The organism is Derxia lacustris (genome assembly GCF_002105195.1).
GTDB lineage: Bacteria > Pseudomonadota > Gammaproteobacteria > Burkholderiales > Burkholderiaceae_E > Derxia > Derxia lacustris.
In genome coordinates this window covers 57672-114334 of sequence record NZ_MUHU01000010.1, presented here as the reverse complement: position 1 = coordinate 114334, position 56663 = coordinate 57672, and the positions used below count along the sequence as shown (strand labels likewise).

Below are 56663 nucleotides of genomic sequence, written 5' to 3'. Positions count from 1 at the left end.
CACGCTGTACGAGCCGCTGTGGGTGCCGATGACATTGCGCTGGGCCCGGTTGAGCGTGGTGCCGACGATGGGCCCGCGCTGCTGGGCGTCGGGCGCATCCCAGTGGATTTCGGGCGAGGTGCGCGGACCGCGTCCGGGATGGGAGGTGAGGCGGATGTGACGGGGCGGATGCTTGGTCATGGGCCTGCTTGTGCTGAGGGTGAGTCATGCAAAGCAGGAAGTTAGCCCGAGCCGCCCCCGGCTGGCGACCGCGCCGGCGTGAGGGTTTCACGCCAGTGCGGTCGCGCGGCTTACTTGACCAGCAGCGCGGCGAGCGCCTTGCCGGCCTTGGTCTTGAACTCGGCGGCATCGAGCGTGCCGTCGTTGTCGGGATCGGCGGCCTTGAAGCGCGCCTCGACCAGCGCGAGGTATTCGGCTTCGTCGAGCGTGCCGTCGTTGTCGGCATTCACGGCCTTGAGCTCGGCCGGCGTGACCTTGGCCGGCTTGAGTTCCTTGGCGTCGAGCGTGCCGTCGTTGTCGGGATTGAGCGCGGCGAAGCGGGCCTTGGCGGCGGTCTGGGCCTCGGCGAGGCTGACGGTGCCGTCGTTGTCCGGATCGAGCGCCTTGAGCAGCGCCGACGGCGCGGCATGGGCGAGGGTGGCGACACCGGCCAGGGTCAGGCCGGCGACGACGCGGCGCAGCGGAAGGAAATGCGGCATGTGGGTTCTCCTGTGAGGGTTTGCACCCGAACCATGCCGCAATGCGCGCCGCGCCGAAAAGCCTGTTGCAAGCGCGCTTGCGCTCGCTGCGCCGCCGTTGCCTGCCGGCAACGGGCTGCACTCGTTCAGCGCATGCGCGTCTCCAGCCAGCTGCGGATCGACCAGATCTCGTCGCGCGCCAGCACGCCGTCCCAGGCCGGCATGTGCTCGACGCCGACGCGCGTCTTGCCGCGCAGCACCGAGCCGAGGAAGTAGGCGTCGTTGTCGCGCCGGCACAGCTCGCGCAGCGGGCCGGGCTCGATGCGGCGGCAATAGGCATCGAGCCGGCGCAGATCGGGGCCGCCGGCCGGAAAGGCCACGGCATCGGCGCCATGACAGCGCGCGCAATTGGCGTTGAACAGCGCCTGACCGGCCTCGATGGCGGCCGGCTGGCCGCGCAGCGGATTGCCCGGTATGTCGTCGCGCGCGAGCGCGGGCAGGGCGCCGCCGGCCAGCGCCAGCAGCAGCGCAATGCGGATGCGCAGGCGATCAGTCATGCGGGCAGCCCTCGCAGTCTTCGGTAAACGCATCGGGAAAGATGGTGAAGCGCAGCCGCGCCCCCGTCAGCCGGGCCCGCGCCAGATTGGCCGCGTTGAACTTGGCCTCCTGCAAATCGGTATCGCGCAGGTCGGCGCCGACGAACCAGGCGTAATGCGCGCGCACCGCCTCCAGATTGGCGGCATGCAGATCGGCGCCGGTGAAGTCGGCGCGAAAGGCGCGCGCCAGCTCCAGATTGGCGCCGGCCAGCCGCGCGCCACGCAGCGAGGTGCCCGACAGATTGGCGCCTTCGAGCCGCGCCGCCGTCAGGTCGGCACCGTCGAGATTGGCGCCGGCCAGGTTGGCAAAGCGCAGATCGGCGCGCACCAGCCGCGCGCCGCTCAGGTCGGCGCCGGCCAGGTCGAGCGCCGACAGATCGGCATGGCGCAGATCGGCGCCGGCGCACTGGGCATGCGGCCACAGATGGCAGTCGCCGATCACGACCAGCGGCCGGGCCTCGGCTTCGGGCGCCGGCCGGGTCTGAGCGCCGGCGGCCGCGGCCGTCAGCGCGAGCAGCCCGGCCGCCCGCGCAAGCAGGGCGGTTGCGTTCACCGGCTCGCCGCGTCCTTCGGCAGCTTGAAGACCCAGTACGAGCCGCCCTGCTGCAACTGCTTGGTCAGCGCCGCCATGTCGCCGCCCCACAGCGGCACCGCGCCGCCATAGCCCGAGTGGATGCCGACGTACTGCTCGCCGTCTTGTTCCCAGGTGATCGGCGCGGCGACGATGCCGGCGCCGGTCTGGAACTTCCACAGCTCCTTGCCCGTCCTGGCGTCGAGCGCCTTGACGAAGCCATCGCCGGTGCCGGTGAACACCAGCCCGCCGGCCGTGGTGAGCGTGCCCGACCACATCGGGAACTTCTCCTTCACCTTCCACGCCACCTTGCCGGTGACCGGGTCGAGTGCCTCGATCACGCCGACGTGGTCCTCGAACAGCTTCTTGATGCGGAAGCCCTGGCCCAGATAGGCCGAGCCGGCCTTGTAGGTGAGGTTCTCGGTCCAGTAGTCCTCGGCCCACTCGTTGCCGGCGATGTAGAACAGGCCGGTGTCGGGGCTGTAGGACATCGGATTCCAGTTCTTGGCGCCCAGGAAGGGCGGCGACACGAACTTGGCCTCGCCCTTTTCGGCGCCGTCCTTGGGCAGCGGCGGGCGCAGCGAGTCGGCGCCGTCGGGCTCGATCGGCTTGCCGGTCTTCAGGTCGAAGCCCTTGGCCCAGTTGATGCCGTCGACGAAGGGGTAGGCGGCGATCAGCGCCGTCGGCTTGTTGGGATAGCCCGAGCCATCGGCCAGCTTGCTGCGGTCGGTGACAAAGAAGAAGCCGTTGCGGTCGGCATGCGCGCCGGCCTTCACCTGCCTGCCGGTCTTCGGATCCTTGTATTCGAACAGGATGATTTCGTTGTTGCCCGAGAAGTCCCAGGCGTCGTTGGGCGTGTGCTGATAGAAGCCCTTCAGCTCGCCGGTGCCGGCATCCACATAGGCCTGGCCCGAGGTGAACAGGCTTTCCCAGTTGCGCGGATCGTCGCCGGGCTTGGTCCGCTTCCAGCCGTTCCACGGCGCCGGATTGCCGGCGCCGATCACCACCATGTTGTTCTCGATGTCGAACGATGCCGACTGCCAGGGCGCGCCGCCGCCGTGGCTCCAGGCCTCGACCTTGCCGGTCGGCGAGCTGGCATCGTCGGGCCAGGACGGCGCCTTGGGGTTGCCCGTGGGCGTGCTGTCCTTGCCGTTGAGCCGGCCGATGTGGCCCTCGACGAAGGGCCGCATCCAGACCTCGTCGCCGGTGTCCGGGTCGCGCGCATACAGCCGGCCGACCACGCCGAATTCGTCGCCCGAGCTGCCGTGGATGAGCAGCACGCGGCCGGTGGTCCTGTCCTTCACCAGCGTCGGCGCGCCGGTCATGGTGTAGCCGATCTTGTGGTCCTCGAACTTCTCCTTCCAGACCACCTTCCCGGTGTCCTTGTCGAGCGCGACGATGCCGGCATCGAGCGTGCCGAAGAACACCTTGTTGCCGTAGATGGCCGGACCGCGGTTCACCACGTCGCAGCAGGGCCGGATGTCGTCGGGCAGGCGGTGCTCGTATTCCCACTTCTTCTGGCCGGTGCGCGCGTCGAGCGCATAGAAGCGCGAGTAGGACGCGGTCACGTAGACCGTGCCGTCGTGGACGATGGCCTGGCCTTCCTGGCCGCGCTGCTTTTCGCCGCCGAAGCTGAAGCTCCAGGCCGGCACCAGGTTCTTCACCGTGGCCGGATTGAGCTTCTTGAGCGGGCTGTAGCGCTGGGCCTTCACGCCGAGGCCGTACTGGAGCACGTCGCCGGTGCTGGACTGGTCGTTGGCGATGTCGTCCCAGGTCACCGGCTTGCCGGCGGCCGAGGCGCCGGCGGCGAGGCCGAGGGCAATGGCGGCCGCGAGGCCACGAAGCGCAAAGCCGGCAATGCGGCGCGGTTGCGAGGTCATGAATTGTCTCCGTCTCGAATCGTTGTTGCACCGGTGCAGTGAATTGGCGGTGTCGATTCAATATAGAAAACCCATGCGCCGGCGCTGCCGGGAGCCTGGCCCGACAAAGGCGGGCATTTATCCCGGCTCGCGCGCAATGCTCCGGCCGACAATTGCCTCAGGTCTGGCATCGGCCGATTGGCCAATTCGCTGTTGCAGAATTGCGCAGTGCCGATGCCCGCCAATCCAGTCTTGCGCAATCGCGCTTCATCGGCGGCTTCGGCTGCCGATTTTTTTGCCTGTTTGCCTGGGACGAACGATCGGGAAAATCTCCCGGAATTCGCGGGAAACATTCCCGGGAATTGTTGCCGGAGCCGCTTGTCGCGCGAAAGTCGGGAAATTTTCCCGGCCGATTTCAGTGAATGCACCGATGCGCAATCGCAATCGGTCGACATTCGCAATTGCGCAGCGGCAATTCGAATTGGCAATGCCGCCCGGTCGGCACATGGCTTGCCCTTGTCGGACTTTCGTTTCGATGGGGGACAGCCGTGGGGGATTTGCGCAGACGATTGACCTGGCATCTGGCCGGGTTTCATGCGGCGCTGATCGCCGTGGTGCTGGCGGTGTCGGCGCTGAACCTGCGCGCCGACGCGGCCGAGGAAGTGCGGGCCGCCGACCAGCTGGCGGCGCTGCTGGCGGCGGCGGCGGCGGTCGAGCGGCATGACGGTGCCGCCGAGCGCGCGACGCTGGCCGCCGTGCTGGCCGAGGCCCGGCCGCGCCATCTGGCGCTGCGGCTGCTGCCGGCCGACGCCGCCGTCGAGCCCGGCGCGCATCGGCTGCCGGCCGGCCGCCAGATGCTGCTGCTCAGTCCCGACGACAGCGGCGAGCGCGACGAAAAGCGCCGCGATGCGCTGCGGCTGCTGTTGCCGCTGCTGGCCGTGTCGCTGGCCACGGTGCTGGCGGCGCGGCTGGCCGTGGGCCGGGCGCTGCTGCCGGTGCGCGGTCTGGTCGACGGGCTGGCGCGGCTGGAACGCGGCGAGCGCGCGGCAGTGCTGCCGCAGTTCGCGCTGCCCGAATTCGCGCAGGTGGCGGCGGCGGTCGACCGGCTCGCCGCGCATCTCGACCGGGCGCGCGCGGCCGAGCGCCAGCTGGCGCGCCGGCTCATCGCCAGCCAGGAGGAGGAGCGCCGGGCGCTGGCGCGCGAGCTGCACGACGAATTCGGCCAGTCGCTTACCGCCATCGGGCTGGCGGCGGGCTTTGTCGCGCGCCATCCGGCCGCCGGGCCGCTGCGCATGACCGAATGCGCGCAGGAAATCGGCGCCGAGCTCCGGCGCATCCACGGTCATCTGCGCAGCCTGCTGACCAGCCTGCGGCCGCACGGACTCGAAGGCGTGGCGCTCGGCGATGCGCTGGCCGAGCTGCTCGACGGCTATGCGCGGCGCGGACTGGCGCTCGAGCGCCGGCTGCCGGCGCAATTGCCGCCGCTCGATGCGCCGGCGGCGCTGGCGCTGTTCCGGCTGGTGCAGGAGGCGCTGACCAATGTGCTGCGCCATGCCGACGCGACGCGGGCCAGCGTGCGGCTCGCGCTGGTCGACGGCGGCATCGAGATCGAGGTGGCCGACGACGGCAGCGGCAGTGCCGCGCGCCTGCTGGCCGCACCCGGCTGCGGCCTGACCGGCATGCGCGAGCGACTGGCGATGGCTGGCGGCCGGCTCACGCTGCTCGATGCCGCGCCGCGTGGCGTGCGGGTGATCGGCTGGCTGCCGCTGGAGCGCGCGCCGCGCTGCGCCAGCGCTGGCGCAGCGGCCGCCGCCGGAGCCGCAGCATGATCCGGCTGCTGCTCGTCGACGACCATGCGGTGGTGCGCGCCGGCTACCGCCGCCTGCTCGATGCCGAAGCCTGGTGCCATGTCGTGGCCGAAGCCGCCGACGCCGACGCCGCCTATGCCCGTCTGCTCGACAGCGCGCCCGATGTCGCCGTGGTCGATCTGTCGCTGCGCGGCGGCAGCGGCCTCGACGCCATCCGCCGCATGCTCGCGCGCCAGCCCGATCTCAAGGTGATGGTGCTGTCGATGCATGAGAGCGCCGGCCATGTGCGCCAGGCCATGCGCGCCGGCGCGCTCGGCTACATGAGCAAGCGCAGCGAGCCCGACGCCATCTTCGAGGCCATCCGTGGCGTGGCGCTCGGCCGCCGCATGCTCGCGCCCGACATCGCCCGGCTGCTGGCCGAGGCCGCGCTCGACGGCGACGGTCTGGCCGAACGGCTGACGCCGCGCGAATTCGATGTGCTGCGGCTGCTGGCGCGCGGCGAGGCCACGGCCGGCGTGGCGGCGCTGCTGCATCTGAGCCCCAAGACCGTGGTCAACCATTTGTCGGCGGTGCGGCAAAAGCTGGGCGCGCAGAGCGACCTGCACCTGTTCCGCATTGCGGCCGGTTACGGGCTGGTGGACTTGCCTGCCGAGAGCTAGGAAAAAAATGTGGCGCGACGGCAGGCCCGAGGTGCAGACCCGACCGCCACGCCGCGCGGACGGCCTTGTGAGCCGGAGCCGCTTCCAGTGGAGACAGATGGAAGAAAACGGTGGCGCCCGCCGGACGGCAGGCGCGCGGGGAGTGAAACGTCAGACGTCGATGGCAGCCGCCGAGCCGGCTTCCTTGCGCAGCTCGAACTTCTGGATCTTGCCGGTCGAGGTCTTGGGCAGTTCCTTGAACACCACCGAGCGCGGCACCTTGAAGCCGGCCAGATGCTGCTTGCAGTGGGCAATGATCTCCTCGACCGTAACCGTGGCGCCGGCCTTCAGTTCGAGGAAGGCGCAGGGCGTTTCGCCCCACTTGGGGTCGGGCTTGGCCACGACCGCCGCCGCGACCACCGCCGGATGGCGGTAGAGCACATCCTCCACTTCGATCGACGAGATGTTCTCGCCGCCCGAAATGATGATGTCCTTGCTGCGGTCCTTGATCTTCACGTAGCCGTCCGGATACATCACGGCCAGGTCGCCGGTGTGGAACCAGCCGCCCGCGAAGGCGTCCTCGGTGGCGCCCGGGTTCTTGAGATAGCCCTTCATGGCGATGTTCCCGCGGAACATGATCTCGCCCATGGTTTCGCCGTCGGCCGGCACCGGCTGCATGGTTTCGGGGTTGAGTACCGAGATGCCGTGCTGCAGGTGATAGCGCACGCCCTGGCGCGCATTCAGCCGCGCGCGCTCGCCGATGTCGGCGTCGTTCCAGCTGTCCTGCTTCACGCAGACCGAGGCCGGGCCGTAGACCTCGGTCAGGCCGTACACATGGGTCAGGTCGAAGCCGAGCGATTCCATGCCCTCGATCATCGCGGCCGGCGGCGCGGCGCCGGCGACCATCGCCTTGACTGGATGGTCGATGCCGGCCTTGAGTTCGGCCGGCGCGTTGATGAGCAGGCTGTGCACGATGGGCGCGCCGCAGTAGTGGCTGACCTTTTCGCTGCGGATCAGGCCCAGCACCAGTTCGGCATCGACGCGGCGCAGGCACACATTCACGCCGGCACGCGCGGCGATGGTCCACGGGAAGCACCAGCCGTTGCAGTGGAACATCGGCAGCGTCCACAGGTAGACGGCGTGCTTCGGCATGTCCCATTCGAGGATGTTCGACACCGCATTCACGGCCGCGCCACGGTGGTGATAGACCACGCCCTTGGGATTGCCGGTGGTGCCAGACGTGTAGTTGAGCGCGATCGCGGCCCATTCGTCGTCGGGCAGCTTCCACGCAAAGTCGGCATCGCCCTCGGCCACGAAGGCCTCGTACTCGATGCTGCCAACAGCAGCGTTCTTGCCGGTGTAGAGCGGGTCGTCCACGTCGATGACGAGGATGGGCTTGGTGCGGCCGCGCATCTGCAGCGCGCGCAGCGCCAGCGGCGAGAACTCGCGGTCGACGATCAGCACCTTGGCTTCGCCGTGGTCGAGCATGAAGGCGATGTTCTCGGGGTCGAGCCGGGTGTTGAGCGTGTTGAGCACCGCGCCGCTCATGGGAATGCCGAAGTGGGCTTCGACCATGGCCGGCGTGTTGGGCAGCATCACGGCCACGGTGTCGCCGACGCCGATGCCGCGCTTGGCGAGCGCGCTCGCCAGCTTCTTGCAGCGCTCGTAGGTCTCGCCCCAGCTGCGCCGCAGGTCGCCGTGGACGACGGCGAGCTTGTCGGCATAGATGGTCGCGGTGCGCTCGATGAACATGAGCGGCGACAGCGGTGCGAAGTTGGCGGGGTTCCGGTCGAGTCCCTGTTCGTAGATGTTCTGCATGACTGTGTCTCCGCGAGTCGGCTGTTGCCCGCCGATGTTGGCATACGGGCCCGTATGGGATCGCGTCGCGGAACTTGGCAGCCGATTCTTGCAACTTCCTGACGCGACCCGCAGATCATCGCGCGCCGGTGCTTCGGACGCAGTCGGGCAATGCAACCGTGCGCACAAAGCAAAAAGCCGCGCTCGAGGCGCGGCTTTTGCGGTGACGGGGCGGCTGACCGGTCCGTTGCGTCGCGCCTCCTGGCGCGCACGCGGCGGTATCGCGGGTGGCGCGGTCGTGCCGCCGTCAGGGGGCGATCAGATCGCGGCGTCGGCGCGACCGACGAACTTCCAGCCTTCGGGCATGCGCACGAACACGAACTGGGTGCCGCCGTCATGAAAGACGGTGTGCAGATCGTTGGGCACCGAGGCGCCCTTGGCCGCCTGACCGACGAACTTCCAGCCGGTGGGCAGCTTGACGAAGACGAAGCCGGTCGGCGCGTCGTGGAAGACGGTGTAATCGGGCGAGTCGGCGCGCGGGGTGCGCAGGCTGTCGGGCAGGGCCGAGGCGCTGGCACCGGCGATGCTGGCGGCGAAGAGGGCGAGGGCGGCGATGAACTTGGTCATGGTGGGTTCCGTTTGAAGTGGTTTTCGACGGCGACCGATCACGGATAGCAACCGGCAGTCCCCTCGCGGGGTAGCCCAGAACTAGGGTTAGTACCTAAGTATAGGCACCAACTGCGGAAATCCCGAATAGCCGTTCGTCCGTGCGGCGCCGGTGACCGATCGGCGGCATGTGGCGCGGTACCGAAGGCGAAAGCGGGCCGAACACCGGCCACTCATCGGCGGTGAGCGGACGCTCTCGCGTCGACGGCGGCCGGGCAGCGCGCACCCGGCCGCAGCGAGCCCATCGCGCGTGCAAGGGGCGCAGTCCGGCGGGCCGCATGGCCATAATCCGGCGATGGACGATTCCTCTCTGCCCGAGCCCGCGCTCGACGATCTGCTGGCCAGCCTGCCCGGTCTGGCGCTGCTGCTCGTCGATGCCGGTGGCCACATCCGCCGTTTCGGCGCTGGCGCCGAGGCGCTGTTCCGGGTCGAGGCGGGCGCGATGCTCGACCGCCCCGCCGAGCTCACCTGGCCGCTGCGCGACGTGGCCAGCCAGCTGCCGCAGCGGCTGCGTGCCCAGGCGCTGGCCGGCGACCGGGTCGAGTACCAGGGCTGGCGCGCCCGGCCCGACGGCAGCCATTTCCTGGGCCTGACCCGCATGGCGCCGCTGCGCGGCCAGCCCGGCTGGACGGTGGAAACGCTGCGCGATCTGAGCGAGCCGGCGCCGGTCCGCGCGCCCGGCGGCAGCGACGAGCACTTCGCCTCGGCGCTGGTGGCGTCGAACATGGTCGGCGGCTGGGACTGGGATCCGGCGGCCGACCGGATCACCGCCAACGGCCGGCTCGCCGCGCTGTTCGGCGTCGATGCGCACGATGCCGCCCGGGGCGTGCCGCTGCAGCGCTTCCTCGATGCCATCCATGCCGACGACCGCGCGCGCATCGAGGCGGTCGTCGCGCACAGCCTGGCCACCGGCGCGCTGTTCGCCGAGGAGTACCGCGTGACCGATGCCGACGGCGAGCTGCGCTGGGTGTTTGCGCGCGGCCGCTGCGAGTACGACGGCGCCGGCCAGCCCAGCCGCTTTCCGGGCGCCATCGTCGACATCACCGACCGCAAGCGCGCCGAGATCGGCCTGCGCGCCACCACCGAGCGCAACCGGGCGGTCGAGCTGCTGGAGGCCGAGAAGGCGCGGCTGCAGGCGGTGCTGAGCCATGCGCCGGTCGGCATCGTGTTTGCCGATGCCGAGTCGGGCCAGATCCTGGCCGGCAACCGCCGGGCCGAGGAAATCCTCGGCCATCCGATCCTGCGCACGCCCGATTACGAGGGCTATCCGCGCTGGGGCTTGCTCGATGCCGCCGGCCAGCCGGTGCCGCCCGAGCGCTTTCCGATCGCGCGCGCCATGCTCGCCGCCGAGGTCACGCCGCCTGAGACCTACCAATACCTGCGCGGCGACGGCCGGCGCGTCTGGATCGGGCTGAACGCGGCGCCGGTGTTCGACCGCGACGGCCGGCTGATGGCCGGCGTGGTGACCATCACCGACATCGACGACCAGATGCGCGCCCGCGCGGCGCTGGCCCGGTTTGGCGAGGAGCTGGAGCAGCAGGTGGCGGCGCGCACCGCCGAACTCAGCGCCGCCAACCGCCGCCTGCGCGACGAGATGGTCGAGCGCCAGCGCGCCGAGGAACTGCTGCGCCAGTCGCAGAAGATGGAGGCGGTCGGCCAGCTCACCGGCGGCATCGCGCACGACTTCAACAATCTGCTCACCGGCATCCTCGGCAGCCTCACCCTCATGCGCAAACGCATGCTGGCCGGCCGCCATGACGAGGCCGAGCGCTTCATCGCCAGCGCCAGCCAGTCGGCGCACCGGGCGGCGGCGTTGGTGCAGCGGCTGCTCAGCTTCTCGCGCCAGCAGGCGCTCGATCCGCGGCCGGTCGACATCGATGCGCTGGTGCGCTCGCTGATCGATCTGTTCCGCCGCACGCTCGGCGAGCACATCGCGGTGCGCACCCGGCTCGGCGCCGCGCCGACGCTGGCCTGGAGCGACGAAAACCAGCTCGAAGCGGCGCTGGTCAATCTGGTCATCAATGCGCGCGACGCCATGCCCGACGGCGGCGAGCTGGCCATCGCCACCGCCGTGCAACGGGTGACGACCGATGCCGCCGGCGACCCGTTCGCGACCCAGCCCGGCCAGCCGCGCCGGCGCGCCGGCGACTTCGTGCCGCCGACCGATCTGGCGCCCGGCGACTATCTGCGGCTGGCCGTCACCGATACCGGCTGCGGCATGGCGCCCGAGGTGCTCGCGCATGCCTTCGAGCCCTTCTTCACCACCAAGCCGGTCGGGCAGGGCACCGGGCTCGGCCTGTCGATGGTGTACGGCTTTGCGCGCCAGTCGGGCGGCGCGGTGCGCATCGAGAGCCAGCCCGGCAAGGGCAGCACGGTGGCGCTCTGGCTGCCCTGCCCGCCGGCCGGTGCAGCCGCCGCCGATCCGGCCGAGCCGGCGGCGGCCGCTGCCGCGCCGTCGTGCGGCAGCGTGCTGCTGGTGGAGGACGACGATGCGGTACGGCGCATGGTCGAGGGCCTGCTGGCCGATCTGGGCCTGCGCGTGCTGGCCGCCGGCGCCGGCGATGCCGCGCTGGCGCTGGTGGATGCCGGCGTGCCGATCGATCTGCTGGTGAGCGACATCGGCCTGCCCGGCCTCGACGGGCATCAGCTGGCGGCGGAAGTGCGCCAGCGCCGGCCCGGTCTGCCGGTGCTGCTGATGACCGGCTATGCCGAGCGCGCCGAAGCCCTGCCGGCGCGCTGCGAAATCATTGCCAAGCCTTTCGATGCCGAACGGCTGGCGGCCCAGGTGCGTCGGCTGCTGGCCGGCGGCTGACCCGGCTCAGGCGTCGCGCGCCCGTGCAATGTCGGCCAGCAGCGCATCGAGCCGCTCCAGGTCGAAGGGCTTGGGCAGGCTGATGACATCCAGCCCCACCTGCTTGAGGTCGAGCCGCCAGTCGTAGCCCGAGGCCAGCACCACCTGCATCGCTGGCGCGCGCCGGGCCGCCTCGCGGGCCAGCTCGACGCCCGACATGCCCGGCAGGCTGATGTCGGTGAACAGCACGTCGAAGCGCCCGGGTTGCAGCCATTCGAGCGCGGCCTCGGCGCTGCCGAGCGCCAGCACCCGGTGCTCGAAGCTTTCGAGATATTCCACGACGGTCGAGCGGATGAGCTCGTTGTCTTCCACGTACAGGATGTCGAGGCCGGCGGCGGTGGCTGCGGCGCTGGCGGGTGCGGCGGCGGCCGGCGCGAGCGCCGCCAGCGTGGTCGGCAGCGGCGCGCGCGGCGCCGGTTGCGCGGGCGAGTTGCCGAGCGCCAGCGCCAGCTTGCCGGCCAGATCGTCCTCGCTGAAGGGCTTGGGCACGATGCGGGTCTCGTCCACGCCGGCCAGCGCGCCGGGGGCGGCATAGCCGGTGATGAAGACCGACGGCAGGCCGGGCCGGCGCCGCGCCGCTTCGCGCACCACTTCCATGCCGTTCATGCCGGGCATCGCGTAGTCGACCAGCAGCAGCGCGATGTCGGGCCGGCGGTCGAGCAGATCGAGCGCGGCCCGGCCGCCCGACGCTTCGAGCACCGCGTAGCCCAGTTCGAGCAGGGTGAGTGCGGTGATCTCGCGCACCGCGTTGTCGTCGTCGACCAGCAGCACCAGCGGCAAGGCAGCGGGGGAGAGGGACATCGACGGCGGCACTGGGGCGGGAAGGTGGGTGGGAAAACGCTCACCGCAGGCTAGCAAGATTGCGCAGCCGCGCCGGGCGGTTACACGGCTTCATGCGCCGGCCATGCCGGCCGTCGGTTCAGCGCAGCGGCACGGTCTGCAGCGTGGCCGCCGGCGTGGGATGCACGCGGTTGCGCCCGGCCGACTTGGCGGCATAGAGCGCGGCATCGGCCTCGCGCAGCAGCTCGCTCGCATGGCAGCGGCCCGGCATGCCCACCGCCACGCCCAGGCTCACGGTGAGCTGGCGCCGGTCGCACAGGCCGGCGGTGTCGAGGCCGGCCACTTGCAGCCGGATCCGCTCGGCCACCTGATGCGCGGCATGCAGCCCGGTCTCGGGCAGCACCACCAGAAACTCCTCGCCGCCGAGCCGGCCGATCACCATCGGCTCGCGCACGCTGGTGCGCAGCAGCAGGGCCAGCGCCTTGAGCACCTCGTCGCCGACCAGATGGCCCCAGCCGTCGTTGATGAGCTTGAAATGGTCGAGGTCGGCGATCAGCACCGAGCAGGGCTTGTCGGACGGCTTGGCAAGCGTGCGTTCGAGCCGCTCCAGCACCGCGCGCCGGTTGGGCAGGCCGGTCAGCTCATCGGTCATGGCGAGCTGGCGCATGCGCGCCGCCGAGCGCCGCAGCCGCATGAGGATGGTGGCCAGCGTGGCTGCCAGGATGCCGGTGAGCACGATGGCCACCAGCTTGAAGCGGTTGGCGCGGCGCTCCTGCTGCAGCGATTTCTCGATGGCGGTGCGCTCGCGCACCAGCAGCACGTTCTCGTGTTCGCGCGAGGCGGTGTCGTGCTCGACCTTGAGGATGGCGTAGCGCTGGTCGATCTGGCTGCGCAGCACACTCTCGGTGAGCGCCTTGGCGCGCGTGGTGTTCTCGTAGGCCTGCTGCCACTGGCCAAGCTCGGCATGGATTTCGGCGCGCGCCACATGGGCGGCGGCGCGCGGATAGAGCGCGCCCGACTTTTCCAGCTCGACGGTGGCGGCTTCGAGTGCGGTGAGCGCCTCGGGCAGCCGGTGCAGCGCCTGGAGCACCAGACCGCGTTGCAGCAGGATTTGCGATTCGAGCCAGTTGTCGGGCGACTTGCGCAGCTGGGCCGCAGCCTCGTCGAGCAGGTCGAGCGCGGCGGCCGGCTGATGCGCCGCCAGCCGCACCGCACTCAGCCCGCGCAGCGAATAGCCGACGATGCGGCCGTTGCCGGCGCGCCGGCTCAGCTCCAGCGCCAGCTCGAATTCGCGCTTGGCCTCGGCCCAGTTGCCGGCGTTTTCATGCACCCGGCCCAGGTTGTGCACGATCACCGCGTAGTCGCGGGTCGATTTGTCGGGATCGAGCCGGCGCAGCAGGTTTTCGTAGGACGAGGCGGCTTCGCGGTCGTCGCCGAGCCGGCTGTACAGGTTGGCGATGCTGTTGAGCGCATCGCCGGCCGCCAGCGGCATGCCGGCCGAATCGAACAGCAGCAGCGAGCGGCGCAGGTCGCCCATCGCATTGACCAGATCGCCGTTGCGGCTGCGCAGCTCGCCGCGCCGCAGCAGCGCCTCGGCGGCGGCTTCGGGCCGGTCCTGGCGCTCGGCGATGGCCAATGAGCGTTCGAACAGCCGCAACGCGGTCTCGCTGTCGCCGGCGATCGAGCGCAGTTCGCCTTCGCAATTGAGCAGATCGGCTTCGAGGCCGCGATTGCTGGCGGTGCGCAACGCGGCCCGGCCGGCGGCCAGCTGGCGTTCGGCGCCGGCGGCATCGGTCTCGATCAGCGCATCGCAGAGCACCGCGCGGGCACGCAGCTCCAGATCGGCATCGGGCGCGGCGTCGAGCTTGCCGAGCGCTTCGAGCGCCAGGCTGCGCGCCGCCTCGGTGTCGTCGCGCTGGGCCGCCTCGGCCCGGTCGAGCAGGCTGCGGATGGCGGCCTCGGTCGCACCGGCCGACGCGGCGCTGACGAGCAGCAGCAGCGCGATCCAGAACTGTCGCGTGATCGACGGCATGCGGTCAGTTCTCGCTCGGCAGTCTCAGACGGTGGGAAACAGGTCGGACCCGAAAGTCCGAGCGCCGGATTGTGACAGCGCCTGACTGGCAGTCCGCTGGCTGCACGCGACGTTTTTTTCGGATCGTGCAATGGCCGACGCCCGGTCGGGGCCTGCCGTTCAGCCGCGTATGGGGCTTTCCGGCTCGAAGCTGGCGAGGTCGACGCGCGGCTGCGGCTTCCAGTTCTTCTTGCGGTGCTCGACCACCACGTTGGTGAAGATGCCGCCGCGCACATACCACTTGGCCGTCACGCGCAGAAAGCGCGGGCCGATGGCCTTCACGATGTCGTCGAGGATGGTGTTGGTCACCTTCTCGTGGAAGGCGCCGTCGTTGCGGTAGCTCCACATGTAGAGCTTGAGGCCCTTGAGCTCGATGCATTTCTTGTCGGGAATGATGTCGAGCGTGAAATGCGCGAAGTCGGGCTGGCCCGTAAGCGGACACAGGCAGGTGAACTCCGGAATCTCCATGTGGATGTGGTAATCGCGTTCCGGGTTCGGATTGGGGAAGACCGGCAGTTCTTTTGAAGGCTGGGTAGACATGGCGGAAATGGGGCGCCGAAGACGCTGGCGATGAGCGGCGCGAGTGCGCGGATAAGCGGATGCCGAGGGTCCGGAAACCGGCCCGGGCGGGTCGGCGATGCTAGCACCGAGGGCCCGGCCGCCCTGGGAGCGGGTGCTATGATCGCCCGGCTTTGGCAGCGGTTTTGCAGCCTGTCTGCCCAGGCGGGCCGCATGCCGTTGCCCTGTTTCGTGGCGTCACCGCGCAGGCCGCAACGGCCGCCGCCGGTCCCCATCCTCCAAGCGAATACAGCAAGCGTGCGTCTCACCCAGATCAAGCTTTCCGGCTTCAAGTCCTTCGTCGATCCCACTGCGTTCCAGGTGCCCGGGCAGCTGGTGGGCGTGGTCGGCCCCAACGGCTGCGGCAAGTCCAACATCATCGATGCGACGCGCTGGGTGCTCGGCGAAAGCAAGGCCAGCGAGCTGCGCGGCGAGTCGATGCAGGACGTGATCTTCAACGGCTCCACGCATCGCAAGCCGGCCGGCCGCGCGGCGGTGGAACTGGTGTTCGACAACGCCGAGGGCAAGGCCGGCGGCCAGTGGAGCCAGTACGCCGAGATCTCGGTCAAGCGCACGCTGACGCGCGACGGCACCAGCACCTACTACATCAACAATCAGGCGGTACGCCGGCGCGACATTCAGGACATCTTCCTGGGCACGGGGTTGGGGCCGCGGGCCTACGCGATCATCGGCCAGGGAATGATCAGCCGGATCATCGAGGCCAAGCCCGACGAGCTGCGCGTGTTTCTGGAGGAAGCGGCCGGCGTCTCCAAGTACAAGGAGCGCCGGCGCGAGACCGAGAACCGGCTGCAGGACACGCGCGAGAACCTGCTGCGCGTCGAGGACATCCTGCGCGAGCTGACCGCCAACGTGGACAAGCTGCAGGGCCAGGCGGCGGTCGCCGAGCGCTTCAAGCGCCTGAGCGCCGAGGCCGACGAGAAGCAGAAGCTGCTGTGGCTGCTGCGCCGGCGCGAGGCCGAGACGCTGCAAACCCGCTGCCTGCGCGACATCGAGCAGGCGCAGATCGCGCTCGATTCGCAGACCGCCGATCTGCGCGCGATCGAGGCCCGCGCCGAGCAGCTGCGCCAGGCCGAATACGACGCCACCCATCGCGTCGACCAGTTCCAGGGCGCGCTGTATCAGGTGACGGCCGAGACGTCCAAGCTCGAAGCCGAGATCCGCTATGTGATCGAGTCGCGCACGCGCTTGCAGCAGCAGATCGCCACGCTCGGCGCCCAGGTGCAGCAATGGAGCGAGCAGCGCGAGCTGCAATCGGAGCAGCTGGCCACGGCGCAGGACAGCGCCGAGGAACTCGAAGCGCGCGCCGCCGAGACCGAGGAGCGCGCCGCCATCGCCGGCGAGGCGCTGCCCGATCTGGAAGACCGCGTGCGCGACGGCCAGCAGCGCGTCGGCGATCTGCGCGCCGAAGCGATGTCGGTGCAGCAGCAGATTCAGCTCGAAAGCGCGCGGCAACGCTCGCTCGGCCAGTCGCTGCAACAGCTGGCGGCGCGGCGCGAACGGCTCGATCAGGAAGCGCGCGGCCTGCAAAAGCCCGACGCCGACCGGCTGGCGCTGGGCAGCGAACAGCTCGCGATGATGGAAGCGCGCCAGGAAGAACTCACCGCCGCGCTCGACGATGCGCAAGCCGCCGTGCCCGAGGCCGAGCGCGCCCGCAGCGAGGCCCAGCGCCTCGCCAGCTCGGAAACCCAGCGCCAGCATCAGGTCGATGCGCGCCTGGCCGCGCTGCGCAAGCTGCAAGCCGATGTCCAGCATCGCGGCAAGCTGGAGCCGTGGTTGCGCAAGCACGGGCTCGCGGACATGCAACGGCTGTGGCAGCGCGTGGGCATCGAGACCGGCTGGGAAACCGCGCTGGAAGCCGCGCTGCGCGAGAAGGTCGCCGCCATCGAGGTCAGCGACATCGCGCGCGCCAAGGCATTTGCCAGCGATGCGCCGCCGGCCAAGCTGGCCTTCTACGCGGCCGGGCACATCGCCGCGCCGGTGGAGGTGCCGGCAGGACTGCGACCGCTGCTGTCGCTGCTGCGTCTGACCGACCCAGCGCTGCGCGCGCTGCTGGCTGAATGGCTCGCCGACGTGTTCACCGCCGACAGCATCGACGCCGCCCTGGCCGAGCGCGACCGGCTGCCGCTCGGCGGCGTGTTCGTCACGCGCGAGGGCCATGCCATCGGCCGCGCGAGCATCGCCTTTCATGCGGCCGACGACGAGCAGGCCGGCATGCTCGCGCGTCAGCACGAGATTGAAGACTTGGGCAAGGAAGGCCGCGCCCAGCTGATGATTGCGGAGGAGGCGCGCGCCAATGTCGCGCGCGCCGAGGCTGCGCTCACGGCCGCCAACCAGCAGGCCGCCGATCTGCGCCAGAAGCTGCAAACCCTCACGCGCGACGCCCATCAGCTCCAGCTCGACGTGCTCAAGCTCCAGCAGGCCCAGCGCGACTACGAGCAGCGCTCGGCGCGCATCGACGGCGAGCACGAGGAAATCGCCGCCCAGCAGGAAGAGCAGCAGGCCGCGCTCGAAGCGTCGCAGGAAGCCTTCGAGCAGCTCGACGAAAAGCTCGCCACCGCGCAAGGCCGCCATGAGGACGAGCTGATCGCGCAGGAGACCCGCGAGCAGAAGCTGGCCGACGCCCGCACCGCGCTGCGCGACCAGGAGCGCCAGTCGCAGGAAGCGCGCTTTGCCGCGCGCCAGCAGCGCGCACGCATCGAGGAGCTGACGCGCAACGTCGCGCTGGCCAGCCAGCAGGCCGATCAGGCCGAACGCCAGCGCGCCGCGCTGCAACTCGAAGCCGCCACGCTCGACGACGAGGCCGCGCAAGGCGCCTTGCAGGAAGCGCTCGCGCGCCGCGCCGATGCCGAAGCGCGACTGGCCGAGCAGCGCGCCGAACGCGATGCGCTCACCGCGCAACTGCGCGCCGCCGACGACGAGCGCAACCGCATCGAACGCCAGCTCGATCCGGCGCGCAGCCGCATCGTCGAGCTGCAACTCAAGGAACAGGCCGCGCGCCTCAATGTGGAGCAGTTCGGCGGCCAGCTCGCCGAGGCCGGCGCCGACGAGGCCGCGCTCGCCGCGCGACTCGACGCGCCGGACGCCGACTGGAAGCCGGCCGTCATGCAGGGCGACATCACGCGGCTGCAAGGCCAGATCGCGGCGCTGGGCCCGGTGAACCTCGCGGCGCTCGACGAGCTGACGGCGGCGCAGGAGCGCAAGAGCTTTCTCGACGCCCAGCAGACCGATCTCAACGAGGCGATCACCACGCTTGAAGACGCGATCCGCAAGATCGACCAGGAAACCCGCTCGCTGCTCAAGGGCACCTTCGACGAGGTGAACAAGCATTTCGGCCGGCTGTTTCCGGAGCTGTTCGGCGGCGGCGAGGCGCGCCTCATCATGACCGGCGAGGAAATCCTCGATGCCGGCGTGCAGGTGATGGCCCAGCCGCCGGGCAAGCGCAATTCCACCATCCACCTGCTGTCGGGTGGCGAAAAGGCGCTGACGGCAATCGCGCTGGTGTTCGCCATCTTTCAGCTCAATCCGGCCCCGTTCTGCCTGCTTGATGAAGTTGACGCGCCGCTCGACGACGCCAATACCGAGCGCTACGCGAACATGGTCAAGAAGATGTCGAGCGTCACCCAGTTCCTGTTCATCTCCCATAACAAGATTGCGATGGAGATGGCCGAGCAGCTCATCGGCGTGACGATGCAGGAACAGGGTGTGTCGCGCATCGTCGCGGTCGACATCGAATCGGCGGCCCGCATGGCCGGGGCCGAGCCCGCCGCCGCCTGAGAACGAGAACAGTACAAATGACAGAACTGCAAATCTGGCTGGCCGCGAGTGGCGCGACCATCGTCGTGGCCGTGGTGGCCTACAACAAATGGGTCGAATGGCGCGCCATGAAGCAGGCGCGCGAAGCCTTCGGCCAGACCGGCGATGCGCTGCTCACGCCGACCTCGCCGCGCGAAGTGCGGGTCGAGCCGAGCATCGACGTGGCGATCGAGCCGTCGCCCTTCGTCGACGACGCGGCGCTGCCAACGGTGGCCGCCGAGCCGGTCGAGTTCGACGACGAGATCGAGTGCATCGTCAGCCTGAGCTTCGACACGCCGGTGGAAGGCGGCCGGCTGCACGAGGCGCTGGCCGGCCTGCGCGCCGGAACGAAGCCGGTGCGCATCGGCGGCACCCATGCCCAGAGCCATGCGCTGGAAGTGCTGCGCATCGGCGAGGGCTATAGCGGCGTGCATTGCGGCGTGCTGCTGGCCAATCGCGGCGGGCCGCTCACGCCGGTCGAGTTCAGCGAATTCGCCACCGCCATCGGCGCCATCGCGCACACGCTCGAAGCGCACATCGAACTGCCCGACATGGCCGATGTGCTGTCGCATGCGCGCGATCTCGACAGCCAGTGCGCCGCCATCGATGCGCAGATCGGCGTGAATCTGGTCAGCACCGGCGCCGCCTGGGGCGGGCTCGACATCCTGCGCGTGGCGACGGAAGCCGGTTTCTCGGTGCGGCCCGACGGCCGGCTGCTCTACATCGAGGGCGTGCATGACGAGCTGTTCAGCATGCATGCGCTCGATGCCCAGGGACGCCTCGTGTCGCTGGCCGGCGCCGGCGGCGAGGCCAGCAGCGGCGTGCTCACCTGCGTGCTCGACGTGCCGCGCGCGCCCGAGGTGGCCAAGCCCTTCTCGACCATGATCGACGTGGCGCGCGCGGTCGGCGCGCGCCTGGGCGCCGAGCTGGTCGACGACAACCGCCGCACCGTCACCGATGCCGCGCTTGCCGGCATCGAGGTGCAGCTGGCGCCGCTGTATCAGCGGCTGCGCGACAGCGGCATTGAGCCGGGTTCGGCGCGCGCACGGCGCTTGTTCGACTAGGGCCTGTCCGACTGAACTTCAAGATGTCGGCAAGTTCGATGCGGCATGAACTGCCGAACCGACCTTTCCGCCAAACAATGGCGAACGCTTGACCGCTCAAGCGCGCTGACCGCCGGGCGCCGCTCGACGCCGTCACCCGCCGCCATCCGGCCATCGCCGCCGCGCGGGCGCCGGTGGAATCGGCCGAGCACAGCCTGCGCGCGACCCGGCGCGAGGGACTCCCGAGCGTGGAACTGAGCTGGAACCGCTACGAGAACGGGCGCCCCAACCAGAGCCTGTCGGCGCTGTCGAGCATCGAGCGCACCACGGCGCTGACGCTGCGCATCCCGCTGTTCGACGGCTTTGCGCAGACCTACAAGGTGAGCGGCGCGCAGGCACAGCTGGCGCAGAAGCAGGCCGAGCTGGCCGCCGCCGAGGCGCAGGTGCTGCGCGATGCGCGGTTCCTGCATGCCGATGCGCGCGCCGCGCTCGCGAACCTGAAGGCGGCGCGGCAACTGGCGACCGCGGCGCGCCTCGCGATGGAGTCGTTGCAGCGCAAGTACGAGCGCGGTGCGGCGGATCTGATCCAGATGAACCAGTCGCTCGCGGCGCTCGCGCTCGCGCGGGCGGAACTCATCAAGTGCTGGAGCGAGTGGCAGTCGGCGCGGTTGCGGCTGGTGGTGATGGGCGCAGCGGCAACCGAGGCTGGCGCGCTCCGCGCAAGTGGGCGAGGTGAACCGTGAACGGGCGAAGTGTCGGCCCGAGGTGCTCTGGCGGAGGTTCTCGCCCGCGCTGCCGCCCGGTCGTGGATCGACGCCACCGGGAGACGGCGCCTGACGTTGAAGCCCTTGGCAATCCGGTCAATACGGCATGGATCGAGCAGCGAATACCGAAGGGGCGGAAGAAGAATTGCATCGCGCGAAGATTCTCCCGATTCCAACCCGAAGACTTTCGGCAAGGCGAATCGAGAGCCGTTGCACGAGGATCGGCAGTCATTGAAACGAACAGCCCGAATTCCATCGCCGATAAAGATCGTCGCGCGGCCATCCTTGCGACAACTCACCAACTGCTTTTGGCAAAGAGATCAGCAGTGAACAAAAGAATATTGACGGTACTGGCACGTTGCCTCGTCGGATTGACGGCATCGGCTGCACTGACTGGATGCATCGGCGGCATGCTGGAGCGACGGGAAGCGCGTATTCGGTCGGAGACCGCTTATGCGATGTGGCAGGAGCGGTGCAAGAAGTCGGGGGAGTTTATCTACCGGACGGTCGATGAGGTGGAAGGAGTGTATTTGTTGAAAGTGCGGCCTGAAGAACTAAATTTTGGCAATCAGTTTGAACTAAGTGACCCGTATGGTAAAGACATGGGCGGAGATGGATATATTAAGTCATTCCTCCGCAACAGCTATCGACGTGGAAAAGAGGCTCCTGAGTCAAAAGAAAGCTTTCCGCGCCTTGGCTATCATTATGTAGAAGCCGAAGAGCAAAATAACGGAAAACTATACCGTTACACTGGCCGCATTGATGAACCTTGGAAGACTAATAGTGCCGCCCTAGAAGGGTATACGCGATTCGCGTTGACTGCGACCCCTGCCTCCAACCGCACTGCACGCTATGGACTGACCTATGAAGATATCTCAACTCGAGAAGAACGTGAATATTGGATCGCTGGCAGTTTGCTCAGGATAATCGACCTGCAAACCAATGAAGTCATCGCTGAACGAATTGGATATATGGTAGACCTAGGCCAAGGCAATCGCGCAGGAGGACGGTCCCCTTGGCTGTTTGCGGCGGATCATGCCTGCCCAGATTTTCATCGCACCCCAAATCCAAAATATCGAGTGCCTGGTTCCTCTGCACAGTCTTGGCAAACCCTTGATTTCGTCGAAAAAGCCCTCAGGCCCGCCAAATAATCACAAGGATCATGAAAATGAACTCACCATCCATCGCCGAACGGTGCCGGTGTTGGCGCAATCAATCCCGACAATCGCATTACGCTCAAGGCCTTGATCAGCAATTTCGATCAACTGTCGAGACAGGACTACAGCACCCAGATCACGAATGAAGGACTGCGGGCCATCTACCTCCGTGCCCAGGCTGCTCTGCGCAGCGGGCAGCCAATGAACGGAATCGACGAAGCGGAATTGAATCGCCTGGCGAATCCATCGCTGGATGACACGGCAAATGCGGTCGATTTCTCGACCATCACCTGAGAAGGGCTCACAGCGTCTTGAGGTACTCGATGAGCGCCCGCGCGCCGTCGGGGTCGCCGCTCCAGTCGAGGCGCAAGCGCCGGTCGCCATCGACGATGTCGCGGTCGTGCCCGGCCTTGGACAGCGCCGGCGTGCCGTCGAGCGTGAACAGCCGGCCTTCGCCGCCGTCGTCGGGTGACGGCTTGGCCGGGTCCCAGTCGAAGCCGACGCGCTCGGTGTCGTAGTCGAGCCGGCCGCGCACAAAGCTTTGCGGCCTTTCCTTCGGCATGAGCAGATGCCACAGCGTGGGCACGGCGCCGTTGTGCAGATAGGGCGCCTGGGCCCAGATGCCGGCCAGCGGCAGCGCGTTGTAGCCGTCGTGGCGCCAGGGCCAGGTCATCGCGAAGGCTGACTTGCCCTTGAGCGATTCGCCCTTGTAGTCGGCGCAGGGCCTGGCCGGGCCGTCGGCGAGCTGCACTTCGGTTTCCGGTCCGCAGGCGGCGGTGAAGCCGCGTTGCGCGCCGAGCGTGATGAACAGGTTGGCCACCCGCGCCCGGCCCAGATCGCTGCCGATGTTCTGGTAGACGCGGCCGTTGTTGGGCTGATGGCAGGCGGCGCAGTTGTCGGCAAACAGCTGGCGGCCGCGCCGCGCCAGCGTGAGGTCGACGGCAAACGGCCAGGCCGGCGCCGGCAGCGTGTCGAGCAGACGCTCGGCGGCGGCCGACACGCCCACATCCACATCCTCCAGCCCGAGCGTGAGCTGGGCCGCGAGGTTCTTGTAGATGGGCAGCGGGATGTGGCCATTCCACTGCCCGCCGCCGTCGACCAGATCGCTGCGCTCGGCATTCCAGCGCGGATTGCGGATGTCCTGGCGCCAGACCGCCATGATGTCGGTGACCGCCGCATGCGACGGCAGCGCCAGCCCGGCGAAGGGCGCGGTCAGCATCGAATCCTTGAGGCCGAACCAGGCATGCGCGGCGTTGAAGCCGATGGCGTCCTCGGTGCCGGCAAAGCCGTGCGCCGCCTCGGCCTCGGCGCCCTGATACAGCCGGCGCACCAGCATCTGCCAGCCGGCGTATTCGCGTTCCGACAGCTTGATGAATGCGGCGACGATTTGCGGTGCCTCGGCGCGGAATCGCTCGATCTGCGCCTGTTCATAAGCGGCATCGAAATGCCGATTGCCGCGCGAATAATCGTTGTAGAAGAAATTGGGATTGGCGCGATGCGCCGAATCGAGCGCGGCCAGAATCGCGGCGGTCGCGCGCGCATTGCGGGCACTCGCATCGGTGGCATCGCCGTAGATTCGCGCCAAGGTCTGCGCGACTTTCTCGCGATAGAGAATGACGTTGAATTGCGTATTGATGCCGCCATCCAGATAGCGAATGCTTCCATCGGCAATCCGCACCCGGCCGATATGACAGGCGCCGCAGGTAAACGATGAATAGTCGAGACCGGCGCCCGGCGTGGCGCGCGACAGGCCCGAAAAGCCGATGCCGCGCGGCGCCGGATAGCCGGCGTCCTGGCGCGTGTCGTGGAACAGCCCGATCGGCGCGAGGAAATCCGCGCCCTGGCCCCAGAGCTCGGGCGCGAGCGCCGGCAGCAGCTTGAGGATGAGAAAGGGCACGCCGTCGGTCTGGCTGTCGGGATGATCGGCAAAGGCCTCGAAATCGCTGCGGTGCTGCGCCAGATGGGCGGCGATTTGCGCATCGCGCGCCGCCAGTGCGCTCGGCCAATCGGCCGGCAATTCGGCCACGAGCGGCGTGCCGGCGAGTGCGGCTTGTTCCTTTTGCGCGCAGCCGGCAATTGCGGCGGCCAGTGCGAGGGCAATTGCCAGGTCAATCGACCGGCGCCGGCGCATTGCCGGCAATTGCAAGCGGGATGAATGCCGGGCGGCGGGAGCGCGCATGTCGATTCCTGAATCGGGCTGGGGCGGCCATTGGGCGTTGCGCGCCCGGCGCTGTCCAGATGGACAATCCCGGGCAATTCCCGCATTTGCCCGGATTGCGCGCGGCTTCAGTCGAGGCTGAGCACCGAAATCGGCGCGGCATCGGCGCTGGCGGCCAGCGCCCGGGCAATCGGCGCGAGATGGTCGTGATGCGTGAACACCAGCACCTGGCGCCGGCGCGCAAACCGCGCCAGCGCGCCGAGGATGCAGGCGGCGCGGCCGTCGTCCGAGGTCATGAGCACGTCGTCGAGCACCAGCGGCATGTCGTGCTCGGCGCGCAGGTCGAGCGCGGCGAGCCGTAGCGCGAGATAGAGCTGGTCGGCCGTGCCTTCGCTCATGGCGTCGGGGGCGATGCGCTTGCCGCTGGCGGATTCGGCGGCCAGCACGAGCTGGCCGTCGATGTCGTCGACGGTGAGGCGCGGATAGCGGCCGCCGGTCATGGCGGCGAAATAGGCGCTGGCGGCGGCGACCATCGGCGCCTGGGCGCGCTCGCGGAAGCTTTCCATCGCCTGGGCCAGCAGGCCGTGGGCCAGGCGCAGCCGCAGCCAGGGGCGCAGCGCGGTGCGGGCGCGTGCGGCCTCGTGCTCCATGGCTTCGCGGGCGCGCGCGGCGGCGTCGCCGGCATCGATGGCTTGCAGCGCGCCGGCGGCTTCGGTGGCGAGCTGGATCGCGCGGGTGCTGGCGGCGTCGGCGGCGGCGAGGGCGGCGGCCAGCGCGGCGAGGCGGGCGTCGAGCGCGGGCAGGTCGAGGCCGGCGCAGCGCTCGCGCAATGCCTCGGGCGTGGCGCCGGGCGCGGTGCGGTCGAGTTCGGCGCGCGCGCGGGCGAGGTCGGCGGCGGCTGCGCGGCGCTCGGCGGCGCGGGCTTCCAGCTCGGGCAGGCGGGCCGGGTCAGTGCAGCCGGCGGCGGCGCAGAGCGCATCGAGTGCGGTGCGGGCGCGGCTGGCGGCGGCTTCGGCCTGGGTGGCGGCGAGGCGGGCGCGGCGGGCGGCGGCGTCGAGGCCGTCGGCGCGGCGGGCGGTCTCGCGCGCGGCGGCGAGCCGGGCGTGGAAAGCGGCGGCGAGGTCGAGCGGATCGGCGGCCGGCGGCGCGCTGGTGAACAGGTCGGCGGGTGCGGCAGCGGCGGGGGCAGCGCCGAGCGCGGCGGCGAGCGTTTCCGCGTCGCGCGCGAGCTGGTCGAGCTCGGCATTGCGTTCGCGTCGCGCGAGTTCGGCTTCGCGCCGGGCGCGGTCGAGGTTGGCGGCGTCGGCCAGTTCGGCGAGCCGCGGTGCGATGTCGGCCGGCGTGGCGTCGGGCGGCAGCAGCAGCCGGGCGTGGCTGGCGGCGAGGCCGGCGCAGAGCTCGGCATGGCGCGCGCTGTCGGCGGCGCCGCGCTCGGTCAGCTCGACGAGGCTGCGGCGGCGTTCGGCCAGGGCGGCGCTCTGGCGGTCGTGCTCGCGGCGGCGTTCGGCGGCGGCGGCGAGGCGGGCCTGGGCCTGGGCGATGGCGGTGGTGGCGTCGGCGAGCGCGGCGCTGGCGGCCGGCGCGGCCGTGGCGGGCTGGCCGTCGCGGTCGGGCGGGCCGTCGAGATCGAGCGCAGCGGCCAGCGTTTGCAGCGCGGCGGCAGCGGCGGCATCGGCTTGCGCCAGCTCGGCATCGAGCCGCGCCAGCTCGGCGCCGAGCGCGAGCGCTTCGTCGCGCCGGGTCTGCCAGTCGATCAGCGCGTCGGGGTCGAGCGCGGGCAGCCGGCGCGCGCTGCGTTCGGCCTGCCAGTCGGCATCGGCGCGGGCGGCGGCGGTTTCTGCAGCGGCGAGCTGGGCCGCGCGCTCGGCCTGGGCCTGGGCGATCTGGCCGATGCGCAACTGGCAGGTGGCGAGGCTGGCGGCGCGGCTGGCGTCGGCATGCAGCGCGTCGGCCTGGCGGTCGGCGGCGCCGACCAGCAGCGCGTAGTCGTCGGCCCGCGCGCTGCGTTCGGCCGGCGGCAGCGGCGCGGGGTTGTCGATTGCCGCCTGGCGCAGCTCAAGCCAGGCGCGGTCGCGCGCGGTGCGGGTGGCGTCGCGGCTGGCATCGGTGGCGGGCTGGCCGCTGGCGAGCAGGCCGGCTTCCTCGCGGCGCAGCGCGGCCAGATCGGTGGCCAGCGTGGCGAGGTCGGCGCGCAGCTGGCGCTGCCCGGCGGCGCGGGCGAGCGCGGCATCGCGCTGGCCGAGCAGCAGTTCGCGCGCGAGCGGCTGGGCGGCGGCGAGCGCGGCGCTGTCGGCGCAGCCCAGTTCGTCGAGCAGGCGGCGCAGCCGGTCGCGCGCGCGGTCGCGCTGGGCGCGCTGCTGCTGGCGCTGGTCGGCGCCGGCCTGCCGGGCCAGCACGGCGGCGAGCGCGTCTTCGAGCGCGCGCACGCGGTCGGCGTGCGGCGGCGCGGGCGGTGCGGCGGCATCGAGTTCGGCGCGCAGCCGGGCGCTGCGTTCGGCATCGGCGCGCAGCCGCTCGGCCAGCTGAAGCGCCTGCTCGGCGCGCTCGCGCAGGGCGCGCGCTTCGGCTTCGGACGGCAGCGCCGCGACCACCTCGGCCGGCGCGCGGCCGGGCGCGATGCGCGCGGCGGCGAGGTGCAGGCGCTCGGCGGCGTCGGCGGCGCGGTCGGCCAGCCGCGCCACTTCCACGCGGTGCGCGCGCGCCTTGCCGGCGTCCTCGGCCAGCCGCTCGATGGCGCCGGCCTGGGCCAGCGCGAGCGGGTCCGGGCGCAGCGCGGCGAGCGCGGCTTCGGCCTCGGCCAGCTCGGCGGCGGCGCTGCGGCCGGCGGTGTCGGCGGCGGCCAGCTCGGTCTCGGCGATGCCGCGCCGGGTCGCGGCGTCGGGCGCCAGCTCGGGCGCATCGGCCAGCGCGGCGAGCCGGCGCGCGCAGGCGTCGTGCTCGGCCAGTTGCGGGACCAGCACCTTCAGCTCGCGCGCTTCGGCTTCGTCGCGGCGCAGTTGCAGCAGCGCTTCGGCGCAGCGCAGCCGCTCGGCCTCGGCGGCCTTGGCTGCGGCATCGAGCCGGCCCCATTCCGCCGGTTTGACGATGGCGTCGCGCGCCGCCTTGCGCTGGCCGTCCCAGGCCTTGACCGCGCTGTTGAGCGTGGCCGACTCGGCCCGGCCGTGGGCATTGAAATGCCGCTTGGCCTCGGCATCGAGCGCATCGAGCAGCCGGCGGATGCCGCCGACGCTGCCGGCGCTGGCCTCGAACAGCGCGGCGCCGACCTCGGCCTCGCCGCTCAGCAACTGCCGGCCGCCGGCGCGCAGCCGCGCATGGTCGATGCCGAATTGCAGCGCGAATTCCTCGCGCGCCAGCCCGCCGGTGAGCGCGCGTTCCAACTCGGGCGCGACTGCCGGATCGGCCAGCGGCGCCAGCGTGGCCGGGTCGACGCGGGCCAGCGTGCCCTTGTTGCCCTTGCGCCGCAGCAGGCCCAGCTCGCCGCCGCCGGGCGCGGCAAACACGCCGGCGATGCGCATCGCCTTGTACTCATGCACAAAGTCGTCGGCGCTCTGGCCGTGGATGCCGAAGCGCAGATCGGCCATCGCGCGCAGCGCCGACGACTTGCCGGCCTCGTTGGCGCCGGTGACCAGATGCAGATTGCCGCCGGCCGCCGCGAAATCGAGCGTGCGCTCGGTGAACGGCCCGAAGGCGAGCAGATGCAGGCGCAGCAGCTTCATGCGCGCACCTCGCCGGCCAGGCGCGCCAGCACCGTGTCCTCGGCCTCGTGCAGCAGCGCCTGCCAGTCGCCCGGATCGTGCAGCGCGGCGCGCTCGGCATCGGTGAGCAGGCCGTCGGGCAGCTGCTTGCGCAGCGCATCGAGCAGCGGCGCGACCAGCGCGGCGAGCGCCTCGGGATCGGCGCCGAGCGCATCGACGCTGCGCACCAGTTCGCCGACCGCGTCGTCGCGTGCCGCCTCGGCCGCACGGTCGAAGGGCGCGCGCAGCGCCACCGCGATGCGCTCGATCCAGACTTCGCCGGCGTCCACGTCCTGGGCTGCGGCGCGCACCGCGGCGGCCAGCGTGCCGGGCATGCGCGCCTCGTCCAGCGCCAGCGGCGACTGGCCGGCCAGCGTGATGCGCACCGCATGCAGCCGGTCGGGCGCGGCGCGCACCGTGGCATCGAGCGCGGCGCGCACCCGCGCCTGGGCGGCGGCCAGATCGGCGGCCGGCGCCGGCCCGTCGGGGCCAAGGTCGATGTCGAGCGCGGTCCAGCGCACCACGTCGAGCGGCATGAACTCGCTGGTCACGCCAAAGCCGTCGTCCACCGTCACCAGCTCGCAGCCCTTGGCGCCGGTTTCGCGCGCATGCCGGCCTTGCAGATTGCCCGGGAAGACCACCCACGGCGCCTCGCTGGCGCGCTGGCGCGCATGCACATGGCCGAGCGCCCAGTAGTCGTAGCCGCGCTGGCGCAGCGTGGCCAGCGTGGTCGGCGCATAGCTGTCGTGCTCGGGGCTGCCGGCCAGACTGGTGTGCAGCAGGCCGATGTTGAAGCGCCCCGGCACGGCCGCCGGATAGCCGGGCACCAGATCGTCGGGCATGGCGCGGTCGGCAAAGCTCTGGCCGTGGATCGCGACCGGATGGGCGTCGAGCAGCACCGTGTCGGGCTTGCGCACGCTGAATTCATGCACGTTGCCGGGCAGCTCCAGCTCGCGCGTGATGACGCTGCGCGCATCGTGATTGCCACGCACGATGAACACGCGAATGCCGGCCTGCCCCAGCCGCACCAGCTCGCCGCGCAGAAACAGCCCGGTGTGGAAGTCGGTCCAGTCGCCGTCGTACAGATCGCCGGCCAGCAGCACGAAGGCCACGCGCTCGGCGATGGCCAGATCGACCAGCCGGCGGAAGGCGTCGCGCGTGGCATTGCGCAGCCGGTCGACCGGCGCGCCGTCGTAGCGGTCGAGGCCGCGCAGGGGGGAATCGAGATGGAGATCGGCGGCGTGCAGGAAGCGGAACATGCGGGCGGCGAAGGAGGGCGGGCCGAAGGCGGCGCTGGAAGGTAGCGCAGCCGGGCGCTGGCGCGCCGGCTTTTGTCCGGCTCAGTGGCGCTGTGCCAGCGCCGATGCGGGCCGGTCGAACACCGCCAGCAGCAGCCGCGTGAAATCGTCCATGCCGCCGAGCGCCGGTGCGCGCGGCACCAGACCAGGTGCAAAGCCGCGCTCGGCAAACCGGCGCAGCAGCGCCGCGTCGCCCGAGATGACATGCACCGGCACATCCCAGCTGGCGCGCGGCCCGGTGACGGCGGCCAGCGGCTGGTGATCGCCGACCACGATGAGCAGCTGCGGCCGCGCGGTCGGCAGCGCCATCCAGCCGGCGAGCCAGTCGTACTGGTAGCGCAGCCCGGCCAGATAGGCCGGCAGCGGCGCGCTCCACGACATGGGCGCGGCCATCGCGGCGGCGAGCTGGTCGGCGCGGTAGCCGTCGGGCGCGGCGGCGCGCGACCAGTCGGCCAGATAGGGCGGCAGCGGATGGAAGGGCGCATGCGTGCCGACCGTGGGGAAGACGACGAAGCGCGGCCGGCGGTCGTTGGCGCTGGCCGCGACCGGCAGCGACGCTGCGGCGGGCGCCGGGCCCAGCTCCTGCGCGCGCAGCAGCGCCAGCGCGGCCTGATCCGGAATGCGCCAGTAGCCGAACTGCGGCCCGGCATAGCCGATGGCATCGGCGCCGGCCAGCCGCTCGAAGCCGTAGAACTCGCCCTCGGGCCAGGGCCGCTGGATGCCCGGCATCCAGCCGACGGTGCGATAGCCGTGGCGCGCGAAATGCCGCACCAGCGTCGGCCGGCCGCTCGCGAGCAGCCGGTCGGCATGCTCGGGATCGGCGGTGTCGATGCCGGTGAGCACCGCCGCATGCGCCAGCCACGAGCCGCCGCCGAAGGTTGGCGAGCGCAGCCGCGCCGACAGCACGGCGCGGCCGCTGGCGGCGATGGCGCGTTCCAGCGCCTGCCGCGATCCGGCGAGTGCTGCGGCCTGCGCCGGATCGTCGAAGCTGGTGCTGCCGTAGGACTCGGCGAACACCAGCAGCACATCGGCGCCGGCCAGCGCATCGAGATTGCCGGCAAAGCTCGGGCTCGGCGGCAGCACGGCGGCGGCACGGGTCGGCGCGAGCGCGTCATGCAGCAGCACCAGCTGGCGCGCGAGGCCGGGCAGGGTCGGCTCGGCATAGAGCTCGGCTTCGGGATCGGCCAGCGCATGGCCGGCCAACAGCGCCAGTCCGAGCAGGCCGGCCGGCAGCGCGGCGAGCCGGCCGGCGCCGACCGGACCTTGCGCCAGCGTGAGCAGCAACGGCCGCAGCAGCCGCGCCAGCAGCCAGCTGGCACCGAGCAGCGCCAGCACGCCGGCCAGCGCCAGCGCCAGCGCCGCCTGCCACACCGGCACCGACAGCAGCCCGAGCCGGACCACCTCGACCGCATGCCGACCGTCCCAGTACAGGTTGAGCGGCCGGCCGAACTGCGCCGGCACGGTCACGTCCACATAGCGCAGCGCCATCAGCGTGACCGTGGCCGCAGCCAGCGCCGAGGCGGCGCGCGCCGACAGCCGGCCGCGCAGCGCGATCCAGCCAGCCAGCAGCAGCAAGCCGCCGCCCAGCTCCGCCGACAACCGTGCCGGCAGCATCACGCCGAAGCCCGGCCAGTCGTTGTCGAACACCAGCAGCGCATCGAGCGCGGCCGCCGCCAGCAGCCAGCGCAGCGCACGCAGCCAGCCCGGCGCCACTGCCGAGGCGGCCGGCCGGCTCCGCCACAGCGCCCGCACATCCACTGCGAACGACCAGGCGAGCAGCCCCAGGCTCGCAGCGGCCAGCGGCGCCGACCCCGCCGGCGCCAGCAGCGGCGACAGGCAGGCCACCAGCGCCGTGATCTGCACCACGCAGACCGCCTTGCGGCGCCAGCTCGGCGCGAGCGGCGCAGCCAGCCACGGCCAGACCCAGGCCGCAGCGACAAAGCCGTAGCGCATCAGCCCGGAAGCCAGCACCCAGGCGCCGGCCTTGTCGAGTTGGACCACCAGCAGCGCCAGCAGCAGCGTGAAGAAGGCGTCGGCCTCCATGTCGAAGCGCGCACCGAAGGCGCTGGCCGTGCCGCTGCGGCGCGCCAGCGGCCCGTCGATCGCATCGAGCGCGGCGGCCAGTGCCGCGAGTGCCGCGAGCGTTGCGGCCAGTGCATCGGCACCGGGCGCACCGAGCGCGGCGGCCAGCACGCTGGCGATGCCAAAGCGCAGCAGGGTCACGCAATTGGCGCTGCCAAAGCCGGCGCCGCGCAGGCCAGCGTCCGCGCCAGCGCCAGCCAGCCCGGCCGCCCCGCGCCACACCAGCGCCGCGCCGGCCGCATACACCGCCAGCGCCTGCGCCAGGCCGCGCCAGCCCGATCCGCCCGCCGCCGCCAGCGCACCGGCCGCAAGCGCCACCGCCATTGCCGTCGCGCCCAGCGCCCGCTTCACGCCCGCCGGCCTCAAGTGCGGAAGCCTTCCGCGCCGAGCGGCAGCCGGCGCACGCGCTGGCCGGTCGCGGCAAAGATGGCATTGCAGATCGCCGGCGCCACTGGCGGCAGCGCCGGCTCGCCCACGCCGGTGGGCGTGAAATCGCTCTGGATGAAATGCGCCTCGACCTGGGGCGCATCGCGCATGCGCAGCACCGGATAGCCATCGAAATTGGCCGGCTCGACCCGGCCGCGCTCGAACCGCGCCGCCAGCCCGAGCATGGTGCTGAAGCCGTCGATCACCGCGCCCTGCACCTGATTCTCGGCGCCGCTCAGATTGACGATCGGCCCGATGTCGCCCGCCACCACCACGCGATGCAGCTTGAGCCGCTTGTCGGCATCGACGCTCACTTCCGCCACTTCGGCGAAATGCCCGGCATGGCTGAAATGAAATGCCAGCCCCAGCGCCCGACCCTTGGGCAGCGGCCGGCCCCAGCCGGCCTTTTGCGCCGCCAGCTTGAGCACGCCAATGGCGCGACCGGTATTGAGCGAAAACTCATTGCCCGGCGCCAGCCAGCGCGGCTCGCCGAGCAGATCGAGCAGGAATTGCAAATGGTCGCGTTTGGCCGCCACCGCCAATTCATGCAGAAAGCTCTGCACCACAAACGCCAGCGCATTGGAGCGCGGCGCACGCCACGGTCCGCAGGGAATCTGCAACGGCAATTTGGTCTGCGTCAGCCGCACATTGGGCAGCAGCAGCGCCGGAAATTCATCGGCCGGCATGTCGCCGCCGGCCACCGGCCGCTGACCGTCGGCGGTAAAGGTGACGAAATGATCCTGCCAGCCGGCAATCCGGCCATTGGCATCGAGCGCCGCCTTGAAGGCATGAAAGCCGGCCGGCCGATAGAAGTCGTGGCGCATGTCGTCTTCACGCGTCCATTGCAATTTGACCGGCACGCCGGCCTGCCGCGAGATTTGCGCCGCTTCGCAGAGGTAATCGTTCATCAGCCGGCGGCCAAATCCGCCGCCGGCGCGGGTCTGGTGAATCGTCACTTTTTCCACCGCAATGCCGAGCACGCCGGCCACGGTCTTGAGCGCGCCATCCGGCGTTTGCGTCGGCGCCCAGATCTCGACCGAATCGCCGCGAAACCAGGCGGTGGTGTTCTGCGGCTCCAGCGGCGCATGCGGCACAAACGGATAGGAATAGAAGCTCTCGACGGTGCGCGCGCCGGCGAATGCAGCATCGACATCGCCGGCATTCCTGAGCGTTTCGGCGCCGGGCTGGGCTGCAATGCGCGTGGCCTGGGCCACGATTTCGGCCCAATCGTCCTTCGACGCTAGCGATTCATCCCATTCCACCTTCAATTGCCGCTTAGCCGAAAACGCCGCCCAGGTCGAATTGGCGACGATGGCCACGCCGGGCATCACTTCGGTCGGCTTGCCATTGCCTTCGACCACAAATGCCTGAATCACGCCCGGCAGCCGGCGAATCTCGTCGAGATTGGCGCGCGCCACCTTGCCGCCGGTGGCCGGGCATTTCTCGAAGGCCGCGTAATGCAGGCCGGGCAGGGTCTGGTCGATGCCGAACAGCGGCTGGCCGGTGACGATGGCGTGATTGTCGACCCCGCCCACGCGCCGCCCGAGCAGGCGGAAGTCCTTGAATTCCTTGAGCTTGAGCGTCTTGGGATCGGGCAGCGGCAGGGTCGCCGCCTTGGCCGCCAATGGGCCGTAACCTAAGCTGCGACCACTGGCCGCATGCCGGGCAAAGCCCTTGTCGGTCGTGATTTCGGATTCCGGCACATTCCATTCGCGTGCCGCCGCCGATACCAGCAGCGCGCGCGCCATTGCGCCGGCGCGGCGCAATTGATCCCAGCTGGTCGGAATCGAGCGCGAGCCGCCGGCGCTTTGCCGGCCGTAAACCGCCGGATCGATCGGCGCCTGTTCGACCGTTACCCGGGCCCAGTCGGCATCGAGTTCCTCGGCCACGATGAGCGGAAATGCGGTCTTGATGCCCTGGCCGATTTCCGGCGCCTTGGAATAGATCAGCACGCCGCCATCGGGCGAAATGCGCAAGAAGGCATTGGGCGCGAATTGCCCGGCCGGCTTTTCCTCGGCCAGCGCGCTGGCGCCGAAATGAAACGCCAGAATCAATCCGCTGCCGGCCAGCTTGAAGAAACTGCGCCGATCGAGGGTGGGCGCAGTCGGGCGGGCTTCGGCGGCGGCAAGAATCGCGTGCAAATCGTCGTCGCCACGCAATTGGGTGGGCTGGCTCATTGGGCGGCTTCCTTGGCGGCGTGATGAATGGCGGCGCGAATCCGCAAATAGGTGCCGCAGCGGCACAGATTGCCGCTCATGGCGGCATCGATATCGGCATCGGACGGCCGAGCATTGCGGCGCAGCAGGGCGGCGGCGGTCATCAATTGGCCGGCCTGGCAATAGCCGCATTGCGGCACGTCATGCGCAATCCAGGCGGCTTGCAGCGGATGCAGGCTGCCGTCCTTGCGCGCCAGCCCTTCCACTGTGGTGATCTTGCGATCGGCCGCAAGCCCAACCGGCACCGAGCAGGCGCGCACCGGCTCGCCATCCAGATGCACGGTGCAGGCGCCGCACTGGCCGATGCCGCAGCCGAACTTGGTGCCGACCAGGCCAAGCCGGTCGCGCAATATCCAGAGCAGGGGCGTGGTTTCGATCACATCGTCGAGACTGTGTTCCCGATCGTTCACGGTGAGTCGCATGGCTTGGGCTTTCTGGCGGGCGGGGAGGGGATTGCGCGCGCGATTGGCAGTGGCGCGGCATTCCGGGCGGGGCAAGGATTTTGCCGGCAACCGCCAATGACTGCGTGGCGCGATTGCTGCGCAATTGCTGGCGATAGCCGGCGGAATGCGGATTGCACCGGTCCAATCCGGCTCAGCCGGCACAATCGGCCCCCTTTGAAGAAAGCCGCATGACACAAACACCGATAACTCGATTGCAGGCGCGCGCCTGCTGGCTGGCCGAACCGGGCCGGGCCGAATTGCGCGAGGAATCGCTCGCGCCGCCGGCCGACGGCGAATTGACGATTCGCACGCTGCATTCCGCCATCAGTCGCGGCACCGAAATGCTGGTGTTTCGCGGCCATGTGCCGCAATCAGAATTCGAGCGCATGCGCGCGCCATTCCAGGCCGGCGATTTTCCGGCGCCGGTCAAATACGGCTATTGCAATGTGGGCTTGGTCGAGGCCGGGCCGGCGCAATGGCTGGGGCGCGCGGTGTTCTGCCTGTATCCGCACCAGACCCGCTATGTGGTGCCGGTCGGCGCGGTCACGCCGCTGCCCGAGGGACTGGCGCCGGCGCGCGCGGTGCTGGCCGCCAATCTCGAAACCGCGATCAATGCGCTCTGGGATGCGGCGCCGCGCCTGGGCGACCGGATTGCCGTGGTCGGCGCCGGCGTGGTCGGGCTGCTGGTGGCCTGGCTGGCCGCGCGGCTGCCGGGCTGCGAGGTGCAGCTGGTCGACATCGATCCGGCGCGGCGTGCGCTGGCGGCGCAGCTGGGCCTCGATCTGGCGCTGCCGACCGAGGCACGCGCCGAAGCCGATCTGGTGATTCACGCCAGCGGCCACGGCGACGGCCTTGCGACCGCGCTGCGGCTCGCCGCCTTCGAGGCCACGGTGCTGGAGCTGAGCTGGTACGGCGCCCGGCCGGTAACGCTGGCGCTCGGCGAGGCCTTTCATGCGCGCCGGCTGCAAATCAAGAGTTCGCAGGTCGGGCAGGTGGCGCCGGCGCAGCGCGCGCGCTGGAGCTACGGCCGCCGGCTGACGCTGGCGCTGCGGCTGCTGGCCGAGGCCGGCGCGGCGCTCGATCCGCTCATTACCGATGCGGCGCCGTTCGACCAGCTGCCCGAGGTGCTCGCGCGGCTGGCCGGCGGCACGTCGGCTTCCACCCTTTGTCAACGCATCGACTACTTCTGAAAGAGCGCCCCATGTACAGCGTCAACGTCCGCGACCATTTCATGATTGCCCACAGCTTTCGCGGCGAGGTCTTTGGCCCGGCCCAGCGCATGCACGGCGCCACCTATGTCGTCGATCTGGAATTCCGCCGCGCCGAGCTGGATGCCGACGGCATCGTGGTCGACATCGGTCTGGCCACCCAGGTGCTGCATGCGGTGCTCGGCGAGCTCAACTTCCGCAATCTGGACGAGGAACCGCGCTTTGCCGGCAAGAACACCACGACCGAATTCCTGGCCCGCTTCATCCACGACCAGGTCGCGCAGCGGCTGGCGGCCGGCGAGCTGGGCGCGCAGGCGCTCGGCATCGACTATCTGCGCGTGGTGCTGAACGAGTCGCATGTGGCCTGGGCCGCCTACGAGTCGGCGCTGCCGGGCGCGCGGTGAGCGGCCGGCCGATCCTGTTTGCGCTGCCCGGCGATCCGGCCAGCCTGACCGGCGGCTATGGCTATGACCGGCGCATCGCCGCCGGCCTCGGCGCGGCGGGCTGGGCGGTCGACTGGCTGCGGCTCGACGCCAGTTTTCCGGCGCCCGACGCGGCTGCGCTGGCCCGGGCCGACGCCGCCTTTGCCGCGTTGCCCGACGGCATGCCGGTGATTGCCGACGGACTGGCCTTCGGCGCCATGCCGGCGCTGGCCGAGCGCCATGCGGCGCGGCTGCGCTGGATTGCGCTGGTGCATCACCCGCTCGCCTGCGAGACCGGGCTGGCGCCCGAGGTGCACGCCCAGCTCGCTGCCAGCGAACGCGCGGCGCTGGCCACGGCGCGCGCGGTGATTGCCACCGGCGCCGCAACCGCCCGACTGCTCGCGGCCGAATACGGCGTGGCGCCGGCGCGGCTGCATGTGGTGGCGCCGGGCTGCGACCGGCCGGCGCTCATGCCGCGCCCGCCCGCCCAAGCCGGCGCGCCGCTGCGGCTGCTCTGCGTCGCAACCCTCACCGCGCGCAAGGGCCACGCCCAGCTCATCGCGGCGCTGGCCGGGCTGACCGACCGCGCCTGGACGCTCGACTGCATCGGCAGCGGCGAGCGCGATCCGGCCGTCGCCGCCGCAGTGCGCGCCGCCATCGCTGCCCACGGGCTCGGCGACCGCATCGCGCTGCATGGCGAGGTCGACGCCGCCACGCTCGCGCGCCATTACGCCGGCGCCGATGCCTTCGTGCTGGCCTCGCATTTCGAGGGCTACGGCATGGCCTATGCCGAGGCGCTGGCGCACGGCCTGCCGGTGATCGGCAGCGCGGCCGGCGCCATTCCCGACACCGTGCCGGCCGCTGCCGGCCTGCTGCTGCCGCCCGGCGACATGGCCGCGCTGCGCGCCGCGCTGGCCCGGCTGCTCGACGACGCCGACTGGCGCGCCGGGCTGGCGGCCGGCGCACGCACCGCCGCCGCCACGCTGCCCGACTGGCCCGGCGCCGTCGCGCGCTTTGCCGCCGTGCTGCAACAGACGCTTGGAACGGAGATCGCCGCATGACCGGCTTCAGCACCGACTGGCTGCGCCTGCGCGAGCCCTGGGATCGCGCCGCGCGTGCCGCCGCCTGGCCGCAGCTTGATCTGGGCGTAGCGCTGGCCGGCCGCGCCGCGCCGCTCACCGTGGTCGATCTGGGCTGCGGCAGCGGCGCCAATCTGCGCGAGCTGGCGCCGCGCCTGGGCGGCCGGCAGCACTGGCGGCTGGTCGATCACGACGCGGCGCTGCTGGCCGCCGTGCCCGACGCGCTTGCACGCTGGGCTGCCGACGCCGGCCATCGGCTGCAAGTGCAGGCCGACGGCGTCATCGAGCTGAGCGGCGCCGGCTTCAGCGCCCGCATCGAGCGCCAGCCGCTCGACCTCGCGCAGCAGCTGCACCGGCTTGCGCTCGACGGCGTGCAGCTGGTCACCGGCTCGGCGCTGCTCGATCTGGTGTCGGCCGACTGGCTTGACCGGCTGGCGGCGCAGGCGGCCGGGGCCGGCGCGGCGCTGCTGTTCGCGCTCAGCGTGGACGGCCGCTGCGACTGGCTGCCGGCCGATCCGCAGGATGGCGCGGCGCAGGCGCTGTTCGACCGCCATCAGCGCCGCGACAAGGGCTTTGGCCCGGCGCTCGGGCTGGCGGCGGTCGCGCATCTGGCGCAGCGGCTCGCGGCACGCGGCTACCGCGTGGCGCAGGCGCCGAGCGACTGGGTCATCGAAGGCGAAGCGGCGGCCGACATGCTCGCGGCGCTGCTCGACGGCATGGCCGCCGCTGCCGCCGAGCAGGCGCAGGACGAAGGTGCCGCGCCCGATTCGCTGCGCGACTGGCAGTGCCGGCGTCATGCGCTGCTGGCCGCGAGCCGGCTGCGCATCGGCCATGTCGATCTGCTGGCCTGGCCTGCCAGCGCGCTAACCTAAGCTGGCAAAAAAACTCAGGCCAAACGGCTGGCCGCCAGGTCGAGGTCCCAGAGCTGGTCCGGGCCCATCGCGAACACCCGGCAGGGCGGGCGCGGGCAATCGGCCAGCCGCGCCGGGCCGGCAAAGCTCAGCCCCGGCCGGCCATCGCCGATGAGCACCGGCGCCACCGCGATATGCAGCCGGTCGAGACAGCCCTGCACCAGAAAGCGCGACACCGTGATGCCGCCGCCTTCCACAAACACCACCGGCAGCCCGCGCGCCTTGAGCGCCGCCAGCGCCAGCGCCAGCTGCGGCTGGCCGTCGGCGCCGAGCAGCCCGGGCACCGCCAGCACCCGCTGCGGCCCGACCAGCGCCATCGCCTCCAGCCGCCAGCGCGCATCGCACAGCCACAGCGTCGCGGCCTGACCGTCGGTGAACAGCCGGGCGCTGCTCACCCGGCCGGCCAGCCGCAGCGCCGGATCGAGCAGCACCCGCACCGGACTCGGCCCGGCCACTCGGCGCGTGGTGAGCTGCGGATCGTCGGCCACCACCGTGGCGCCGCCGACCAGCACCGCATCGCTCAGCGCGCGCAGCCGATGCAGATGGACGATGTTCTCGGCGCCGTTGACGAAGCAGGAATCGCCCGAGCGGGTCGCCACGCAGCCGTCCAGGCTCTGGCCGAGCTGGCCGATGACCCAGGCCGGGCCGTCGGCCGGCCGGTCGAGCAGCGGCTTGAACAGCTCGAACAGCGCCTGCGCGGCGGCATCGCGCGCGCCGTCGAGCTGCCAGCCGGTCTCGGCGCAGCGGCGCAGGCCCGGTGCCGCCGCCGACAGCGTCGCGCCATTGCGGCGCGCATCGGCGATCGCCAGACACAGCGGCCAGAGCCGGTCGACGGTCATGGCCAGCGGGCGCGGCAGGGGGATCGGTGCGGGTGCGGTCATCGGTGGTGAGGCTGCCTGAAATGGGAGGGGCGGGGCTCCGCTGGCCAGTGCCGCCGCTGGCGCGGGGCGGGCCGAGGATGCAAGCGCCGGACCCGCGCGCGCCGGCGCCGGCCGTCTGCGCCGGGCTGCCGCGCCGCAGCGCGCGCTGCTGGCTTTGGCGCCGACGCTGTCGGTTTGGCAGGCGCGGCTGCTGCGCAGACAGCATGCCTCGGCGCGAGTTGCGCGCCGGCTGGGCCAAACTCCGGCCCGCAACGCTCATGGAGAACATCGGAATGCGCAAATCGGAAGGCGGACTCGTCTATTCCACCGAAAGCGGGCGCATGTGCCCGGCCTGTCGCCAGCCGCTGGCCGGCTGCGCATGCGCCGCGCGCGCGGCGGCCGCGCTCAAGGGCGACGGCGTCGCCCGGGTCAGCCGCGAGAGCAAGGGGCGCGGCGGCAAGACCGTGACCCTGGTGCGCGGCCTCGCGCTCGATGCCGAGGCGCTCGCCGCACTCGGCAAGAAACTGCGCAGCGCCTGCGGCACGGGCGGCACGGTCAAGGACGGCGTGCTCGAAATCCAGGGTGACCACGCCGAGCGGGTGGTCGAGCTGCTCAAGGCCGAAGGCTTCGTGGCGAAGCGGGCCGGGGGCTGAGCCGCAATCAGCGGGTCGGGGTCTTGCGCCGCCGCGTGGCGGGCTTTTTCTTGAGCGCCGCGCCGGTCCAGAAATCGACGATCTGCTTGGTCATCTGGGTCTGGATGCCGGCAGCGCTGCGGCGTGCGGCGGTGGTCGCCTGTCCGCGTGCCTTGCCGATGACGCTGTTGGCTGCGCTCAGCCACAGGCTCATGAACGGGTTCTTCATGCGCATGGGTTTTCTCCGGTGCGTGCCGCGCGATTTCCGCAGCGCCGGATGGCGTCGGCTTGCGCGGCAGTCAGGCGGTCGAGCATGCGGATCGCGGCGGCGGCTGTCCCTGGATGACTCGGCCGGTTACCTGCGTCGAGCCTTAGCCTAAGCTCGAAAACAAATTTCCAGGCCTGCAAAGGCCATCGGCATTCACAACGGCTGATCGGTTGTCGAAACCGAGTCAGCAAGCCGGGGGCTGGATCGGGCAATGAAAAAGCCCCGCCGGTTTCCCGGACGGGGCTTTTCGACTGAGGCAGGGAAGGGCGGCGAGCGCCTTACGCGCCAGCCTTCACCTTGAGGCGCCAGGCGTGCAGCAGCGGCTCGGTATAGCCGCTCGGCTGTTCCTTGCCCTTGAAGACGAGGTCAAGCGCCGCCTGATACGCCGCCGACGTGGCGAAATTGCCGGCCATCGGCTTGTAGAGCGGATCGCCCGCGTTCTGGCCATCGACCACCGCCGCCATGCGCTCGAACGTGGCCTTGACCTGCGCCTCGTTGGTCACGCCGTGGTGCAGCCAGTTGCAGATGTGCTGGCTGCTGATGCGCAGCGTCGCGCGGTCTTCCATCAGGCCCACGTTGTGGATGTCGGGCACCTTGGAGCAGCCGACGCCCTGATCGACCCAGCGCACCACGTAACCGAGGATGCCCTGCGCGTTGTTGTCCAGCTCCTGCTGCACTTCCTCGGCGCTCCACTTGGCTTCGGCGGCCACGGGCACGGTCAGCAGACCGGCCAGCAGCGTGTCGCGCTCGCCGTTGGCGTCGATCTTTTCCAGCTCCTGCTGCACGGCCTGCACGTCGATCTGGTGGTAGTGCAGCGCATGCAGCGTCGCGGCCGTGGGCGAGGGCACCCAGGCGGTGTTGGCGCCGGCCTTGGGATGGGCAATCTTCTGCTGGAGCATGGCGGCCATCAGGTCGGGCATGGCCCACATGCCCTTGCCGATCTGCGCCTTGCCGCGCAGGCCGCAGCTCAGGCCCACCAGCACGTTGTTGCGCTCGTAGCTGGTGATCCAGGCGCTGGTCTTCATGTCGCCCTTGCGGATCATCGGGCCGGCCTGCATGGCGGTATGCATCTCGTCGCCTGTGCGGTCGAGGAAGCCGGTGTTGATGAAGGCGACGCGCGCGGCGGCCTCGGCGATGCAGGCCTTGAGGTTGACCGAGGTGCGGCGCTCCTCGTCCATGATCCCGAGCTTGACCGTGTTCTTGGGCAGGCCGAGCAGCTGCTCGACGCGGTCGAAGATCTCGACCGCGAACGCCACTTCCTTCGGGCCGTGCATCTTGGGCTTGACGATGTAGACCGAACCGGTGCGCGAGTTGCCCTTGCGCTTGATGTCGTGCAGCGCGATGGCGGTGGTGATGACCGCATCCATCACGCCTTCGGGGATTTCCTTGCCGTCGCCGTAGAGGATGGCCGGGTTGGTCATCAGATGGCCGACGTTGCGCAGGAACAGCAGCGAGCGGCCATGCAGCGTCACTTCGCCGCCGCTGGCGCCGGTGTACTTGCGGTCGGCGTTGAGCGTGCGCGTGAAGGTCTTGCCGCCCTTGGCGACTTCTTCCACCAGCGTGCCCTGCACCAGACCGAGCCAGTTGCCGTAGGCCACGACCTTGTCCTCGGCATCCACCACGGCGACCGAGTCTTCCAGGTCGAGGATGGTCGAGATCGCGGCTTCGAGGATCACGTCGGACACGCCGGCCGCATCGGTCTTGCCGATGGCGGTGCTGCGGTCGACGATCACGTCGATGTGCAGGCCGTTGTGCTTGAGCAGGATCGACTTCGGCGCGGCAGCGTCGCCCTGGTAGCCGATGAAGGCGGCCGGCGTGGCGAGGCCAGTCTTGTCGCCGTTCTTGAGTGCGACGACCAGCTTGCCGCTCTCGACCGAGTAGCCGGTGCTGTCCTTGTGCGAGCCGCTCGCCAGCGGCACCGAGGCGTCGAGGAAGTTGCGCGCGAACTCGATGACCTTGGCGCCGCGCACCGGGTTGTAGCCGCCGGCACGGGTGGCGCCGTCGTCCTCGGGCAGCGCGTCGGTGCCGTAGAGCGCGTCGTACAGCGAGCCCCAGCGCGCATTGGCGGCGTTGAGCGCGTAGCGCGCGTTCAGGATGGGCACGACCAGCTGCGGGCCGGCCTGCTCGGCGAGTTCGGTGTCCACGTTCTGCGTCGTGGCCTTCACCTCGGCCGGCTGCGGCAGCAGATAGCCGATCTGTTCAAGAAAGGCGCGGTAGCCGGCGGCGTCGGCGATGGGGCCCGGATGGGCGCGGTGCCAGCCGTCGAGCTCGGTTTGCAGCCGGTCGCGTTCGGCCAGCAGCGCGATGTTCTTGGGCGCCAGGTCGGCGACGATGGCGTCGAAGCCCTTCCAGAACGCCGCCGGGTCGATGCCGGTATCGGGCAGCACACGGTCGTTGACGAAGTCGTACAGCTCGGTGGCCACTTGCAGGCCATGCACCTGGGTGCGTTGGGTCATTGCTTTCTCCTCGAATCGGGTTGTTGTTCTGGGCTCAGCCGAGCGCGGCGATGCCGGCCTTGGCGATCTGCGCGTCTTCGTTCGACTTGACGCCCGACACGCCCACGGCGCCGATCACCGCGCCGTCGATGACGATGGGCACGCCGCCTTCGAGCATGCCTTGCAGCACCGGCGCCGACAGGAAGGACGTGCGGCCGCCGTTGATCATGTCTTCGTAGACCTTGCTTTCGCGCCGGCCAAGCGCGGCGGTGCGCGCCTTCTCGGTGCTGATGTAGGCGCTCAGCGGCGCGGCGCCGTCGAGCCGCACCAGGCCGAGCGCATGCCCGCCGTCGTCCACCACCGCGATCGATACCGCCCAGCCATTGGCGAGGGCTTCGGCGCGCGCGGCGGCCAGGATCTTGTCGATGTCGGAAACGGTCAGGACGGGCTTGGTCTGCATGAATTTCTCCTTCTGGGAGGCGCGAATTTAACTGCTACGGAAGATTCGCAATAGAGCGCTCGCGGCACTGGATAATTGACTTTTAAGTCATCAATCACACGGGCAATCCAGCATGGACCAGCTCAAGCAGTTGCAGACTTTTGTTGCAGTCGCAAATCGCGGAACGCTCGCGGCGGCGGCCGGCGCCGAGGGCGTGGTGCCGGCGGTGATCGGCCGCCGGCTCGATGCGCTGGAGGCGCGGCTCGGCGTGCGGCTGTTTCAGCGCACCACGCGGCGGCTGTCGCTCACCGCCGAGGGCAGCGCGTTTCTTGAAGACGTGCAGCGCGTGCTCGCCGATCTTGAGGCGGTGGAGGCGGCGGTCAGCGCCGGCGGTGGGCGCGTCGGCGGCCATCTGCGCGTGACGGCGCCGGCCGGCTTCGGACGCAAGCATGTGGCGCCGTGGGTGCCGGGCTTCGTGCAGGCGCATGCGGGATTGAGCTTTGCGCTCGACCTGACCGACCGCATCGTCGATCTGGTGCACGACGGCTACGACTGCGGCATCCGCATCGGCGATCTGCCCGATTCGTCGCTGGTCAGCTTCAAGCTGGCCGAGAACCGGCGGCTGGTGGTGGCGGCGCCCGGCTATCTGGCGCGACGCGGCCTGCCGACCTCGCCGGATGAATTGCGCAATCACGATTGCCTGGGCCTGAGCGGGCCGGGCGGCGTGCGGCCCTGGCTGTTTGCCGGCGCGCGCGGCGGCACGCGGGCGGTGAAGGTGGCTAGCGTGCTCGACTGCTCCGACGCCTCGGCCATCACCGACTGGGCGCGCGCCGGCCACGGCCTGGCGTGGCGCAGCCTGTGGGAGGTGGAAGACGATCTGGCCAGCGGCGCGCTGGTGGCGGTGCTGGCCGACTTTGCCGCGCCGCCGAACGGCATCTATGCGGTGGTGCCGCAGCGCAAGCATCTGCCGGCGCGGGTGCGGGCCTGGATCGACTGGTTGCGCGGCGCCTATGGCGACGGCCGCCTGCCGGCGTGATTCAGAACTGGCCGATCAGCTCCAGCCCTGCGCCGGCGATCACCGCCGCCAGCACCACCGCGCCAACCTGGCGCTGGCGCTGGCCGATGCGCAGGAACTCGTCGGCGCGGGCCGCTTCGGCCGCTTCGGCACGCCGGAACACCAGCCGCGTGCTTTGCAGATTGGTGGCGATGGCCACCAGCGCCACCGCCAGCTTGAGATGCAGCAGCGGCCCCGGATCGGCCTCGGGCAGCATCAGCAGGCCGGTCACGCCCATCACGAAGAAGGCCGGCAGCTCGATCAGCAGATCGCCGCGCCGCTGCGCGCTCGCCAGCAACTCCATCTGCCGGCAGCCGCCGGACGGGGCCACTCGAGCGCATAGCGCATCGGTAAAGAAGCAGCCGAGCCAGACGCCGATGGCGCAGAGATGAACAGGAAGCAGCAGGGAATTCATGACGACGACACTCGCAAAACAGGGACTTGAGCAAGAGGAAACGACTTGCAACGGCGCGTGAGACTAAATCCCACTTCATGACAAGAAACTGCGCCAGCGCAAACGCCATGCCACATCACGGGATGCAAGCACCCGCTCATGCGAGGCCGGAACCGTCCGCCGCCACCCCGATCGGCCGCCCCGGGCCCGCCGCTAAACTCGCCGCCCAATGAACGCCGCCACACCCACTCCCGCCGAGCGCGCAGCCGAGCTGCGCGACCTCATCCTCCGGCTCGACGCCGCCTATTACGAGCGCGCCGAACCGCTCGCGACCGACGCCGAATACGACGCCGCCTTCCGCGAATTGCAGGCGCTCGAAGCCGCCCATCCGGAGCTGGCCACGGCCGATTCGCCGACCCGGCGCGTCGGCGGCAAGGCCAGCGGCGGCTTCGAGCCGGTCACGCATGCGGTGCCGATGCTGTCGATCCGCACCGAGACCGAGCACGGCCCGGCCGGCGCGCTCGCCTTCGATGCGCGGGTAAGGCGCGAACTGGGCCTCGGCGACGCCGATCCGGCGGTCGAGTACGCGGCCGAACTCAAGTTCGACGGCCTCGCGATCAACCTGCGCTATGAGCGCGGCCTGCTGGTGAGCGCCGCGACCCGTGGCGACGGCAGCACCGGCGACAACGTGCTGGCCAATATCCGCACCGTGCGCGCGATTCCGGCCCGGCTGGCCGGCGCCGCGCCCGAGGTGATCGAGATTCGCGGCGAGGTCTACATGCGGCATGACGACTTTGCGGCGCTCAACCAGCGCCAGGCGGCGGCCGATGCCAAGACCTTCGTCAATCCGCGCAATGCGGCGGCCGGCAGCCTGCGCCAGCTCGATCCGGCCATCACCGCGCAGCGCACGCTGAGCTTCTTTGCCTACGGCCTTGGCGAGGTGATCGGCTGGACCGAGCCGGCCACGCATGCGGGCTTGCTCGACGCCATCGCGGCCTTCGGCCTGCCGGTCTGCGCCGACCGCGCCGTGGCCAGCGGCGGCGCCGAGCTGGTCGCGTTCTACGAGGGCATTGCCAACAAGCGCGCCGAGCTGCCGTTCGACATCGACGGCGTGGTCTACAAGGTCAACCGGCTCGCGCTGCAACGCGACCTGGGCTTTGTGGCGCGCGAACCGCGCTGGGCGGTGGCGCACAAATATCCGCCGCAGGAGCAGACCACCACGGTCGAGGGCATCGAGATCCAGGTCGGCCGCACCGGCGCGCTGACGCCGGTGGCGCGACTGGCGCCGGTATTCGTCGGCGGCGTGACCGTGACCAACGCGACGCTGCACAACGAGGACGAGATCCGGCGCAAGGACGTGCGCGTGGGCGATGTGGTCATCGTGCGGCGCGCCGGCGACGTGATTCCAGAAATCGTCGGCGTGCTGGCCGAGCGGCGCACGACCGAGCTGCCGCAGTTCGTCATGCCGACCGAATGCCCGATCTGCCATTCGGCCGCCTATCGCGGCGATGACGAGGCGGTGCTGCGCTGCACTGGCGGGCTGGTCTGCCCGGCCCAGCGCAAGCAGGCGCTGCTGCACTTTGCCCAGCGCCGCGCGCTCGACATCGAAGGGCTGGGCGAGAAGGTGGTCGATCAGCTGGTCGACGCCGGCATCGTCCGCACGCCGGCCGATCTGTTCAATCTGGGCCTGCTCAATCTGGTCGCGCTGGAGCGCATGGGCGAGAAGTCGGCGCAGAACCTGGTCGACGCGATCGAGAAATCGAAGCGCACCACGCTCGCGCGCTTCATCTTCGGCCTGGGCATCCGGCAGGTCGGCGAGCAGACGGCCAAGGATCTGGCGCGGCATTTCGGCGCGCTCGACAAGCTCATCGAGGCGGCCGAGGCGGACGATGCCGAGGCCAAGGCGCAGGGCGTGGGACTGGCCGGCGGCGCCGGCGTGGCGGGCGAGGGCGGTGCTGGCCCGGCCGATGCCGCTACGGACGCCGCCGCGACCGAGCCGGACAGCGCCACCGCCGGCGAACCCGCCACCACCGGCGACCTGTTCGCCAGCGCCGAGCCCGCCGCCAAGCCGGCCAGGCGCGCGCGCGTCAAGGCCGCGCAACCCTTCCCGCGCCTGTCCGCCGTGCGCGACGTGGGCCCGGTCGTGGCCGAATCCATCGCGCATTTCTTCTCTGAGCCGCACAACCGCACCGCCATCGAGCTGCTGCGCGCCAACGGCGTGAGCTGGGACGAATCCGCGCCCGGCACCGGCCCGGCCGGCACCGCGCTGGCCGGCAAGACCTTCGTGCTCACCGGCACGCTGCCCACGCTCACGCGCGAGGACGCCAAGGAACGCATCGAGGCCGCCGGCGGCAAGGTCAGCGGCTCGGTCTCCAAGAAGACCAGCTATGTCGTGGCCGGCGCCGAAGCCGGCAGCAAGCTCGCCAAGGCGCTGGAACTCGACGTGCCCGTGCTCGACGAAGACGCATTGCTGGCCCTCCTCGCCGCCACCTGAAAGGACGCCAATCGTGATCCGCGAAATCCTGCGCATGGGCGACGCCCGCCTGCTGCGCACCGCCCGCCCGGTCGAAGCCTTCGACACGCCCGAACTCCACGCGCTGCTCGCCGACATGCGCGACACCATGGCCGCCGCCTCGGGCGTGGGCCTGGCCGCGCCGCAGATCGGCGTCGATCTGCGCGTGGTCATCTTCGGCACCGGCGAGGCCAATCCGCGCTATCCGGATCAGGCCGCGGTGCCGCGCACCGTGCTGGTCAACCCGGTCATCACCTTCCTCGACGACAACCTGGAAGACGGCTGGGAAGGCTGCCTGAGCGTGCCCGGCCTGCGCGGCGCGGTGCCGCGCCATACCCGGCTGCGCTACACCGGCTTCGACGAACTCGGCCAGCCGATCGACCGCATCGCCGAGGGCTTTCATGCGCGCGTGGTGCAGCACGAATGCGACCACCTCGACGGCGTGCTCTATCCGATGCGCATCGTCGATTTCACGCGCTTTGGCTTCAATGACCTGCTGTTTCCGGGTGTTCTTCAGGCGGACGACTGAACCGTGGACGCCTACGCTCATCTCATGTTGCGCGACGCTTGCGCGCCAGCCCCGGCGCGGCGGCGCTCGCGCGGGGGAAGCGCAAGTGAAGTTCGATCCCGAACTCTGGCTGGGCCGGCTGCTGCTGGCCGTGGTGCTGCTGCTGCTCGGCGGCCTGTTGGTGCAGGCGGTGCTCGCCGTCATCTGGGGCGAGGCGCGCATGGTGGTGAGCCGCAATGCAATGGCGCTGCTGCCCGGCGAGTCGCGCGCCTGGTCGCTGGCCAAGGTCGGGCTGATCCTGCTGCTGCTGGGGCTGTGGTGGCGCAAGGAGCGGGTGCCGAACGCGATCTGGCTGGTGCGCGTGTCGGTGGTGACGCTGATCGGCGGCGTGTTCAGCTGCGTGGGCATGGTGCTGACGCGGGTGTGATGCCGAGCGGGGCGGCGCGATGAGCCGCCACGTCTTCCATGCCGATCTGGGCGCGAGCGGCCATCTCGATCCGCAGATTGCCGACATCCTGCGCATGGTCGGGCGCGCGCGCCACACGCCGTTCGACGAGCTGGGCGCGGTCAAGTCGCGCGCCGCCTTCGAGCGCTCGGCCCGCATCCTCGACATCGCGCCGCTGCCGGTGCATGCGGTCGAGTCGCTCGCGCTGCCGCGTCGCGATGGCGGCGAGATCGGCGTGCAGCTCTACTGGCCGCGCGAGCCGGACTGGACCGCGCCGCTGCCGCTGCTCATCTACCTGCATGGCGGCGGCTTCACGGTCGGCTCGCCGGCCACGCACGACCGCATCGTGCGGCGGCTGTGCAGCGGCGCCGGCTGCGCCGTGGCTTCGGTCGATTACCGGCTGGCGCCCGAGCATGTGTTCCCGGCCGCCTTCGAGGACGCCTGGGATGCGCTGGCGCATTTCGCCGCCAGCGCCGGCAGCTACGGGCTGGATGCGGCCCGGATCGCCATCGGCGGCGATTCGGCCGGCGGCACGCTGGCGGCGGCCTGCGCCATCGCCGCGCGCGACGCCGGCCTGCCGCTGGCGCTGCAACTGCTCATCTATCCGGGCACCGATGCGCATCAGGACACCGAATCGCATCTGCGCCTGGGCGACGGCTTTCTGCTCACGCGCAAGACCATCCTCTGGTTCTTTGGCCATTACCTGACCGATCCGGCCGCGCGTGCCGACTGGCGCTTTGCGCCGCTGATCGCCGAGCGGCTTGCCGGCGTGGCGCCGGCCTGGATCGGCGTCGCCGAATTCGATCCGCTGGTCGACGAGGGCGTGGCCTATGCGCGCCGGCTGCAAGCCGAGGGCGTGGCGACCGAGCTGCGCTTCTACGCCGGCATGGTCCACAACTTCTTCGCGATGGGCGGCTATGTCGATGCCGCCAGGCTTGCCCATCAGCATGCCGTCGATGCGCTGCGGCGCGCCTTCGGCGACTGACGCCATCCACTTCAAACCGCCACCGCCATGACCATCACCGTCGAAACCGGCCCCTGGGAACGCCTGCATGCCGCCGCGCTCGGCATCCGCTGGCGCGTGTTCGTCGACGAGCAGGGCGTGCCGGCCGACATGGAACTCGACGAGATGGACCCGCTCTGCCTGCATGCGCTGGCGCGCGACGCGAGCGGCCTGCCGGTGGCGACCGCGCGCCTGCTGCCTTCGGTGGACGGCGTCGCCGCCATCGGCCGCATGGCGGTCGAGGCCTCGCAGCGCGGCCAGGGCACCGGCCGCCGCGTGCTCGAAACCATGGTCGCGGCGGCAGCAGCGCGCGGCGACCGCATCGCCGAGCTGCATGCCCAGGTGACGGCGCGCGGCTTTTACGAGCGCGCCGGCTTTGCCGCCGTCGGCGCCGAGTATCTGGAAGCCGGCATCGTCCACGTCACCATGCGGCGCGAGCTCACTCCACCTGCAAGGCCTGAAAGCTGAATTCGCGCGCCTCGAACACGTCGGGGCCGAGTTCGGGCAGAAAGCTGCGCTCGCGGTAGTCGATACGGCCGTTGGCGCCGATGTCGAGCAGCTGGCTGGCGCGGGTGCCGTAGTCGTCGCTGCGGATGAAGGCCGCCGACAGCAGCCGCTCGCGCGCCAGCGTGACGCCGGTGCGCGGCAGGTCTTCGTCGGCGGCCGGCGTGTCGTCGGCCAGCAGGCCGAACAGCGCGTTGCGGCCGCTGCCGGCGGCCAGCGCGCAGAGCATGCGGCCGACGGCAATCCGGAGCTTGGGCCAGGGCGTGTCGAGCAGCGCATTCGACAGGCCGTAGAGCCCGGGCCGCAGCCGCTGCGGCGCATGGCCCGAGCGGTTGGAATGCCACCACAGCTGTGGCTCGGGACCGAGCGTGCTGCCGACCAGCAGATTGAAGCCGTTGTAGCGACCCGAGCGCGCCTGCACATCGAGCAGGTATTCGGCCGGCGTCAGCGTGCCGGCGAGAAAGTCGCTCACCAGCCGGCCGCGCGTGCTGGCGTCGGGATTGCGCTCGCGCGGCGCGCGGAAGTTGGTGAGCGCGGCAAACCGGCCCGAGCGGGTCACGCCCATCCAGGTGCCGGGCAGGCCGTCCTCGGCCGCCGCACCGTCGTCGATGCCGGCCAGGATGTGCTCGCGCCCGGGCCAGAACTGGAGCGGGCGCGCCGGCCGGTGATGGAACTCGTCGCGATTGGCCGCCACGATCAGCCGATGGCCTTGCCGCGCCTCGGGGCGCCAGTCGAGCACGATCAGGCACATCGGCGGCTCCGGTAGGGTCAGGGCGTGGGCGGCTCGAAGGGGATGAAGATTTCGACATGCCGGTCGCCGTCGCGGCAGCCGGGATCGTCGGACAGACCGGCGAGGATGCCAGCCACCGACTCGGGCGGGGCGGCGCAGTCGTAGCTTTCCATCCAGGTGACGGCGCGCGCCGGATCGGCGCGGTGCAGCAGGACGGGCGGCGCCGCGAGCAGGGCGCGCACGGCATCGAAGCGGGCGGCGGCCAGACGCTGCGCCGCCGCTTCCTGGCCCGCGCGAACCTTGAAATAGATGTAGAGGTGGGCGCGCGCCACGGGCCGGTCTCAGGCGGCCTGTTGCTCGGACGGCAGCTTGTACGGCAGTTCCATGCGCACCAGCGGCTTGCCGGCCACGGTGAGCGTGCCGTCGATGGCGCCGACCGTGGTCTCGATCAGCAGATCGAGCGAGCCGACGCAGTTGGGCGCCGCCTCGACCACCACGCCGATCGGATCGGCCTGACCCGGCTGCTCGACCGGCGCGCCGGCGGCAATGCCCTCGGCCGCATCGGCACGCACCAGAAAGCTGCGGCGGCGCAGCTTGCCCAGGTACTGGCTGCGCGCGACGACTTCCTGGCCCGGATAGCAGCCCTTCTTGAAGTTGACGCCGCCGACCAGCTCGAAATTGATCATCTGCGGCACGAAGGCTTCCTGCGTCGGCTGGGTCACGCGCGCGATGCCGGCGTCGATGTCGAGCAGGCGCCACACGTCGGCCGGCACGGCTTCGGCCTCGGGCGCGGCAACGTCGCCGGCCACCAGAAAGCGCGCACGACCGAGCGCATCGGCCAGCCGCACCACGCTGCCGGCGGCACCGATGCCGTAGGCGCTGGCGGGCCAGTCGGCCGGCGTGTCGGCCAGCAGCAGGCCGGCCAGCGGCGTGGTCGCGCTGATGTCCTCGATCTTGACCTTGGCGCGCAGCACGAACATCGACAGCCGCTTGACGAAGGCCGGCACCAGTTCCTTGGCCAGCACCAGCCGCCATTCGAGCGCGCCGTCGATAGTCACCGTCCATTGCACGAAGGTGGCGAGCAGCCGGCCCTTGTTGGTGCAGTAGCCGTTGAGCGCGGCGACGCCGGTCTGCTTGGCGACTTCGTTGGTGAACTGGGTTTGCAAAAAGCTGCTGGCGTCGGCACCGCTCACCCGCACGACACCAAGATGGTCGAGCGCGGCGCCCAATGGGCGGCGCGCGTAGGTCGCTTCGAATTCGGCGGCAGGGTTCTGCACATCGGCGGTCGCGGGCTGGCTCATGGCGGCTCTCTGGGTAACGGGGTTGCAAGAAGGGTTAAGAGAAAAATCTATCATAGGCCTCCATGTTGCGAATCACTCCCATTTCCGCCGATGGCCGCCGCTGATCGCCGCCGCCGCATCCGCCGCTGGCCCGTTCTGCTTGCCGCCTTGCCGCTGCTGTTCGCGCTCGGGGCGGCGGCCTGGGTGTTCGGCCCGATCAACGACGATCCCCGGCCGCGCCGGCTCGACATCGCCGCCGGCCAGGGACTGCGCGGCGTGGCAGCCCAGGTCGAGCGTTCGACCGGCGCCAATGCGCTGGCGTTCGCGGCGCTGGCCAAGCTGAGCGGCAATGCGCCGCGACTCAAGGCCGGCAGCTATGACGCCGAGCCCGGCATCACGCCCTGGGCGCTGCTGCAAAAGCTGGCGCGCGGCGACGTGGCTTACGCCCAGATCACGCTGGTGGAAGGCTGGACGCTGCAACAGCTGCGCGAACTGCTCGCGCGCAGTGCCGACCTGACGCACGACAGCGCCGGTCTGGCCGACGCCGAGCTGATCGACGCCGTCGGCGCGCGCAGCCTGCCCGGGCTGCCGGCCGAGCCGCTCGGCGCCGAAGGGCTGTTCTTCCCCGAGACCTACCGGTTTGCGCGCATGAGCGGCGAGGTCGCGCTGTTGCGTCAGGCGCATGAGCTGTTGCGCAAGCGCCTCACCGAAGCGTGGGCCGGGCGTGCGCCGGGCGAGATCGTCGCCACGCCCTATCAGGCGCTGGTGCTGGCCAGCCTGATCGAGAAGGAGACCGGACTGGCCGGCGATCGCGGCCGCATCTCCACGGTGTTCCACAACCGCTTGCGCATCGGCATGCCCCTTCAGACGGACCCGAGCGTCATCTACGGCCTTGGCGCGGCATTCGACGGCAATCTGCGGCGCCGCGATCTGCTGGCGGACACGCCCTACAACAGCTATACCCGCACCGGCCTCCCGCCCACGCCCATCGCGCTGGTCGGCGCCGCCGCGCTTCAGGCCGCGCTGCATCCCGAGCCGGGCAGTGCGCTGTATTTCGTGTCGCGCGGCGACGGCAGCAGCGTTTTCTCCGACACCCTCGAACAGCATCAGCGCGCCGTCGATCGCTATCTGCGGCGCAACCGACCATGACGTCTTCCACACCAGCGCGCGGGCGCTTCATCAGCTTTGAAGGCATCGACGGCGCCGGCAAGTCGACCCATCTGGCACGCTTCGTCGCGGCGTTGCGAGCGCGGTTCGCCGCCGAATCCGGTCCGGCGCGCGCCGTCGTCCTCACGCGCGAACCCGGCGGCACGCCGCTCGGCGAGCGGCTGCGCGATCTGCTGCTGACCGAGCCGATGCATCCCGATACCGAGGCGCTGCTGATGTTTGCGGCGCGCCACGAGCATGTGGCCGCGCTCATCGAGCCGGCGCTGGCGCGCGGCGACTGGGTCGTGTCCGACCGCTTCGCCGATGCGACCTTTGCCTATCAGGGCGCCGGCCGCGGCCTCGATGTTGCCCGGCTGGCGCTGCTGGAACGCTTTGCGCTCGACGGCTTTCAGCCCGATCTGACGCTGCTGTTCGATCTCGATCCGGCCATCGCCGCCGCGCGCCGCGCCGCCGCCCGCGCCGCCGACCGCTTCGAGGCCGAAGACCTCGCCTTCTTCGAGCGGGTGCGCGCCGGCTACCGCGCCCGCGTCGTCGCCGATCCGGCGCGCTTCCTGGTCATCGACGCGGCCCGCACGCCGGAGGAAGTCGCCGCCGACATCGATCTGGCGCTCGACCGGGCAGGGCGCGCATGACCGGCGCCATCCAGCCCTGGCATGCGCCGGCGCTCGTCCGCCTCGCCGAGCTGCGCGCGCGCGGCAACTGGCCGCATGCGCTGCTGCTGCACGGCAAGCCCGGCACCGGCCGGCGCGATTTCGCGCGCGCCGTGGCTGCCGCGCTGCTCTGCGAAAACCCGCCGGCCGCGCTGCAAGCCTGCGGCAGCTGCGTGTCCTGCCGGCTCGGCGCGGCCGGCAGCCATCCCGACCTCAAGCTGTTCCGCTCGGCCTGGTTCGAGCATGTGGAAGGCGATGCCGACCCGGCCGACGCCGGCGCCGATGAAGGCGAGGGTGCCGGCAAGCGGCTGTCGCGCGAGATCAACGTGGACACGATCCGCCGGCTCGCCGACTTCGCCGCCATCGCCTCGCATCGCGGCGGCCTGCGCGTCGCGCTGCTCTATCCGGCCGACGCGATGAACCATGTCGCCGCCAACACCCTGCTCAAGACGCTCGAAGAACCGCCGCCCGGCCTCGTCTTCGTGCTGCTGGCCGACACGCTCGACCGGCTGCTGCCCACGGTGCGCTCGCGCTGCCAGGCGGTGGCGCTGGCCGCGCCCGATGCAACTGCGGCCGCCGCCTGGTGGGCCGAGCACGGCGCGGGCCGCGACGCCGCCTTTCTGGCGCTGGCCGATCAGGCGCCGTTCACCGCGCTCGCGCTCGCGCAAAGCCCCATCGCCGCGACCGCCGCGCGGCTGCATGACGCGCTGGCCGATCCGGCGGCGCTCGACATTCCCGCGCTGGCCCGCAGCATCGAGACCGAGCTGCGCCGCGCCGACCGCGATGCGCCGCGCAGCGCCGCCGCCTTCGCCGCCGACCTGGGCACCGTGGTCGGCTGGCTCCAGGGCTGGATACGCGACCTGATCGGCGCCGGCAGCGCCGACAGCCTGCGCTACCATCCGGCGCGCTCGGCGCAGCTGGCCCGGCTGGCCGGCCGCACCAGCCTGCATCGCGCGCTCGACTACGCGCGCTGGCTCACCGAGGCGGCGCGCCATGCACGCCAGCCACTCGGCATTGCCCTGTTTCTCGAAGATTGCCTTGGACGCTATGTCGCGCTGTTCGGCGATGCCTGAAGCCGTCTACCGATTTGCTACCCCGGCCGGCACAATCGCCCCGGCCGGATTTCCCATATCTGCATGGAGGATGAATGTCGAGCGACGCGCCGAACACCGTCATCGCGGGTGACAAGACCGCGCGCCCGGCCGTGCTGGCGCTGTCCATCCGCGAGAAGGCCGCGCTCTACGCCGCCTACATGCCCTTCCTGGCTACCGGCGGCATCTTCGTGCCGACCACCAAGGCCTACAACCTCGGCGACGACGTCTATCTGCTGCTCACGCTCATGGACGATCCGGCGCGGCTGCCGATCGCCGGCCGCGTTGCCTGGATCACACCGGCCGATTCGCACGGCAATCGCACACCGGGCATCGGCGTTGCATTCCCCGACGACGAAACCGGCCAGGCCGCCCGCAACCGCATCGAGACCCTGCTCGCCGGTGCGCTCAAATCCACGCGTCCCACTCACACGCTCTGACGATGTATCAACTCCGCCTCGCCGACCCCTCCGATCTGCCCGCGATCGTCGACATCTACAACTCGACGATCGCGTCGCGGCTGGTCACGGCGGATCTTGAGCCGGTCTCGCTCGAATCGCGCTTCGCCTGGTTCCGCGCACACCAGCGGCTCGAACGGCCGCTCTGGGTGGCCGGCCCGCTCAGTGTCGGTGCCGATGGTGCACCGGCCGCCGAAGCCGGGCAGGGCGATCCCGCCGTGTTCGGCTGGCTCAGCTTCTCCGACTTCTACGGCCGGCCGGCCTATGCGGGCACGGTCGAGGTCAGCGTGTACTGCCACGAAGCCATGCGCGGCCGCGGCATCGGCGGCTTTCTGCTCGCCGCCGCCATCGAGTTCGCGCCGCGCGTGGGCGTGAGCAATCTCATCGGCTGCGTGTTCGGCCACAACACGCCGAGCCTGCGCATGTTCGAGAAGTACGGCTTCACGCGCTGGGGCGATCTGCCGCGCGTCGCCACGCTCGACGGCGTCGAGCGCGATCTGGTCATCGTCGGCCGAAGGGTCTGAGCATGTTCGTCGACTCGCACTGCCATCTCGACTTCCCGGAGCTGGCAGCCGACCTGCCTGCGCTGCTCGAGCGCATGAGCGCGGCCCGCGTGAGCCACGCCATGTGCATCAGCGTCAAGCTCGAAACCGTCGAGCGGGTGCTGGCCATCGCCGCCTCGGCGCCCAATCTGTATGCGAGCGTCGGCGTCCATCCCGACGATGCCACCGTGCTCGAACCCGACGTGGCCACGCTGGTGGCGCTGGCAGCGCGCGAGCGGGTGGTCGCCATCGGCGAGACCGGGCTCGACTACCACTGGCACAGCAATGCCGACCCGGCCGCGCTCGAATGGCAGCGCGAGCGGTTCCGCGTGCACATCCGCGCCGCGCGGGCGGTCGGCAAGCCTTTGGTCATCCACACCCGCAAGGCCGCCGAAGACACCTTGCGCATCCTCGAAGAAGAACGCGCCGCGCCGGCCGACGGCGGCCCGGGCGGAATCTTTCATTGCTTTACCGAAAGTCGGGATATTGCAGAGCGAGCGCTCGATCTCGGATTTCTGATTTCATTTTCCGGAATCGTCACTTTCAAGACTGCCGCCGATTTGCGTGAAGTGGCAGCCTGGATGCCGCTCGACCGGATGCTGATCGAAACCGATTCGCCATATCTGGCGCCGGTGCCATATCGGGGAAAAACCAATGAGCCAGCATATGTGCCGTATGTCGCAGCGGAAATAGCCCGGGTCAGGCAATTACCGGTGGAAGAGATCGCGGCAATTACCGGCGATAACTTCTTCCGACTCATCGGGCAGTCAGGCTGAAAATACGCACGATGTATATTATGTCAAATCAGCGTTTCGTCAGCGCATTGGCGCAGCCCAGATGAACATGCCAATGGCTGCCACCGCCGGCGTCGATTCGACGCTTGGCCAGCGCCTGGGCGCCTTGCAATCGTCCACGCTGTGGTTCGAATTCGCCGGTTTTGCCTTGCTGGCGCTGTTTGGCTCGGCCGTTACCGGCTCGGGCATTCCGGTGCCGCTGCGGTTGCTTGCGCTGGCCGGCTGCATCGTGCTGGCCATCACCGCGCTGGTATCGGCGCTGCGTTCGCCGCGTGGCGTCGCCCGGCGCGCGCCGGTCACGTTCGCGCGCAGCCTGGGCGGTTGCCTGGTGCTGTTCCTGCTGTCGGGCATGCTGCCGCAGCACGCTTGGCTCTGGGCCTGGACCACGATCTTTCTGCTCATCTATTCGCTCACGCTGCCGCGCACGATGGCGGTCGCGAATGCCGCCGTCTACGCCATCGCCTGGGTGATCGGCGGCCGCGTCGATTCGGGCGGCGTGATGCTGGCGACGGTGCTGCTGCTGTTCATCGCCGCCACCGCCGGCCAGTACGTCGGCCATCTCATCGGCCGGGTCGAGCCGGGCTTGGCGATGCTCGATGTCGGCCGTTCCACCATCTTCACCGTGGCCGAGCAAGGCAACGAGCCGTCGCTGGTGGCGGATGTGGAATGGCGCGTGCTGTATGCCAACCGGCCGGCCGGCCAGTGGTTGTCCATCGGCAGCGCCGAGCTGGTCGGCACCGCGGTGACCGATCTGCTCGACCCCGACGATCTGCCAGCCTTCGTGCGCGCAACCCAGCTCGCGGTGGCCGCGCCGCTCACCGCCCAGACCGCGACCGTGCGCATCGGCGGCAACCGCGCGGCGCGGCGGCTCACCGATCTGCGCATCGTCAATCTGCTGCACGACCCGTCGGTTCGGGCCTTCGTCGTGCATTTCGTCGATGCCGAGCCGGGCCAGCTGGCCAAGCTCGCGGTCGAGCGCGAGCGCGAGGTGCTGCGCACCGTGTTCGACGCGATTCCGCTGTCGCTCTACACCAAGGATCTGGCCGGCCGCTATGTGTCGGCCAATCGGGCCAATCTGGCGCGCATGGGCCTCGCCAACCAGGACGATCTGCTCGGCAAGACCGCGCGCGACATCGTCCGGCCCGAGCTGGCGCGTCAGAACGACGAGTTCGAGCGCCGCGTGGTCGAGTCGGGCACGGTGCAGAACGAGCCGCCCTTCACCGGCCTGCTCGGCCCCGACGACCGACGCTGGTTCGAGGTGACGCATGTGC

At 70.6% G+C, this 56663-nt stretch carries 50 protein-coding genes and 1 pseudogene (2 of these 51 cut by a window edge); 26 read left to right on the top strand and 25 right to left on the bottom strand.

The genetic code is table 11. The annotated features are described in order from the left end of the window. The 6 genes from B9P64_RS10585 to B9P64_RS24360 form a co-directional block, all read right to left on the bottom strand. Positions 1 to 180, bottom strand: the 5' portion of a protein-coding gene (locus tag B9P64_RS10585; RefSeq protein WP_085316207.1) for a GTP cyclohydrolase II. 1089 nt of this gene lie to the left of the window's left edge; only the first 180 of its 1269 coding nucleotides appear in the window; its start codon is at positions 178 to 180; its stop codon lies beyond the left edge, outside the window. A gap of 110 nt (positions 181 to 290) precedes the next feature. After that, complete coding sequence (locus B9P64_RS10580; RefSeq protein WP_085316206.1) at positions 291 to 698, bottom strand: EF-hand domain-containing protein; 408 nt, start codon at positions 696 to 698, stop codon at positions 291 to 293. A gap of 125 nt (positions 699 to 823) precedes the next feature. Then, positions 824 to 1234, bottom strand: a complete 411-nt coding sequence (locus B9P64_RS10575) for a c-type cytochrome (protein WP_085316205.1) — start codon at positions 1232 to 1234, stop codon at positions 824 to 826. After that, positions 1227 to 1826, bottom strand: coding sequence for a pentapeptide repeat-containing protein (locus B9P64_RS10570; RefSeq protein WP_085316204.1), 600 nt, complete (start codon positions 1824 to 1826; stop codon positions 1227 to 1229). The genes B9P64_RS10575 and B9P64_RS10570 overlap by 8 nt, the downstream gene beginning before the upstream one ends. After that, positions 1823 to 3724 (bottom strand): methanol/ethanol family PQQ-dependent dehydrogenase, encoded by a 1902-nt coding sequence (locus tag B9P64_RS10565; RefSeq protein WP_085316203.1) that lies wholly within the window; start codon positions 3722 to 3724, stop codon positions 1823 to 1825. The genes B9P64_RS10570 and B9P64_RS10565 overlap by 4 nt, the downstream gene beginning before the upstream one ends. Then, positions 3721 to 4299: a hypothetical protein gene (locus B9P64_RS24360; RefSeq protein ID WP_139826260.1), complete on the bottom strand. Its 579-nt coding sequence runs from the start codon at positions 4297 to 4299 to the stop codon at positions 3721 to 3723. Before B9P64_RS24360 ends, B9P64_RS10565 begins: the two co-directional genes overlap by 4 nt. On the opposite strand from B9P64_RS24360, the gene B9P64_RS10560 reads away from it, so the two are divergent. Both B9P64_RS10560 and B9P64_RS10555 read left to right on the top strand, forming a co-directional pair. Beyond that, positions 4273 to 5532, top strand: coding sequence for a sensor histidine kinase (locus B9P64_RS10560; protein ID WP_085316202.1), 1260 nt, complete (start codon positions 4273 to 4275; stop codon positions 5530 to 5532). The two genes, B9P64_RS24360 and B9P64_RS10560, sit on opposite strands and share 27 nt — an antisense overlap. Next, positions 5529 to 6170 carry a response regulator gene (locus B9P64_RS10555; RefSeq protein WP_176256795.1) on the top strand — a complete coding sequence of 214 codons (642 nt, stop codon included), beginning with the start codon at positions 5529 to 5531 and terminating at the stop codon, positions 6168 to 6170. The genes B9P64_RS10560 and B9P64_RS10555 overlap by 4 nt, the downstream gene beginning before the upstream one ends. Positions 6171 to 6320: 150 nt before the next feature. On the opposite strand, the gene B9P64_RS10550 is transcribed toward B9P64_RS10555, so the two are convergent. Next, positions 6321 to 7967, bottom strand: coding sequence for an acyl-CoA synthetase (locus B9P64_RS10550; RefSeq protein WP_085316201.1), 1647 nt, complete (start codon positions 7965 to 7967; stop codon positions 6321 to 6323). A gap of 297 nt (positions 7968 to 8264) precedes the next feature. Beyond that, positions 8265 to 8573, bottom strand: a complete 309-nt coding sequence (locus tag B9P64_RS10545) for a hypothetical protein (RefSeq protein WP_085316200.1) — start codon at positions 8571 to 8573, stop codon at positions 8265 to 8267. A 334-nt stretch (positions 8574 to 8907) separates the two neighbouring features. Here B9P64_RS10545 and B9P64_RS10540 point away from each other — a divergent pair, with 334 nt between their 5' ends. Then, positions 8908 to 11424 carry a PAS domain-containing hybrid sensor histidine kinase/response regulator gene (locus tag B9P64_RS10540; protein ID WP_085316199.1) on the top strand — a complete coding sequence of 839 codons (2517 nt, stop codon included), beginning with the start codon at positions 8908 to 8910 and terminating at the stop codon, positions 11422 to 11424. A gap of 6 nt (positions 11425 to 11430) precedes the next feature. On the opposite strand, the gene B9P64_RS29870 is transcribed toward B9P64_RS10540, so the two are convergent. The 3 genes from B9P64_RS29870 to queF form a co-directional block, all read right to left on the bottom strand. After that, the gene (locus tag B9P64_RS29870) at positions 11431 to 12264 is read right to left on the bottom strand and encodes a response regulator (RefSeq protein ID WP_176256794.1); all 834 of its coding nucleotides are present in this window, start codon (positions 12262 to 12264) and stop codon (positions 11431 to 11433) included. A 118-nt stretch (positions 12265 to 12382) separates the two neighbouring features. Next, positions 12383 to 14275 carry a GGDEF domain-containing protein gene (locus tag B9P64_RS10530; protein ID WP_085316198.1) on the bottom strand — a complete coding sequence of 631 codons (1893 nt, stop codon included), beginning with the start codon at positions 14273 to 14275 and terminating at the stop codon, positions 12383 to 12385. 159 nt (positions 14276 to 14434) lie between these two features. Beyond that, positions 14435 to 14854 carry a preQ(1) synthase gene (gene queF / locus B9P64_RS10525; RefSeq protein ID WP_085316197.1) on the bottom strand — a complete coding sequence of 140 codons (420 nt, stop codon included), beginning with the start codon at positions 14852 to 14854 and terminating at the stop codon, positions 14435 to 14437. A 276-nt stretch (positions 14855 to 15130) separates the two neighbouring features. Between queF and smc the strand changes: the two genes are divergently transcribed. From smc to B9P64_RS10505, 5 genes and pseudogenes are all read left to right on the top strand, one after another. Then, complete coding sequence (gene smc, locus B9P64_RS10520; protein WP_085316196.1) at positions 15131 to 18667, top strand: chromosome segregation protein SMC; 3537 nt, start codon at positions 15131 to 15133, stop codon at positions 18665 to 18667. 17 nt (positions 18668 to 18684) lie between these two features. Continuing rightward, positions 18685 to 19749, top strand: a complete 1065-nt coding sequence (locus B9P64_RS10515; RefSeq protein WP_085316195.1) for a cell division protein ZipA C-terminal FtsZ-binding domain-containing protein — start codon at positions 18685 to 18687, stop codon at positions 19747 to 19749. Between the two features lie 149 nt (positions 19750 to 19898). Continuing rightward, a pseudogene (locus tag B9P64_RS10510) lies at positions 19899 to 20471 on the top strand (TolC family protein); the annotation flags it as partial. 62 nt (positions 20472 to 20533) lie between these two features. Next, positions 20534 to 21643 (top strand): hypothetical protein, encoded by a 1110-nt coding sequence (locus B9P64_RS24355; RefSeq protein WP_139826259.1) that lies wholly within the window; start codon positions 20534 to 20536, stop codon positions 21641 to 21643. A 93-nt stretch (positions 21644 to 21736) separates the two neighbouring features. Further along, positions 21737 to 21943, top strand: coding sequence for a hypothetical protein (locus B9P64_RS10505; protein ID WP_085316193.1), 207 nt, complete (start codon positions 21737 to 21739; stop codon positions 21941 to 21943). Positions 21944 to 21950: 7 nt separating this feature from the next. Here the strand turns inward: B9P64_RS10505 and B9P64_RS10500 are convergent, their stop codons facing one another. The 6 genes from B9P64_RS10500 to B9P64_RS10475 form a co-directional block, all read right to left on the bottom strand. Further along, entirely contained in the window at positions 21951 to 23675 is a 1725-nt protein-coding gene (locus B9P64_RS10500) for a c-type cytochrome (RefSeq protein ID WP_217808678.1), read from the bottom strand. Positions 23676 to 23935: 260 nt separating this feature from the next. Then, the gene (locus B9P64_RS29070) at positions 23936 to 27523 is read right to left on the bottom strand and encodes an ATP-binding protein (RefSeq protein ID WP_085316192.1); all 3588 of its coding nucleotides are present in this window, start codon (positions 27521 to 27523) and stop codon (positions 23936 to 23938) included. Continuing rightward, positions 27520 to 28800: a metallophosphoesterase family protein gene (locus B9P64_RS10490; RefSeq protein WP_085316191.1), complete on the bottom strand. Its 1281-nt coding sequence runs from the start codon at positions 28798 to 28800 to the stop codon at positions 27520 to 27522. Before B9P64_RS10490 ends, B9P64_RS29070 begins: the two co-directional genes overlap by 4 nt. A gap of 81 nt (positions 28801 to 28881) precedes the next feature. Continuing rightward, positions 28882 to 31272, bottom strand: coding sequence for a CDP-alcohol phosphatidyltransferase family protein (locus B9P64_RS24350; RefSeq protein WP_139826258.1), 2391 nt, complete (start codon positions 31270 to 31272; stop codon positions 28882 to 28884). Positions 31273 to 31283: 11 nt separating this feature from the next. Then, positions 31284 to 33524, bottom strand: a complete 2241-nt coding sequence (locus tag B9P64_RS10480; RefSeq protein ID WP_085316190.1) for a xanthine dehydrogenase family protein molybdopterin-binding subunit — start codon at positions 33522 to 33524, stop codon at positions 31284 to 31286. Beyond that, complete coding sequence (locus B9P64_RS10475) at positions 33521 to 33985, bottom strand: (2Fe-2S)-binding protein (protein ID WP_085316189.1); 465 nt, start codon at positions 33983 to 33985, stop codon at positions 33521 to 33523. Before B9P64_RS10475 ends, B9P64_RS10480 begins: the two co-directional genes overlap by 4 nt. Before the next feature lie 209 nt (positions 33986 to 34194). On the opposite strand from B9P64_RS10475, the gene B9P64_RS10470 reads away from it, so the two are divergent. The 4 genes from B9P64_RS10470 to B9P64_RS10455 are packed head-to-tail and all read left to right on the top strand — an operon-like array spanning position 34195 to position 37587. Continuing rightward, positions 34195 to 35196: a zinc-dependent alcohol dehydrogenase gene (locus B9P64_RS10470; RefSeq protein WP_085316188.1), complete on the top strand. Its 1002-nt coding sequence runs from the start codon at positions 34195 to 34197 to the stop codon at positions 35194 to 35196. A gap of 11 nt (positions 35197 to 35207) precedes the next feature. Beyond that, a complete protein-coding gene (locus tag B9P64_RS10465) occupies positions 35208 to 35618 on the top strand; it encodes a 6-pyruvoyl trahydropterin synthase family protein (RefSeq protein ID WP_085316187.1) in 411 nt (136 codons plus the stop codon). Next, complete coding sequence (locus B9P64_RS10460; protein ID WP_085316186.1) at positions 35615 to 36697, top strand: glycosyltransferase family 4 protein; 1083 nt, start codon at positions 35615 to 35617, stop codon at positions 36695 to 36697. The genes B9P64_RS10465 and B9P64_RS10460 overlap by 4 nt, the downstream gene beginning before the upstream one ends. Beyond that, positions 36694 to 37587 carry a class I SAM-dependent methyltransferase gene (locus B9P64_RS10455; RefSeq protein ID WP_085316185.1) on the top strand — a complete coding sequence of 298 codons (894 nt, stop codon included), beginning with the start codon at positions 36694 to 36696 and terminating at the stop codon, positions 37585 to 37587. The genes B9P64_RS10460 and B9P64_RS10455 overlap by 4 nt, the downstream gene beginning before the upstream one ends. A 14-nt stretch (positions 37588 to 37601) precedes the next feature. Here B9P64_RS10455 and B9P64_RS10450 read toward each other — a convergent pair whose 3' ends face one another. Continuing rightward, positions 37602 to 38507 carry a RibD family protein gene (locus tag B9P64_RS10450; RefSeq protein WP_217808677.1) on the bottom strand — a complete coding sequence of 302 codons (906 nt, stop codon included), beginning with the start codon at positions 38505 to 38507 and terminating at the stop codon, positions 37602 to 37604. 272 nt (positions 38508 to 38779) lie between these two features. Between B9P64_RS10450 and B9P64_RS10445 the strand changes: the two genes are divergently transcribed. Beyond that, positions 38780 to 39139, top strand: a complete 360-nt coding sequence (locus B9P64_RS10445; RefSeq protein WP_085316352.1) for a translation initiation factor Sui1 — start codon at positions 38780 to 38782, stop codon at positions 39137 to 39139. Positions 39140 to 39146: 7 nt separating this feature from the next. Here B9P64_RS10445 and B9P64_RS10440 read toward each other — a convergent pair whose 3' ends face one another. The 3 genes from B9P64_RS10440 to B9P64_RS10430 all read right to left on the bottom strand — a co-directional run bounded on the left by B9P64_RS10440 (position 39147) and on the right by B9P64_RS10430 (position 42281). Further along, entirely contained in the window at positions 39147 to 39353 is a 207-nt protein-coding gene (locus B9P64_RS10440; RefSeq protein ID WP_085316184.1) for a hypothetical protein, read from the bottom strand. 311 nt (positions 39354 to 39664) lie between these two features. Beyond that, entirely contained in the window at positions 39665 to 41842 is a 2178-nt protein-coding gene (locus B9P64_RS10435) for a malate synthase G (RefSeq protein ID WP_085316183.1), read from the bottom strand. Positions 41843 to 41876: 34 nt separating this feature from the next. After that, the gene (locus B9P64_RS10430; RefSeq protein ID WP_085316182.1) at positions 41877 to 42281 is read right to left on the bottom strand and encodes a heme-binding protein; all 405 of its coding nucleotides are present in this window, start codon (positions 42279 to 42281) and stop codon (positions 41877 to 41879) included. A 112-nt stretch (positions 42282 to 42393) separates the two neighbouring features. Here B9P64_RS10430 and B9P64_RS10425 point away from each other — a divergent pair, with 112 nt between their 5' ends. Next, on the top strand, positions 42394 to 43296 hold the full coding sequence (locus B9P64_RS10425) for a LysR family transcriptional regulator (RefSeq protein WP_085316181.1): 903 nt from the start codon (positions 42394 to 42396) through the stop codon (positions 43294 to 43296). 1 nt (position 43297) lies between these two features. On the opposite strand, the gene B9P64_RS10420 is transcribed toward B9P64_RS10425, so the two are convergent. Then, the gene (locus B9P64_RS10420) at positions 43298 to 43729 is read right to left on the bottom strand and encodes a hypothetical protein (RefSeq protein WP_139826257.1); all 432 of its coding nucleotides are present in this window, start codon (positions 43727 to 43729) and stop codon (positions 43298 to 43300) included. 208 nt (positions 43730 to 43937) lie between these two features. Between B9P64_RS10420 and ligA the strand changes: the two genes are divergently transcribed. From ligA to B9P64_RS10395, 5 genes are all read left to right on the top strand, one after another. After that, positions 43938 to 46202 carry an NAD-dependent DNA ligase LigA gene (ligA, locus tag B9P64_RS10415; protein ID WP_085316179.1) on the top strand — a complete coding sequence of 755 codons (2265 nt, stop codon included), beginning with the start codon at positions 43938 to 43940 and terminating at the stop codon, positions 46200 to 46202. 13 nt (positions 46203 to 46215) lie between these two features. Continuing rightward, the gene (gene def, locus B9P64_RS10410) at positions 46216 to 46749 is read left to right on the top strand and encodes a peptide deformylase (protein WP_085316178.1); all 534 of its coding nucleotides are present in this window, start codon (positions 46216 to 46218) and stop codon (positions 46747 to 46749) included. Positions 46750 to 46834: 85 nt separating this feature from the next. Further along, positions 46835 to 47155 (top strand): hypothetical protein, encoded by a 321-nt coding sequence (locus tag B9P64_RS10405; protein WP_085316177.1) that lies wholly within the window; start codon positions 46835 to 46837, stop codon positions 47153 to 47155. 19 nt (positions 47156 to 47174) lie between these two features. After that, positions 47175 to 48158 (top strand): alpha/beta hydrolase, encoded by a 984-nt coding sequence (locus B9P64_RS10400; RefSeq protein ID WP_085316176.1) that lies wholly within the window; start codon positions 47175 to 47177, stop codon positions 48156 to 48158. 27 nt (positions 48159 to 48185) lie between these two features. Then, positions 48186 to 48644: a GNAT family N-acetyltransferase gene (locus B9P64_RS10395; protein ID WP_085316175.1), complete on the top strand. Its 459-nt coding sequence runs from the start codon at positions 48186 to 48188 to the stop codon at positions 48642 to 48644. On the opposite strand, the gene B9P64_RS10390 is transcribed toward B9P64_RS10395, so the two are convergent. The 3 genes from B9P64_RS10390 to ygfZ are packed head-to-tail and all read right to left on the bottom strand — an operon-like array spanning position 48616 to position 50711. Next, entirely contained in the window at positions 48616 to 49431 is an 816-nt protein-coding gene (locus B9P64_RS10390; RefSeq protein ID WP_139826256.1) for an NRDE family protein, read from the bottom strand. The genes B9P64_RS10395 and B9P64_RS10390 overlap by 29 nt on opposite strands. Before the next feature lie 17 nt (positions 49432 to 49448). Then, the gene (locus B9P64_RS10385) at positions 49449 to 49742 is read right to left on the bottom strand and encodes a DUF4936 family protein (protein WP_085316174.1); all 294 of its coding nucleotides are present in this window, start codon (positions 49740 to 49742) and stop codon (positions 49449 to 49451) included. A 9-nt stretch (positions 49743 to 49751) separates the two neighbouring features. After that, a complete protein-coding gene (gene ygfZ / locus B9P64_RS10380) occupies positions 49752 to 50711 on the bottom strand; it encodes a CAF17-like 4Fe-4S cluster assembly/insertion protein YgfZ (protein ID WP_176256792.1) in 960 nt (319 codons plus the stop codon). A 90-nt stretch (positions 50712 to 50801) separates the two neighbouring features. Between ygfZ and mltG the strand changes: the two genes are divergently transcribed. The 7 genes from mltG to B9P64_RS10345 form a co-directional block, all read left to right on the top strand. Then, a complete protein-coding gene (gene mltG / locus B9P64_RS10375; protein ID WP_085316172.1) occupies positions 50802 to 51839 on the top strand; it encodes an endolytic transglycosylase MltG in 1038 nt (345 codons plus the stop codon). Beyond that, complete coding sequence (gene tmk, locus B9P64_RS10370; protein WP_085316171.1) at positions 51836 to 52489, top strand: dTMP kinase; 654 nt, start codon at positions 51836 to 51838, stop codon at positions 52487 to 52489. The genes mltG and tmk overlap by 4 nt, the downstream gene beginning before the upstream one ends. Then, positions 52486 to 53580 carry a hypothetical protein gene (locus B9P64_RS10365; RefSeq protein WP_085316170.1) on the top strand — a complete coding sequence of 365 codons (1095 nt, stop codon included), beginning with the start codon at positions 52486 to 52488 and terminating at the stop codon, positions 53578 to 53580. The genes tmk and B9P64_RS10365 overlap by 4 nt, the downstream gene beginning before the upstream one ends. Before the next feature lie 74 nt (positions 53581 to 53654). After that, positions 53655 to 54038, top strand: a complete 384-nt coding sequence (locus B9P64_RS10360) for a PilZ domain-containing protein (protein ID WP_085316169.1) — start codon at positions 53655 to 53657, stop codon at positions 54036 to 54038. Then, a complete protein-coding gene (locus B9P64_RS10355; RefSeq protein WP_407919687.1) occupies positions 54035 to 54580 on the top strand; it encodes a GNAT family N-acetyltransferase in 546 nt (181 codons plus the stop codon). The genes B9P64_RS10360 and B9P64_RS10355 overlap by 4 nt, the downstream gene beginning before the upstream one ends. A 2-nt stretch (positions 54581 to 54582) precedes the next feature. Further along, positions 54583 to 55374, top strand: coding sequence for a TatD family hydrolase (locus B9P64_RS10350; RefSeq protein WP_085316167.1), 792 nt, complete (start codon positions 54583 to 54585; stop codon positions 55372 to 55374). Positions 55375 to 55447: 73 nt separating this feature from the next. Next, a protein-coding gene (locus B9P64_RS10345) for an EAL domain-containing protein (RefSeq protein WP_176256791.1) crosses the window boundary here: on the top strand, positions 55448 to 56663 show its beginning. Its footprint extends 1394 nt past the window's final position; only the first 1216 of its 2610 coding nucleotides appear in the window; its start codon is at positions 55448 to 55450; the stop codon falls past the right edge of the window.

Coding starts and splice junctions, on each gene's coding strand:
- B9P64_RS10425 (WP_085316181.1), top strand. CDS start 42,394: ATGGACCAGCTCAAGCAGTTGCAGACTTTTGTTGCAGTCGCAAATCGC.
- B9P64_RS10350 (WP_085316167.1), top strand. CDS start 54,583: ATGTTCGTCGACTCGCACTGCCATCTCGACTTCCCGGAGCTGGCAGCC.
- B9P64_RS10390 (WP_139826256.1), bottom strand. CDS start 49,431: ATGTGCCTGATCGTGCTCGACTGGCGCCCCGAGGCGCGGCAAGGCCAT.
- B9P64_RS10430 (WP_085316182.1), bottom strand. CDS start 42,281: ATGCAGACCAAGCCCGTCCTGACCGTTTCCGACATCGACAAGATCCTG.
- B9P64_RS10550 (WP_085316201.1), bottom strand. CDS start 7,967: ATGCAGAACATCTACGAACAGGGACTCGACCGGAACCCCGCCAACTTC.
- B9P64_RS10490 (WP_085316191.1), bottom strand. CDS start 28,800: ATGTTCCGCTTCCTGCACGCCGCCGATCTCCATCTCGATTCCCCCCTG.
- B9P64_RS10440 (WP_085316184.1), bottom strand. CDS start 39,353: ATGCGCATGAAGAACCCGTTCATGAGCCTGTGGCTGAGCGCAGCCAAC.
- B9P64_RS24360 (WP_139826260.1), bottom strand. CDS start 4,299: ATGAAACCCGGCCAGATGCCAGGTCAATCGTCTGCGCAAATCCCCCAC.
- B9P64_RS10515 (WP_085316195.1), top strand. CDS start 18,685: ATGACAGAACTGCAAATCTGGCTGGCCGCGAGTGGCGCGACCATCGTC.
- queF (WP_085316197.1), bottom strand. CDS start 14,854: ATGTCTACCCAGCCTTCAAAAGAACTGCCGGTCTTCCCCAATCCGAAC.
- B9P64_RS10575 (WP_085316205.1), bottom strand. CDS start 1,234: ATGACTGATCGCCTGCGCATCCGCATTGCGCTGCTGCTGGCGCTGGCC.
- mltG (WP_085316172.1), top strand. CDS start 50,802: ATGGCCGCCGCTGATCGCCGCCGCCGCATCCGCCGCTGGCCCGTTCTG.
- B9P64_RS10530 (WP_085316198.1), bottom strand. CDS start 14,275: ATGCCGTCGATCACGCGACAGTTCTGGATCGCGCTGCTGCTGCTCGTC.
- B9P64_RS10580 (WP_085316206.1), bottom strand. CDS start 698: ATGCCGCATTTCCTTCCGCTGCGCCGCGTCGTCGCCGGCCTGACCCTG.
- B9P64_RS29870 (WP_176256794.1), bottom strand. CDS start 12,264: ATGTCCCTCTCCCCCGCTGCCTTGCCGCTGGTGCTGCTGGTCGACGAC.
- B9P64_RS10470 (WP_085316188.1), top strand. CDS start 34,195: ATGACACAAACACCGATAACTCGATTGCAGGCGCGCGCCTGCTGGCTG.
- B9P64_RS10435 (WP_085316183.1), bottom strand. CDS start 41,842: ATGACCCAACGCACCCAGGTGCATGGCCTGCAAGTGGCCACCGAGCTG.
- B9P64_RS10455 (WP_085316185.1), top strand. CDS start 36,694: ATGACCGGCTTCAGCACCGACTGGCTGCGCCTGCGCGAGCCCTGGGAT.
- B9P64_RS10445 (WP_085316352.1), top strand. CDS start 38,780: ATGCGCAAATCGGAAGGCGGACTCGTCTATTCCACCGAAAGCGGGCGC.
- B9P64_RS10365 (WP_085316170.1), top strand. CDS start 52,486: ATGACCGGCGCCATCCAGCCCTGGCATGCGCCGGCGCTCGTCCGCCTC.
- B9P64_RS10540 (WP_085316199.1), top strand. CDS start 8,908: ATGGACGATTCCTCTCTGCCCGAGCCCGCGCTCGACGATCTGCTGGCC.
- B9P64_RS10420 (WP_139826257.1), bottom strand. CDS start 43,729: ATGAATTCCCTGCTGCTTCCTGTTCATCTCTGCGCCATCGGCGTCTGG.
- ligA (WP_085316179.1), top strand. CDS start 43,938: ATGAACGCCGCCACACCCACTCCCGCCGAGCGCGCAGCCGAGCTGCGC.
- B9P64_RS10545 (WP_085316200.1), bottom strand. CDS start 8,573: ATGACCAAGTTCATCGCCGCCCTCGCCCTCTTCGCCGCCAGCATCGCC.
- B9P64_RS10555 (WP_176256795.1), top strand. CDS start 5,529: ATGATCCGGCTGCTGCTCGTCGACGACCATGCGGTGGTGCGCGCCGGC.
- B9P64_RS29070 (WP_085316192.1), bottom strand. CDS start 27,523: ATGAAGCTGCTGCGCCTGCATCTGCTCGCCTTCGGGCCGTTCACCGAG.
- B9P64_RS10465 (WP_085316187.1), top strand. CDS start 35,208: ATGTACAGCGTCAACGTCCGCGACCATTTCATGATTGCCCACAGCTTT.
- ygfZ (WP_176256792.1), bottom strand. CDS start 50,711: ATGAGCCAGCCCGCGACCGCCGATGTGCAGAACCCTGCCGCCGAATTC.
- B9P64_RS10475 (WP_085316189.1), bottom strand. CDS start 33,985: ATGCGACTCACCGTGAACGATCGGGAACACAGTCTCGACGATGTGATC.
- B9P64_RS10400 (WP_085316176.1), top strand. CDS start 47,175: ATGAGCCGCCACGTCTTCCATGCCGATCTGGGCGCGAGCGGCCATCTC.
- B9P64_RS10450 (WP_217808677.1), bottom strand. CDS start 38,507: ATGACCGCACCCGCACCGATCCCCCTGCCGCGCCCGCTGGCCATGACC.
- B9P64_RS10480 (WP_085316190.1), bottom strand. CDS start 33,524: ATGAGCCAGCCCACCCAATTGCGTGGCGACGACGATTTGCACGCGATT.
- B9P64_RS10360 (WP_085316169.1), top strand. CDS start 53,655: ATGTCGAGCGACGCGCCGAACACCGTCATCGCGGGTGACAAGACCGCG.
- B9P64_RS10395 (WP_085316175.1), top strand. CDS start 48,186: ATGACCATCACCGTCGAAACCGGCCCCTGGGAACGCCTGCATGCCGCC.
- tmk (WP_085316171.1), top strand. CDS start 51,836: ATGACGTCTTCCACACCAGCGCGCGGGCGCTTCATCAGCTTTGAAGGC.
- B9P64_RS10565 (WP_085316203.1), bottom strand. CDS start 3,724: ATGACCTCGCAACCGCGCCGCATTGCCGGCTTTGCGCTTCGTGGCCTC.